Below are 57,671 nucleotides of genomic sequence, written 5' to 3' on the forward strand. Positions count from 1 at the left end.
AATTTTTCCTGGCCAACCGGGCGCAGGAATTGGGCGCAACCCTTGTGCTTGATGCAAATAATTTGACGCCTGAAATACTGAAAAAATCCGTTGAAAAAGTAATAGAGAACCCTAATTATTTAGAAAATATCAAAAAAATAAGCAATTCTTTTATTGAATCCGGCGGATATAAAAGAGCTGTTGAAGAGATTTTCAAACTCAAAAAAAGAAAAGGAATATCCAATTAGGTAGATATTTCAGAAAACTATAAAGGAAGTAAAAACCTTAGAAAATTTAACAATTAAAATTAAAAAACATGTATAACGAACAATTTAGAACAGATAGAATGAACAGAGGTTGTGGCCGCGGAGGTCACAGATTTGGTGGCCGCTTTGGTCATGGCCACGGCCGGCACTTTGAAGGTAAATTTGGCGAGGCGTTTCGTCGCGTACCGGTAAATATTGAAGAGAATGATGAAAATTTCACCATTCATTTATATGCTCCGGCTTTGGTAAAGGAAAATTTAAAGGTGACAACTAAAAATGATGTTTTGACCATTAGCTATAAACCTGCTGAGGAAAGTAATGATTCGCAGAATTTTAGTCGCAGAGAATATGCCAACGGTGCCTTTGAAAGAGGATTTGCCTTAAATGGAAAGGTGTTATCCGAAAATATTTCTGCAGCTTACCTTGATGGCATTTTGAAAGTAACACTACCTAAAAACCCTGAAACCAATACGCCTGCCAAAGATATTTCAGTAGATTAAGGAATATCTAAATCTAAAATCCCGATTATTGCTGGCGATGATCGGGATTTTTTTGTTTTAAAGAAATTACAGAAGTATCATTTACACTAAAAATTACAAAGGAATAATTTACGACTTGCTATTGGCTACAATTTGAGGTACTTTTGTTTAAATAAAAAATTACAACATATTGAATTTTAACGACTTTAATTTTAACCCCGACTTATACGAAGGCTTAATGGCCATGGGGTATAAAAGCGCTACTCCTATACAAGAACAAGCTATTCCTGTCATTTTAGATAACCACGATATTATTGCCTGTGCACAAACGGGAACGGGCAAAACTGCCAGTTATCTTTTGCCGGTAATGGATAAGATCAGTCGTGCGGAAAACAGACACAACAATACCCTAATTTTAGCACCAACACGTGAGCTTGCGCAGCAAATAGATTTACAGGTGGAAGCTTTGGCTTATTTCACCAACATCAGCTCGCTGGCTGTTTATGGTGGCGGCGATGGAATTGCCTACGAACAGCAAAAACGATCAATGCGTGATGGTGTCGACATTATTATTGCTACACCAGGCAGGTTAATGGCCCACTTATCATCAGGTGTTTTAAAACTGGAACACTTGCAGCATTTAATTTTAGATGAAGCAGACAGAATGCTTGACATGGGTTTTTATGATGATATTATCCGCATTATCAGCTATTTGCCAAAGAAAAGGCAAACACTTTTGTTTTCGGCCACAATGGCTCCAAAAATAAGAACAATGGCTGGTAGGATTTTACATGATCCGAAACAAATTACCATATCCATTGCCAAGCCAGCCGAAGGAATCGACCAGCAAGCTTACAACATTCACGATCAGCAAAAACAAGCTTTATTAACCAATATTTTTAAAAGCGATCAGTATAAAAGCAGTATTATTTTTGTTTCTACAAAGGAAAAGGTTAAAGCACTTTACAAAGCCTTTAAAGGTTTAGGCATTAAAGCTGAGGCTTTCCATTCTGATTTGGGACAGAAAGAACGGGAGGATATTTTACTTGCCTTTAAAAACAGGAGATTGCCAATTTTAATTGGCACTGATGTTTTATCGCGTGGGATTGATGTGGAAGGGATTGATCTGGTTGTTAATTACGACGTTCCGGGCGATCCGGCTGATTATGTACACCGCATTGGACGTACAGCAAGGGCTGAAACAAAAGGAACGGCTATAACACTTGTAAACGGACGGGATAAACGCAAGTTTGATAACATTGAAAAATTAATTGAAAAAGAGGTGCCCAGAATGCCTTTGCCAGAAAATGTTGCTGCGATTGAAATTACACATGTTGAAGAAAAACGCCAGCAACACAGCAACAATAGCAAGAAAAAAGTTTGGCATAAAAAGAAAAAGCCAAAACCATCTGCCGGAGTTTAAACTGACTTGTATTTCCTAATTCTTTGCTGATTATTTAACAAAAGGGTGATATAGCAATTCTTTTTTTACAACGATTAAGAGTAAATTGTACTATCAAAATACAAATTAATATGGAAGCAAAAATTGGAATATCAGTTGAAAACAGACAATACGTATCAGAGCAACTGGCTAAATTATTAGCCGATGAATATGTTTTATATACTAAAACCCGTAATGCGCACTGGAATGTTGAGGGTGCAGATTTTTTAGCAAAACATAAGTTTTTTGAAGAGCAGTACAATCAATTAGACGAATTTATTGACAGCGTTGCTGAACGTATACGTAAAATTGGACATTATGCGCCGGCCACTTTGAAAAACTTTTTAGCGCTTACACATCTTACCGAGTATAGCGAAAGAAAAAATGACAGTTTAGGTTTTATTAAAGACTTGTTAGCGGATCACGAAACGGTAATTGAGTTTATTAGAGGTAACATTACCCCCATTGCAGAAGAGTACGGAGATGCAGGCACAAGCGACTTTATTACCGGCTTAATGGAAACTCATGAAGAAATGGCCTGGTTTTTAAGAGCTCACTTAAAATAAACAATAGAAATTGATCCCATGCCAACAGGATTTTTCTTATTGGTATTTTTATAACAAAAAGGGCTGTACGTTAACGTACAGCCCTTTTTGTTGAACTTAATTTTAAACTATAGTCCTAATTTTTTTGAAATTGCAGCTGGAATACCTGCTTTATTTAATAAGATGGCAGTAGATTTATACTTTACAAAGTTTTTAGTTACGTATAAATAACCTTTGTAATCGTTGGTAACTCCCCAAGAGTTTTTAACGATATAATATTCTTTGCCATTCTGATCTTTAGCCAAACCAACAATATGCATACCATGATCATCCGTAGTTTGGTAGTTATCAAATGCCTGCTGACGGTTTTCCTGAGTAATTTCCATTTCTGGTTTAGGTCCGTCAAACATTTCTGTTTTTTGTTTTGCAGTCATTTCCGCAAAAGGGGTTTCAGGAACATAAGCAACACCATTTTTATAACTGAAAGATTTTTCACTCACGTCAGTTGCCCAAGCTACAGTATAACCCGCTTTAAGCGCATTGTCAATAATATCCGTTAATTCGTTAACCTGTACGTTATAAACCTGATCGAAAGACCAGTTATCCGGCACTAACAAAGTAAATTTAGAATAGAAAGGATGATCATTAAATGAAGATAATTCTACATAATTATCTGGGTTAATGCCTACAACCTCATTTGCAAAGGTTTTTGGGGTGTATTTCTTACCTTTAAAAGTAAAGTTTTCTGGAACAGCACCTAAATAAGCATCAATAACACCAGTATAAGCTTTTAACCAGTTTGGTGTTAATTCGCCATTTGAATTTTTAACAACAGCATCTAAAACTCCTTTTTCAAGATCGCCAAGTTCAGCTGTTTTATTAATTTTAGTACCGTAATTTAAGCCAGTATAAGCTTCCTGAGGTACAGCACCATATTTTCTGTACATGTTAATTACATCATGTAAAGCACCACCATCACCCAAAGTTACAGCACCATGCATCCGTACATAATTTTTACCTTTTTCTACGTAAGCGTTACGAGCTGTAAAAAGCTGAGATAAGTTTACAGGTTCTTTCCCTGCTTTAATCATTTCTGATTCTAAAAATGAATTGGTAGAGTAACTCCAGCAAGTACCTGATGATCCCTGGTTTTTTACAGATGTATTGGCAAGGTTAATTACATCTGTAAATTTAAAAGCATCTTTGCTGTTTTCGCTTTGGTTATTTTTTAATGAATTTACAAGGTTGTCTTGTGCATACATCGTCATAGTAGATAACGACAATGCTAAACCAAGTACGGTTAGTTTTGTGTATTTAATCATTTTTATGAATTTATAAAGTCGGGCTAAGTTATAAAATTGTTGATGTTTTGAGTAGATTTCAACCATAATAATTAAGTCAAAACCCTACTTATCACAACAATGTTGCGTTTGCGTTAACATTCGGGTAAACTAATTGGAATATTGGTAGCTAAACCGCCGTCAGAAGTCTCTTTATACTTAGCATTCATGTCCAATGCGGTTTCCCACATGGTATTTACAACCGCATCTAAACTCACCTTTGCCTTATCGGGATTGCTTTGTAAAGCCAGCTGGCTTGCCGTAATGGCTTTAATTGCCCCCATCGTATTTCTTTCAATGCAGGGAATTTGAACCAACCCCCCTATTGGATCGCAAGTTAAACCCAAATGGTGTTCCATGGCAATTTCTGCGGCCATTAAAACCTGTCTTTGCGAACCACCTAAGCATTCGGTTAGGGCTGCCGCTGCCATTGCTGATGACACGCCAATTTCTGCCTGACAACCACCCATAGCTGCAGAAATGGTGGCTCCTTTTTTGAATATACTGCCTACCTCTGATGCACAGGCAATAAACTGAATAATTTTGTCTTCCGAATAGCCATCGCAGAAAGTAATAAAATACTGCAAAACTGCCGGAATTACACCAGCAGCACCGTTAGTTGGTGCCGTTACCACCCTGCCAAACGAAGCATTTTCTTCATTAACGGCTAAAGCAAAGCAACTTACCCAATCTAAAGTATAATTAAATCCATTTCCGCCTTCCCGTATCGCCTTAATCCAGCTATCGTAATCATGGTATTGGCTTTTTCCGGTTAAACGTTTATTTAAAGGAAAAGCTCTTCTGGCCACATTTAAACCCCCAGGTAAAAAACCTGTGGTATGACATCCACGATAAATGCAATCCCGCATTACATAGAAATGCTGCAAAATGCCTTTTTTCGTTTCAGCTTCCTTTCTCCAGGCCAGCTCATTTTCCATGACCACTTCACTTACCTTTAGGCCGGTTGATAAACACCAATGCAGTAAATCCTTCGCCTTTTCTACGGGGAAAGGCAAATCAACCTGTACTTTTTTACTGTTATCTTCGCCTTCTTTTACTACAAAACCGCCACCAATGGAGTAATAGGTTTCTGAGATGGCTTTCCCGTTTTTTAAAAAGGCCTGAAAAGTTACAGCGTTCGGGTGATAAGGTAAACTTTCTGCAAAAAGAAAAAGGAGGTCGTTATGGTAATCAAAATCGATTTCTAAATTTCCGGCAAGCTGGAGTTTTTTTTCTCTTTGAATGCGCTCAAATGTGGGCGTTACCGCATCTACATCGAAGGTAACCGGATCGGCACCTGTTAAACCCAATAAAATCGCCACATCGGTACCATGCCCTTTACCTGTTTTGGCTAATGAGCCGTAAAGTAGGATTTTAATGCCTTCCACATCTGCAAGCTGATTATTTTGAAGGAGCGAAGCTGTAAATTGCTGGGCAGCTCTCCACGGACCTAATGTATGCGAACTGGATGGACCAATACCGATTTTAAAAATATCAAAAACTGAAATCTGTTCCTTAATCATTTAACTAAATTTTTCTGCCGGGATTAGCAAAAATCCTTGCACAAATACAAAGCTACTATAGTTTTTCAGGAAATACAGCTTTATTTCCGCTGATAATTTGCAAAAATGACCGATTTAGATGTTTTAAAAATCAAATTCAACAATATCTCTGTCTTTGAGCATGTCTTCAACAAATTTCTGGTGATTAGCGGGCTTTCCTACGGCGGTCCAGTTTCCGGTAATCATTCCGTTTGCAAGTTCTTGTTTCCCGCGCTGGGCTTTCAATTTATACTGGATAAAAAGTTCTTCGTAGGCATTCACCGTATGCGGTTCGTGTTTTTTCACAATGCGATAATTGCGCTTTGTAAAACGCCTGTCGCCTATTTCTTCAATAAAAGGGAATGTAAATAAAGCCAGCAGAACCACTCCGGTTACTCCAATGGCTTGCTCATAAAAACCTGATCCTACTGCCATTCCAATAGCGGCAACAATCCAGATTACACAGGCTGTTGTTAATCCCTTAACCCTGTTTTCTTCTTTAAAGATAACGCCAGCACCCAAAAAACCTATTCCCGTTACAATATTAGATGCAATACGATCGTGGCTGGTTAAGCCAATTTTTATAGATAATATTGTAAAGAGTGTAGAGCCTAAACCAATCATAATCATGGTTTTCAACCCGGCAGATTTGCTCCTGTATTCTCTTTCGGCACCAATTAAACCACAAAGTAGGGTGGCCAATAAAAATTTATTGACTTCGGTTTGTGTTAAAAAATGACTACTCTCGAAGAAACTTTCCATATTAAACTGTATCTGATTCGAAAATTAACAAAAATCGCGACATGTTCTGCTATTTAGTTGTGATAATTTAAAAAGCAAGCCATAAAACAAAAATTCCCCTAACACCGGTGTGTTAGGGGAATAATTTTATATTAACCGTTAGGGTTGTATGAATTACATCATGCCGCCCATACCGCCGCCGCCCATTGGAGGCATTGATGAAGCACCAGCTTCTTCAGGCTCATCTGCTAAAACAACTTCTGTTGTTAATAACATTGCAGCAATTGAAGCTGCGTTTTCTAATGCTACACGGCTTACTTTGGTTGGATCGATAACACCAGCACCAATTAAGTTTTCGTAAACATCAGTACGTGCATTATAACCGAAATCTGCAGTACCTTCTTTAACTTTTTGAACTACGATAGAACCTTCGATACCTGCGTTTTCGCAAATTTGACGTAATGGCTCTTCAATAGCACGACGAATAATCTGAATACCTGTGTTTTCATCCTCGTTAGCGCCTTTTAAGTTCGCTAAAGCTTCAACTGCACGGATGAAAGCAACACCACCACCAGCAACAATACCTTCTTCTACAGCCGCACGGGTTGCATGTAAAGCATCATCAACACGGTCTTTTTTCTCTTTCATTTCAACCTCACTGGCTGCACCAACGTAAAGAACAGCAACACCGCCAGCTAATTTAGCTAAACGCTCTTGTAATTTTTCTTTATCGTAATCAGATGTGGTCGTTTCGATTTGAGCTTTGATCTGACTAACGCGAGATTTAATATCTTCTGTATTACCAGCACCGTTAATTACAGTGGTATTATCTTTATCAACAACAACCTTCTCCGCAGAACCTAAATAAGTTAAATCAGCATTTTCTAATTTATAACCTCTTTCTTCTGAAACAACAATACCGCCAGTTAAAATTGCGATGTCTTCTAACATTGCTTTTCTTCTGTCGCCAAAACCTGGAGCTTTAACAGCAACAACTTTTAACGAACCACGGATTTTATTAACCACTAAAGTAGCTAAAGCTTCGCCATCTAAATCTTCAGAAATGATAACCAATGGTTTACCTGTTTGAACAGTTTTCTCTAAAACAGGCAACAATTCTTTCATGTTGCTGATTTTTTTGTCGTAGATTAAAATGTAAGGATTTTCTAACTCAGCTTCCATTTTATCTGCATTGGTTACAAAGTATGGAGATAAGTAACCTCTGTCGAATTGCATACCTTCTACTGTTTTAACTTCAGTTTCAGTACCTTTTGCTTCTTCAACAGTAATTACACCATCTTTACCAACTTTACTCATTGCCTCAGCAATTAAAGCACCGATAACCTCGTCGTTATTTGCCGAGATAGAGGCAACTTGCTTAATTTTATTGTTATCCTCGCCAACAGTTTGTGATTGCGCTTTTAAATTCTCTACAACAGCTGCAACCGCTTTATCGATACCACGTTTTAAATCCATTGGATTTGCACCCGCAGCAACGTTTTTAATACCTGTAGTAATAATAGCCTGCGCTAAAACAGTAGCAGTAGTTGTTCCATCACCAGCAATATCAGCTGTTTTTGAAGCTACTTCTTTAACCATCTGGGCACCCATGTTTTCAACCGCATCTTTCAATTCGATTTCTTTAGCTACCGTAACACCATCTTTGGTAATTGCCGGAGATCCGAATTTTTTATCGATGATTACGTTACGTCCTTTAGGGCCTAAAGTTACTTTTACTGCATTTGCAAGAATATCAACACCTCTTTTCAGGGCGTCGCGTGCTTCTACGTTATATTTTACTTGTTTTGACATTTCTTTTTAAAATTTTGATTGTATGGTAGAATGATTGGTTTGAAATTCGATAGATGCTATCATCCAATAAATCACTCCTTATTTTTATTATTTGGATGCTGAACAGTTCAGCTTCCAATCCTTTTAATTACCCAACGATTGCGTAAATATCCGTTTCGCGCATGATTAAGTAATCTTTACCTTCGATAGGAAGTTCAGTACCACCGTATTTACCATATAAAACTACGTCACCAACTTTAACACTTGGTTTTTTTCCTTCAGAATCTTCTTCAGAAACAGAAACTACAGTTCCTTTAGATGGTTTTTCTTTAGCAGTATCAGGGATATACAAACCTGATGCAGTTTTTTCTTCTGCCGCAGCCGGCTCTACTATTACTCTGTTCGAACTGCCAGCAATTGGTTTAAGGTTTAACGCCATAACTTTTATTATTTTTTATTTTGATTTGAGTTTTTTACTAAACATACAATTAACACATTTTATGCCAAGTGTTTTTGAGGGACAAATTTACACCTGTACTGTCAATTTTATAAACGATACAGGAATATAAAGTGCCAGCTTGGCAGGGGCTATAAATAAAATCGGCCTTAAATAAAATTTGAAAAGACACTACTTTAAATCCCTGAACTTGGTTCGTATTAATTATGAACGAAACTGAATTAGGAATTCAACCATTTTTAAATTCAAAATCAAATAAACTGAGGCAACATCGCATTATAAAATAATTATGTTTGTACAGTTGTTTTTTTTAAAATCTCAAAGCATTTGAACTAAAAAATAAACAAATATGGGCTATAATGTTTCATTGGCAATTGGTGTAGCTTTATTAATTGCATCCTTAATTGTATTCAGAAAATCGTTAGTGTTTATCAAAAAAAGCGAAAAAACGATAGCAAAAGTTGTAGAATTAGCGGAGCTTAAAGATAGTGAAGGAACTTTATATGCTCCAGTTTTTTGGTATAAAACAAATACAGGTAAAGAGTTTCGCTATCAAGATAATGCATTAAGCTCGCCATCAAGTTGGTTTATAGGTGAGGAAGTTAAAATAGCCTATATTCCATCAGAACCTACAAAACCCATGATTTTAACTTATTTTAATACATTTGGCTGGGCTATTATATTGCTGGTGTTTGCAATGCCTTGTATTGTTGTAGGTGGAGGCTATTATGTGGCTCAAGTATTTTTGCGCTAAATCTTTCATTACATCCCTTGCTTAAAATCTTCGTGCTTCAATTTCAGGGAAAATAATGAGCAAAATACTGTAACGCAAAAAAGCTTTCCCTTTTGAGGAAAGCTTTTAAATACCGGTTGTGGTAGAATTATTTTTTAGTTGTATCTGCTGTTGCAGGAGCTGGTGCTGCAGGCTTAGTGTTGTTTAAAGAACCGCCACCAATTGGAGAAGGTGTAGGTGTTTTATTTAAACGTTCCTGAATTTCAGTGTTACCCACTGCTGATGAACCACCACTTTTAGCAATTGTAGTAATTGATAAAGTTAAAACAACAATAGCCGCCAACAATACCCACGATCCTTTTTCTAAAACATCGCCTGTACGTTGTACACCAAACATATTGCTGCCGCCACCACCTGTTGCCAAGCCACCACCTTTAGGGTTTTGGATTAAAACAAATAAGCCTAAGGCTACACATACAATAATTAATAAAATGATTAAAAACGTTATCATGGTTAAATATATTTTAAAATTTCTTTTCTATAGATTGGATAAGGTCGGCAAAGTAACGGCTTTTTTCTGGATATTTCAAACTTAATTTTTTATAAGTATCTATGGCTTTGTGATAAAGCATTTGCTCTATATAAATTTTAGCTAATGTTTCCGAAACCAGGTCGTAATGGTCTTCTGCGCTCTTTTTAGCCTTATTTTCATTATCAATTTGCTCAGGCTTTGGCGGTTTAATGGTTGGATCTTCTTTTAAAAACTTATCAATAATTTCCGCACCTTTTGCATCTTTAAGCGCTCCGCCAGGGTATTCGGCTAAATGATCTGCTACTTCAAACGGCGTTTGAATGTGAAAAATATGCTCTACATATTGCTGCTGAAATTCGGCTCTTTCCTGTGGCTTCTGTAAAGGTGGTTGCTGTTTTTCTAAACCGGGCTTAGGTTGTGCATAAGGCTGAAAAATTTGCTCATGTTCTTTCCGGGTTTTAGCCAACCACCATAAAAAAGTATAAGGCAATTCATCATCATCATATTTGGAAACAAAGCTTATTTCCGGATCATCGGGCACAACAGTTTCAATTTCAGGAGCTTCCATAACCACATCTGTGCTTAATTTTTGCTCAAATGCGAAGAAATCCGTAGCCACAACATTTTCTACAAATGCATCTTCCAAAATCGGCGTATCCATTAAATGCCGGTCTGTTCCGGGCAAATTCTTTGGTGTTTCTACATGAATGTTTTCGAGCGGATCAATTTGTGGTTCTGAGGATTCGATAAGCTCCTGATCCACCAGGTTTGTTTCTTCAAAAACCTCTTCACCATTCTTTTCCTCCACTAAAACCGCTTCGCCTGAAGGTTCATCTGCTGCTGGCTTTGCCTGAAGAATGGAGTATAAAACATTTCTATTGTTGTATAATGCAGCCTTTGGCACAAACTGGGCATGGGCTTTAGCCAACAATATATGTATAACCTGCGCATAAGGATATTGCAACAACACTTCCTGTAACATCGGTACATGCTCCGGCCTTACCCTTTCAGGTTTTGCGATTAAATTTGCCAGTAGCTGTTTGTTATCCATTCGTTACGTTTGTTGCTAAGTTAGAAATGTAAGTGGGTTTTTCCAAAAGTTTCTGCAGCATTGATTATGCCTTCCTATGCATCAGGCAATAAGCTTTGTCGAAATTTACAATAAAAACTTAATGCCCGAAAAAATTACAGGGCTACCATTGCGCAAAGGCACGGTTAAACACATCATCTGTTAACTGTTTATTAATGGTTTCTATGGCTGCCGGGAGTAAAGATTGTATTGCTGCTCCATTAAGAAAATCATAATAGCGTGTAAAACTTTCTTCAAAGCTTTCCTTTTCATGACCTTTAATGGTATTGGTATATTTAACAGAAACAGTAATGGTAAGCCTGTTGGCGGCCGCAGTTGGCGTACTGTTTGATTGCAGTGCAACGGGTTTAATATCGTAGCCGGTAATACGGCCTTCAAATATCGCCTGACCTTCTGTTTGTACAATGCTTAAACGCGTTTGATTACGGATTTTTGTTTTTACAGCTTCAGTAAATTGATTGCTTAATCCTGGTATAACTAAAGGCGCATTATTTTCGAAAACCCTAACGTTTACCGTTTTCATCTCTGCCGGAATGGAAGCACCACTAAATTTATAAGAGCAGGAATAACTCAAAAGCACGATTATCAGTAATCCAAATAATTTAATCTTCATGATTATAAAGGAATTTTTCGGTGTTTACGCACCTTATAAATTTAATTCTTTAATTTTTCTGTAAAGTGTACGCTCAGATATGCCTAACTCCTGGGCCGCAAACTTGCGTTTACCTTTATGCTTTTTCAATGCTTTTTTTATCAGATCAGATTCTTTATCAACCAGGGATAAAGATTCTTCTACTTCTTCTGCATCATGGGCATAATTGTAATCCGCGTTATTGTTGTTGTTATTGTTTGATGCCGGCTGCTGAATGGTAAAAGCATGCTCTTGCCCTACAGGCAACTCTACATCGCGGTAAAGTTGATTTATATACTGAGGATTATCGGCTAAAACGGTAGCGGTATTACCGCCATGCTGAATAATTTCGGCAACCAGTTTTTTCAATTCCACCATATCCTTTTTCATATCAAACAAAACTTTGTACAAAATATCTCTTTCTGTAAAATCTTCTTTTGATGATGCATTAATTGCCATTGGAAGGTTACTTCCTGCTTCATTCGGGATATAGTTTAAAATTGCCTGTCCGGTTACGTTTCGATCTTTTTCAAGCACGCAAATTTGCTCGGCAATGTTTTTCAACTGACGAACATTTCCAGGCCAGCTGTAATTGGTTAAAATCTGTATGGCATCAGGCTCCAGGTTTAAACCCGGACTGCGGTATTTATCGCTAAAATCGGCAGAAAATTTCCTGAATAACAAATAAATATCTTCTTTGCGTTCCTGTAAAGCAGGAATCCGTAAGGGAACTGTATTTAACCTGTAATATAAATCTTCGCGGAATTTACCGCTTTTAACACGGTTGTATACATCAACATTTGTTGCTGCAATAATACGAACATCGGTTTTTTGCACTTTAGAAGAACCCACACGCAGGTATTCGCCACTTTCTAAAATCCTTAATAAACGGGCCTGGGTACCAAGAGGAAGTTCGGCAACCTCATCCAAAAATATTGTTCCACCGTTGGCTACTTCAAAATAACCTTTACGGGCTTCGTGCGCACCTGTAAATGAACCTTTCTCGTGCCCAAACAATTCTGAATCTATTGTTCCTTCCGGAATGGCTCCACAATTTACCGCAATAAAAGCACCGTGTTTGCGGGCGCTTAACTGGTGAATAATTTGGGAGAAAACTTCTTTACCGCTACCACTCTCGCCAGTAATTAATACTGACATATCGGTTGGGGCAACCTGACCGGCAATATCTATAGCACGATTAAGCAATGGCGAATTGCCAATAATGCCGAACCGTTGTTTAATCGTTTGTGTATCCATTTATTCTCTCTAAAGTTTCGTCACGCTGAGCTTGTTTCAGGGCCTTATCCATTTAAGATGCTGAAATAAATTCAGCATGACACATTATGATACTATTTTTCCAATTAATGTAGCCGATGTACATTTCTCAATCAGCACGTTAGCATATTGTCCTGGCTTTACACCTTCCGTTACCGGAAAAATCGCCATTGCACCACTATCGCCACGTCCGCAATAATCTTTATCTGATTTTTTTGATGTTCCTTCAATTAATACCCTGATGGTTTTCCCTATCCACTCCTGTAAACGCATTAATGAGTGCGCTTGTTGTTTAGCTAAAATTTCTGCTAAACGGCGTTTTTTAACTTCTTCAGGAATATCATCTTCCAGTTTTCTGGCCGCTAAAGTTCCTGGTCTTTCTGAATACGTGAAATTATAAGCAAAGTCATATTGTACATAATCCATCATGCTTAATGTTTCTTCGTGCTCCTCTTCTGTTTCGGTACAAAAACCCGCAATAATATCAGTAGATATGGCGCAACCAGGAATAATATTACGGATGGCATCAATACGGTTAATGTACCATTCGCGGGTGTAAGTACGGTTCATTAATTCCAGCACACGCGTATTTCCAGATTGAACCGGCAAATGAATGTAATTGCAAATGTTATCGTATTTTGCAATGGTATATAAAACTTCGTCTGTAATATCTTTTGGATGCGAAGTTGAAAAGCGTACACGTAAATCAGGACTAACCAAAGCCGTTTGCGCTAATAAAAGTGCAAAATTTACCGTTTCTGTTCCATCCTCTGATGTCCAGGTATACGAATCTACATTCTGGCCCAAAAGGGTAACTTCTCTGTAACCTGCATCAAATAAACTTTGGGCTTCTGCAATAATTGAATGTGCATCACGGCTACGCTCACGGCCACGGGTAAATGGCACCACACAGAAAGAGCACATATTGTTACAACCACGGGTAATGGAAATAAATGCAGTTATGCCGTTGCTGTTTAAGCGAACAGGGCTAATATCTGCATAGGTTTCCTCGCGCGATAAAAGTACATTTACAGCTTTGTGCCCGGTTTCTACCTGCTCAATTAAGTTTGGTAAATCACGGTAAGCATCCGGTCCAACAACTACATCAACCAAACGTTCTTCTTCTAAAAATTTAGATTTTAAACGTTCTGCCATACAACCTAAAACCCCAACAATTAATTTAGGATTACGACGCTTTTCTACACCAAATTGCGACAGGCGGTTTCTAACCCTGGTTTCCGCATTCTCACGAATGGAACAGGTATTGATAAAAATCACATCTGCCTGATGATAATCATTTGTCGTTTCAAATCCGGTTTCCGACAAAATGGAAGCTACAATTTCACTATCAGCAAAATTCATGGCACAGCCATAACTTTCAATATATAATTTACGCCCATCGGCTTTTTCGGGTGCTTCTAAAATTAAAGCCTCACCCTGGCGTGCCTCATCGTGTGTCTTATCCTGTACTTGTAAATCAATCATTATTTAAAAAGATTTTGGGATTGCAAAAATACATAAATAAAATTAAAAATGACAATTTGACATGTTTGAACATGATGATTACTTAAAACTGACGATTATTAAATCGTTAGCTGGTATAAACCACAACCAAACCTTTTGCGCATCAATCTGTTTTATAGCCATAAACCAATAAACAAATGACCAACAAGAGAAAAAAATTGTGGGTGTGGCTTGCTGGAATATTGGGTGGATTAGTTTTAGTGATCTCTGCCGCAGCCATTATCTTATCTGCTACCTGGAAACCCTTACTTACCAAAAAAATTAAGGCCGGGGTTTATAACGGATCGCATCATCTCTATAAAATAGATTTTAAAACCATTAATCTTAACATAATAACCGGAAGCCTGGCTCTACACGAAGTTACTCTAACACCTGACTCTGCAGTATTTGACAGTTTAAAAGTTAAAGGCTTGGCACCGCCCAACCTTTTTCAGCTCAAGCTTAAAAAGTTACAAATTTCGCGTGTTGGCATTTTAACCGCATATTTTAAAAAACGGGTCGAAGTAAGTTCTATTGTGCTGGAAAAGCCTTCCATTAACATGATTTTTAATAAAGTACCTAAGAAACCAGACACTGTTAAGGCTGAAAAGACACTTTATGATCAAATTTCAAAAACTTTAAAAGCAATACATGTTAAAAGCATTAGGATTGTAGATGCCGATTTTGATTACATCAATAAAAGCACGCCCAAAACAACTGTAAATTCTATTCAACACCTTAACATCAATATAAAAGATTTTTTACTCGATTCTCTTTCTCAAAATGACACCACCAGGTTTTATTATACCAAAGATATTTCTTTTGAGATTGCCGGATATAAATCCTTAACGAAAGATAAAATGTATACCATGAAAGTGGATACCATCAGCGGATCGGCTACTTCGAAAAAGATTATAGTGAAGGGCTTTAAACTAATTCCAATGTACCCCGAATTAGCTTTTGCCCGAAAATATAAAGTACAAAAAGACCGTTACAACCTATCTTTTGATAAAGTTGAGTTTGCGGGCGTGGATTTTGCCGGACTTAGCAGTGATCAAAAAATATATGCCAAATCTTTAAAAATCGGTCCTGCAAAAGTAGAGGTTTTTATGAGCCGGGAATTTCCTCCCCCACATGGCTTGGATAAGGGAAAAAATTTCCCGCATATGGCACTTAAAAGATTAAATATTCAAACTTTAATTGATACGGTTAAAATCAGGAACATCGACCTTAAATACTCGGAATATAATCCGGCGAGTAAAAAAACTGGATCGGTACAATTTAACCGCTTAACTGGAAACATCCTGAATGTAACCAACGACAGTACCCAGTTAACCAAAAACAACCATGCGGTTGCCGATTTAAATTCTCTTTTAATGGGATCGGGAAAGTTAAATGTAAAAATAGACTTTAATTTAACAGCAGAAAATGGTGCTTTTAACTACAGCGGGCGTTTAGGCTCTTTTAATTTTAAACAGTTAAATCCTTTATCGGTAGCATTAGGATTGGTAGAAATAGAAAGCGGACAGGTACAACACATTGATTTTAAAGCCAACGGAAATTTGCGTAGCGCTACTGGCTCAATGAATATGCTTTATACCAATTTAAAGGTTAAGCTTTTATCCGATAATATTGATGGAACAGGCACTAAAGAAAAAGGCTTATTGTCGTTTTTAGCAAATTCTATTTTAGTAAAGGATCAAAACCCGGCTAAAGGTGAGGCGCCAAGAACAGCAACCATGACCAATACCAGAATAAACTCTGCCTCTTTTTTTAATTTAATGTGGAAGACTGTTTTTATGGGCATCAGAGATATTGTTGGCGTTGGCGTTGTTCCGGTAAAAGACCCCGTAAAACAGCAAAAGGTAATTGCAAAAAAAATAAGACAACAAAAAAGGGCCGATAGAAAAGCGGCCAGGCAAGCTAAAAGAGATAAAAATTAGCAACACAGCTTTAACAAATACGTTTATAAATGTATATTGCTAATCAAATGCCATAACTTTTTAAATGCCAGAAAAAAAAAGATACCGATATAGAATAATAAAATGGCTAGCGGGAATATTCCTGTTTCTTTTTATGGTGTTGGCTGGTATAGCATGGTATTTAAATTATAAATGCAAGCCGGCCATTACCGGGCAAATTAAATCGCTGATTTATAAATCTACGGATGGATTGTACACCATTAGCTTTACCAACGTTACTACAAATATTTTAACCGGCCACGCATCTTTAAGAAACGTAAAAATAGTACCGGATACCAACCGGTTTAAAGAATTAATTGCCTTAAAAAGGGCGCCCAACAATTTGTATGAAGTTTCATTAAAAAAGCTGGTTATTAAAAACTTTCATCCTTTTACCATATACCGTGAACGAAAGTTAAAAATTGAAGAAGTTCTTTTTGATAAGCCAGATGTTTTAATGGTAAATAAGCAATTCGATTTTAACGAAAACCGCCCGCCGCGTCCAATAAAATCTCCCTATACTTTTATAAGCAAACTGCTTAAAGAATTTAGCATTCAAACCATATTGTTTAAGGATGCCAGCTTTAAATACGTTAATAAAAATTTACCAAAATCAGAAGTATTTTCTATTGACAATCTTAATATTACCCTAACGGATTTATTACTGGATTCTACCTCTTCTGAGGATCCGAAACGATTGTACCTTTTAAAAGATGTGGTTATTAATTTAAAGGATTATACCTATCCTACTCCCGACAAGATGTACGAAATTAAGTTAAACCAACTTGATTTCAGGGCTTCAACCGGAAAATTAAGAATTAAAAAATTTGCCTTAGTTCCACTTTATGATGAAATGAAATTTGGCGTAGTTGCTGGTTATGCTAAAGATCGCTTCAATATTCAAATGAGTGATATGCTTTTAAATGGGATTGATTTGCCGCTTTATATTAGAAAGCAGGAATTACGCGCTAAAGACATGACTATTGCGAATGGTTCAGTTTCTGTGTTTAACAGCCAGAGTCTTCCAAAACGTGAAAAAGAAAATAGAATAGGACGTTTCCCTCATCAACTGCTTCAAAAATTAGAAGCACCCATTTTAGTAGAAAAGATTTTATTAAAGGATGTAAATATCAATTATTCGGTATTTGACGAAGAGAGCAAGCAAAAAGGTATTATTTCTTTTGATCATACCACTGGCACCATTACCAATGCAACTAATATAGATAAGGTGAAAGCGGTACATCCGGTTATGGAGGCTAAACTAACCACTTATTTAATGCGCCAAGGCAAATTAGATGTCGATTTCAAGTTTGATTTATTAGCAAAAAATGGTGCTTTTTCTTATGGGGGCGTGCTACACAATACCAATGCACGTATACTCAATCAAATTACCAGACCACTTGGATTAGTAAGAATTAACCGTGGCAATGTAGATAAATTTGAATTTAACTTTAATGCAAATGATTCCATAGCAAAGGGAAAAGTAAATTTTTCATACTATGATCTTTCTGTGGCCTTAATGAAAAATGATCCTGAAAAAGGACATTTAGTAAAGCGTGGCTTTCTTTCTTTTTTGGCAAATGCTTTAATTATAAATCCCGAAAATCCCGATAGAAACGGCAAATTTACCTCTGCCGATGTGGTTTATATCCGACCAGCTAATACTTCTTTTTTTAATTTAATTTGGCGAAGTCTTTTTGTGGGCATTAAACACAGCATTGGCTTAACAGAGGAAAAACAGCAAGAGGTTAGGCAACATATTGCTAATTTTAAAGCCATGAGGGCTAATCACGAAAAAAGAAAACAAAAAAGGCTTGAACGGAGAAAACAAAGAGAACAACAGGAAAAAGAAGAAAAGCGTTAAATTAAAACAAATACAATTCTTTTATATATTTACCAAGCATATTAAACTTACATTATGATTATTGCCATTGTTATTATCGGACTTATTTTGCTGTTTGGTATTTTTGCCTACAACTCATTAATCGGAAAGAAAAACCAGGTTACCAATGCTTTTTCGGCTATTGATGTGATGCTTAAAAAACGTTTCGATTTAATTCCTAACCTGGTAGAAGTTGTAAAGCAATATACAACCTACGAACAAGGCACTTTAACCAAAATAGTAGAACTTAGGGCTAAAGCAACCTCTGGCAATATTAGCGATTCAGAGCGCGCTTCAATTGATGCACAACTAAGCAGCAGTGTAAAAGGCTTAATGGTTAATGTAGAAAATTACCCTGATTTAAAGGCAAACCAAAATTTTATTAACCTGCAAAATACCTGGACAGAAAGTGAAGAACAAATTGCTGCTGCCCGTCGCGCATACAATTCTTCTGTTACGGATTACAACAATGCAATTATGATGTTTCCGGGAAGCATATTTGCTGGTATGTTAAATTACCAGCCCATTCCTGTACTTGCCACAGCAGAAGAAGAACGTAAAAACATCAGCGCCAAAGATCTTTTTAACAGTTAATGTATAATGAGGTTGAAAATAACGCAGCCCTTCAAAGTGTACTGGCTACGTTAGAAATTGAGCGCAAAAAAATTGCTTCGACAAAAACTAAAGGCTATGTTTTTATTGGTGGCGGCCTCGTATTTTTTATTATAGGTGCCATACTCGGAATATTAGGTCCTGCATTTGTTATAGCCTTAGCTGCGATAATTTATGGCGGCATTTTACTTTACCGCATAACCGAACAGGCACGAATGTACAGTGGCACTTTCAAACGTGATGTAATCGGTTCGGCATTAAAATCGCTTGATCCAAGCCTCACAATTAAACCTTATGAAGGCATACTGGATCACGAATTTGTTTCTTCCCAGCTTTTTAGCACCAGTCCTGATCGCTACCATACCGAAGACCTTGTTTGCGGAAAGGCCGGAAATACTGGTTTTTACTTTGCAGAAGTACATGCTGAATATAAAACGGAGGAGCAAACTAAAGATGGCCGCAGGGTAAGCTGGAATGATATATTTAAGGGAATTATTTTTGTAGCCGATTTTAATAAAAACTTCAATGGCGTTACTATTGTGCGGCCTAAAGGCATTACCGCAGCTTTTGGCGCCTGGTTTTCTAAAAATGTTTTCTCTTTTGGCGATAAGGATGTAATCCTGCTGGAAAACCCAGAATTTAACAATGCTTTTGTAACCTACGCCAACGACCAGGTAGAAGCCCGCTATATTTTGACGCCAGCCATGATGGAAAGAATATTTTTTTTGAACCGTAAATCAGCGAGTACCATTTCTTTATCCTTCATAAATTCCAGAATGTATATTGCATTTCCTTTGCACAGAAATTATTTTGAAGCCCCCGTTTTTAAAACCTTATTAAATCCGGTCCTTTTAAATGAAGATATTTCTGTAATTAAGTTTATGTATGATATTATTGGCGAACTGGATTTAAATACCAGAATCTGGGGAAAGAACTAATTAAATAACATTAACTCAAATGTTTTTTCACAATTTCTTCCAATGCTGATATGTCAAAAGGTTTAGATAAATAGCTATCTGCCCCAGCTTCATCTGCAAGTGCCGAAATATCGTTATTGGCCGAAAAATAGATAACGGGTATATGTTTTAAATCTGGATGGTTTTTAAGCGCTCTTGTAGCCTGAATGCCGCCCAAATCAGGTAACCAATTGTCCATAAATATAATATCGGGCATGTAATCTGCTACCTGTTGCTCGATGTTATTTGCATTTTCGGATGTTTTAATTTCATAACCCGCATCTTCCAAAATGAAAGTGCATAAGTCTAAAATATCCTTATTATCATCAAAAACAAATATCCTTTTTGTAACCATACTACTTAACTTCTGAAGGTCCAGTTTTATTTAATTTATTTATATAATCTGCCATTTCAGCTGAATCCAAAACAATCCCATTTTTAACGTTAATAACCGCTTGTGCTGGCATAAAAGGCATCATTGCTGTTTCTGGGTTCTGTATAACCACTTTACCCCCCAAATTGTTTACAACTTTTAATCCTTCTACCCCATCAGCATTGGATCCCGACAGCAAAATACAAACTAAATTCTGCTTAAAAACCTCAGCTGCAGACTGAAACGTTACATCGATAGATGGGCGTGAATAATTTATTTTTTCAGAATAATCTAAAGAAAAAGTTTTGTCTTCCTCAATTAGTAAATGATAATCTGCTGGTGCTATATAAACTTTAGCCGGGAGTATCCGTTCTTTTTCTTCTACTTCTGCAACTTTAAGTTTGGTTCTGCTCTGCAGCAAATCACTTAATAAAGATTCGTTCCCCGATTTCCGATGGGTGACTAAAATAATTGGGAAATTAAGTTCAGCATCAAGCATTGGAAAAATTTCCAGTAAAACGTCTAAACTACCGGCAGAACCGCCAATAATCAGCGCATCACATTTGTCTGATGCTATAGTTTCCGCCATATTTTTTCTGTTTTAATTCGCTTATATTCTTTTGCTTTAGACCAAAAATCTAAACTTTCTTTGCTTCCAAGTGCCAGGTATCCCAACTTTTCTATACTACTATCGAACAGGTTAAATACTTTATGCTGCAAATCTTTGTCAAAGTAAATCAGCACATTTCGACATAAAATAAGCTGAAATTCATTAAAGGAATGATCGGAAACCAAATTATGTGTCGAAAAAATCATTTTTCCACTTAACGATTCGTCGAATTTTGCCAAGGAATAATTCGCGGTATAATAAGTAGAAAATTCTCTCAATCCTCCCGATTGTAAATAATTTTCTGAGTATTGCTTTAAATAATTTAAAGGAAACATTCCTTTTTTTGCTTTTTCTAAAACCGATGGATTAATATCAGTTGCATAAATTAAGGATTTGTGCAATAAATTAAGTTCTTTTAAAACAATTGCCAGCGAATAGGCTTCTTCTCCTGTTGAACATCCTGCAACCCAAATCCTGATAAAGGGATAGGTACCCAAAACAGGTAAAACATCATTCCGCAGGGCTCTGTAAAAAGAAGGATCCCGAAACATTTCGGTCACATTAACCGTAATTTCTTCTAAAAAGCGTTTAAAATACTGTTTATCAGACTTTATCGTATACCTAAACTCAGCAAAACTTACAAAATTATCAAGCGCATAAAGCCTTGATATCCTCCGCTTAATGGAAGCGTGCGAATACTCGAGAAAATCATACCCATGGGTTTCTAAAACATCATTAAGCAGTATTTCTACCTGTTCATTATCTATTGCATCGCTAATCACTTCCTATTTCGTAACTTTTTCTATTTGTAACAATAATTCATCCACATTTATGGGCTTCGATACGTATCCGGAAGCTCCAGCACTTAAACATCTTTCTTTATCGCCAACCATAGCCTGGGCAGTAACTGCAAGCACGGGAGTATTTTGCATTTTTTCGGATTTTTTCATGGCCGAAATGGCTTGATAACCATCCATATCGGGCATCATCATATCCATTAAAACAACAGCTACCGCTCCGTTTTCTTCCATTATGGTAAATCCATCCCTTGCACTGGTTGAAGATAAACACTCGAAACCTTTGGCTTTTAGAACAGCTTTAAGCGCAAAAATGTTTCGGTTATCATCATCGATAATGAGTATTACTTTTTTTGACATGTTAATTTAAAGGCATTAAGATTTATGATGATTTTCGTATAACCAAACACGTAAAAGTGAAACCAACTGATCCATATCTACTGGTTTACTAATATAATCTGATGCGCCGGCGGCAATACATTTTTCACGGTCGCCCATCATGGCTTTAGCTGTAACAGCTAAAATTGGCAGGTTACGGTACTTAATATTTTGCCTGATGGCCGTAGTTGTTTCATAACCATCCAATTCAGGCATCATCATATCCATCAGTACTACATCAACCGCTTTATTTTCGTTTAATAGTTTAAGGGCTTCTTTACCATCTGTTGCCGTTAACACCTTCATTTGATGTTGCTCAAGCACCTTGGTTAAAGAAAAAATATTACGCACATCGTCATCAGCAACCAATACGGTTTTATCTTTTAAAACATCCTGCAATTCTGAAAATTTCTTTGGAGCTTTGCCTGCATCCTTATTTTTTTCTTCCACAAGGTGGAGGAATAAACCAGCCTCATCTAAAATTCTTTGGTAAGAATGGGCCGTTTTTACTACAATAGAATCTGCATATTGTTTAATTCTGTTTTCTTCGCCTTTGGAAAGGTTTTTACCTGTAAAAATAATGATCGGCAAATTCTCCAGTCCTGGTGTTTTCTTTACGACTTCCAAAGTTTCATAAGCGTGTTTATCCGGAATACCCATGTCTAATATCACACAGTTAACCTCTGGTTTATGCAAAGCAGAAACACCTTCGTTTACCTGGTTTACAATTTCGGTTTGAATGTTAAAATTGCTTAAAAAGTAACTTAAGGCTTTTGCATGTTGTTCATTTTCTTCAACAATAAGAACTTTTTTAGGGTGGCGGCTTAAAGCGTGCTCCAGCTTAGAGAAAATCTCCTGCATATGCTCAAAAGCAAAAGGCTTGTTTATAAAATCAACAGCTCCTTTTAATAAACTCTCCTTTTTAACCTGAAGAGACGACATGATGTGTACAGGAATAGGCCGTGTTTCCGGATCCGACTTTAATTCTTCCATCACCTGCCATCCATCTTTTATCGGCAGCTGGATATCCAGTAAAATTGCAAGCGGTTTAAATGTTTTAGCCATCTCAATACCCACATCGCCACGTACCGCTACCAATCCTTTATAATTGCGTTTACGCGTAAAATCAAGCAGGGTTTTTGCAAATGGCGTATCATCCTCCACAATTAAAATTACTTTATCATCCGGCTCAATGTTATCGCGGTCATCTTCAATTTCCTGAGGGATATTTGAAACGGTTAAATCTTTAGCCTTTTTAGGCAAAAGCTCTACTGTTTCTACCGGCTTTTCGGGCATAAACTCCTCAAAACCCTTATTTTTATCAATAGGCAAAACCAGGGTAAAAATACTGCCTTTTCCTTCTTCACTTTTCAGATCAATATACCCGCCCAGCAGTTTGGCCAACTCGCGGCTTATTGAAAGGCCAAGACCTGTGCCTCCAAATTTACGTCGGGTAGATCCATCAGCTTGCTGGAATGCCTCAAATACCATCGCTTGTTTTTCCGCAGCAATACCTACCCCCGTATCTGTAACCTTAAAAACAATTGCGTTTAGCTTATCATTTTTGGTGATACTGAGTGTAACAGAACCTTGTGTAGTAAACTTAACGGCATTGGAAAGCAGGTTCTTTAAAATCTGCTCTAAACGCATTTTATCTGTATGGAAATATTCCGGAACATCTGTTGATGTATTGAGAATTAATTCCAGATTTTTATTTTTTGCTACAGGATTAAATAAAGCGCGCATGTTGCTTGTAATCTCTTCTATCTTAATATTAGCCCTGTCTAATTCCATTTTACCGGCTTCAATCTTTGATAGATCGAGAATTTCATCAATTAAACTCAGAAGCCCCTGGCCCGAACTCTGGATTACTTCTGCATATTCCTGATGTTCGCGGTCCATGTCTTCATTTTCCGACATCAACCTGGATAACAGCAAGATAGAATTTAATGGCGTTCGCAATTCGTGCGACATGTTGGCTAAAAATTCGGATTTGTATCTTGTACTTAATTCTAAGGCTTCTGCTTTTTGCTGAATCTCGATATTTCGTTCTTCAATCAGTTCGTTTTTCTCCTCCAGCAAACTGCTTCTTTCCTCCAGCTCCTGGTTACTTTGCAATAACTCTTCCTGCTGCACCCTTAATTCTTCTTCTGATGCCTGTAATTTTTGAGCCTGTGCTTCCAGCTCGGCATTCATCCCTTCCAGCTCGTTGTGCTGCACCTGAAGTTCTTCAGACTGTGCCTGGGTTTCCTCTAACAGTTGTTGCAGTTTTTGCCTGTTTTGAGCGCCCAACAAAGCAGTTCCTACATCAGATAAAACTAAATTAAGGAAATGTAGTTCCAAATCGCTGTAATGGCCTATGGTGCCCAGCTCTAAGCCACCAATCGAAATTCCGTTTCTGATAATGGGTAAAACGATAAGTTGTGCAGGTTTAATTTTCCCGGAAGCAAAACTGATCATCAATTCATTTTGGGGCACTTCATCCAATAATATGTGCTTGCCGGTTTTAACAACCTGACCAATTAAGCCCTGGCCAAGCTCTAAGGTTTCAACCAGATTTTGACCTTGCAGCGCATACTTACCTTTTAAATGCAGATAACCATCATCCTTAAATAAATAAACGGCCCCAATCTGGCTTTTTGTATAGGCGGCTAAAAACTCAATAATGTCATCGGCCAGGTGGAAAATATCCTTCTCGCCTACCATTTTTACGTTTAAATTGGCTACACCGGTTTGGATCCACTCGTTTTCTTCAAGGGTATCAAAAGATTTCTTCAAAGATAACGACATATAATTAAGCGATTCGGATAGCTCACCCAAATCATCCTGGGCATCATTATCGAGCTTAACACCATAATTGCCTTTTGTAATTTGAGCAGCAATTTCTTTAATGGCTATAATCCGTTTCTCCATTTCGCGTTTCTTATCTTCCAGCTCCTGCTGCAGTTTTGTACGCTCATCAAAATCAAGAGAGACTTTTCTATAGAAAAACAGGGTAATTAATATGGCTAAAACTGCCGCCACTACAATTAAAACGGGGGTATAAGCGGTAAGCTTGTTTAATTCTAAAGTTCGTTCTTCCAGCAGTCTTTTTTCTTCTGTAACCATTCGTTTAACCACACTCCTGGCCTGGTCCATATACGTTTTACCCTGAAACAATACCGTTGGATCTACCACACCTCCCAACGATTTAATTTCGATGGTAGATTTTAGAATGTCCATTCTCTGGCCCATTATTTTACGCAACTCGGTAACATTTTTTTGCTGTACGGCATTATCTTTTGTACCGGCTGCTACATGGTTTAAAATAACAGTAGCGGTATCATTGGCGCCTGTATATGGTTCTAAAAAAACCTTATTACCTGTTAAAAGGTATCCTCTTTGCCCGGTTTCTGCATCTTTTAATACTGAAATTATGTTTTCTACATTTAGGATAACTTCATCGCTGTGCTTAACCAATTCAGTACTTTTAATCAGATTTCTGATGCTTACATAAGAGGCCAGTGAACTGATAAAAAGAATAATAAGCGATAAACCAAGGCCTAAACGCAAATTGTTTTTAAGAGTTGTTTTCATTAAAAATTTTATACTATTGAAATGTGATACTTTAAGATAATCTAATTGTGCCTTAGTTTTCCAATGCGGTTTCCTGCTGTGTTTTTAAAATCGATTCTTCTTCAATCGGAATGATAAAATAAAACTCCGAGCCTTCATCAGGCACACTATTTACACCAATTAAACCTCCGTGCCTTTTAATAATTTCCGAACAGATGTACAAACCAATGCCAAGGCCGTTAAAACGGTTGCTATTCTCTTCTACGCGATAAAATTTCTCGAAGATTTTCGGCTGTTGTTCTTTGGAAATTCCGATACCGAAATCTTTTACAGATAAATATAGCTTACCATCTTTAATATTGATGGTTACATTAACCTGGTTTGTTCCGGGCGCATATTTTATGGCATTGGTAATAAAATTGATAACCACCTGCTCCAGGCGCATTTCATCGCCATAAATGGTTTCATGGGTTTTACCGAGTTTGGTAATTTTAAAATCAGGATTGGATTGCTGCAACATTTCAATGGCATTGCTTACCATATTGTCGGCACAAAAATTTTGCATATTAAACTTAAGTTTACCACTCTCTATTTTAGAAATATCCAGTAAATCAACAATAAGTTCATTTAGTTTTTCCAGCTGGATGCTTGCTTTTTCCAAATGCTTTTGGGCAGTTGTTTTATCATCCTTGTTTAAGCTGCGCTGCAGAAGCTGAATATACCCTTTTACACTGGTTAGTGGTGTTTTTAACTCGTGACTGGCAATGCTGATGAATTCGTCTTTTTTATGTTCTGCTTCTTTCCTGAATTCGATTTCTTCCAATAACTTTTCCTGTACTTCGTTAAGCTTACGGCTTTGTTCATAAATGCGGTAAAAAGTTTTTATTTTCAGTAAAAGCACATTAATGTCAACAGGCTTGGTAATGTAATCCAGTCCGCCACTCATGTAGCCTTTTGTAATAAATTTCAATTCTGTATTTACTGCCGACAGGAATATAATTGCGGTGTCTTTTGCCTTGCTGAAACCTGAAATGGCTTCAGCAACTTCAAAGCCATCCATATCGGGCATCTGAACATCAAGAATGATGAGGACGTAATTATTTTTAAGGACTTTTTTCAGCGCCTCCTCACCCGACGAGGCCGTATCGACCTCAAAATTATGGGCCTGGAGTACTTTCTGTAAAGAGATCAGGTTTTCAGGCCTGTCATCAACAATGAGGATCATGTTTATTAAACAAATAAGAAGCTTGGGATGAGATAATTATATATAATTGCGCAAAACAAAAGTCCTCCGCAACTGTAAACAAACAAAGTTGTTTTAAAAATGTTTTACCTTTTTACAAATTATTAGCGTTAAAGGTATCGCCTTGTTTAATGTCGCCGGTTTCAAATCCTTTTTTAAACCAATACATTCTTTGCTGTGAGGTACCGTGTGTAAACGAATCAGGTTTAACTTCTCCGGTTGCCTCTTTCTGCAATTTATCATCACCAATAGCATTGGCAGCAGTTAAAGCTTCTTCTATATCCCCTTCTTCCAGTTTAAAATCTTTTAAGCTCTGAGCATTGTGGGCCCATAAACCCGCAAAGAAATCGGCTTGTAATTCTAATTTTACGGATAAGCGGTTGTATTCTGCCTGGCTAACCTGGCCACGGGCCCGGTCTAACTTTTCGGAAATGCCCAATAAATTCTGAACATGGTGGCCAACCTCGTGTGCAATAACATAGGCTTGTGCAAAATCGCCGGCTGCGCCAAAACGGTTTTTCAATTCGTCGTAAAAGGAAAGATCAATGTATACCTTACGATCGGCCGGGCAGTAAAACGGCCCCACAGCAGCACCTGCTGTACCACAACCTGTTTGAACGGCTTCTTCAAACAATCGCAAGGTTGGTTTTTCATAAACTTTACCAAGCTTCTGAAACTCTGAAACCCAAACCTCATCGGTTGAGTTTAAAATTTTCGACATTTGAATTCCTGCTGAATCAGCTGGGATACCCTTCCTTACTTCAACATTGTCACTAACAGGCATCTGACCAACCAAGCCGGTTAGATCTTTACCAAAAAACAAACCTAAAACAATAACAACTAATCCTAAACCACCACCCAAAATAGCTTTTCCACCACCTTTGCTTCCTCTGCTATCTTCGATATTATCGCTCCCTTTTCCAAAAATCTGCATAACCTACTGTTTAATTTAATAAATAACTCTTATTTAATAGGAATTGTTATACTAAAGTATAAAATATTTTTATCCATAATGTGAATATTATTCTTTTAGGTTGTACCTAAAGAAAAAGCCAGGTTTAATGCCTGGCTTTTCTAAAATATTTAAGTTTAGCTATTGAAAAGCGTTATGGCTTTTTCTATTCTATTTTTAGTCTCTCCGGCACCAAATAATACAGCAATATCAAATACACCAGGCCCAAATTTGCCGCCAACAAGCATAATTCTAAATGGCAGCATTAATTCGCCTGGTTTAAATCCTTTTTCTTCTGCCAGTGTTTTAAAGGCGGCTTCGGCATCTGCTACATTAACTAAGTTCTGACTTAAATTGTCGGCATAAGCCTTAAAAAATCCAGCCTTTTCTTCAGTCCATTTTGGTTTAACCGAAGCAACATCATACACTTCAGGACTTGCAAAGAAATAACCGCTTTGTGCAACAAAATCGGTCAATAAAGTACAGCGATCTTTAATTAAATCAATCACCGTATTTAAAAAGGCATCATCTTTAACTTCAATATTGTTTTCTGCCAATAATTGTTTAACCGTTGATTGCAATTTGTTTGCCGGCGAATTTTTAATCCATTCGTGGTTATACCATTTGGCTTTTTCAAAATCGAATTTAGCTCCTGCTTTACTAATTCTTTCAATAGAAAATTTTTCTTCCAGCGTAGCTAAGCTAAAAATTTCCTGTTCAGTACCATCATTCCAGCCCAACAAAGCAAGCATATTGATAAAGGCTTCAGGCAAAAAGCCCATTTCTTTAAATCCTTTGGTTATATCGCCTGTTTTTGGATCGGCCCAGTTCATTGCGTAAACCGGAAAACCAAGGCGATCTCCATCGCGTTTACTTAGTTTACCATGCCCATCGGGTTTTAAAATTAAAGGAAGATGTGCCCATTGAGGCATTTCGCTCTCCCAGCCTAAATATTTCCAAAGTAAAATATGTATGGGTGCTGATGGCAACCACTCTTCGCCCCTAAATGCGTGTGTAATTTCCATGGCCTTATCATCAACCACAACAGCCAGGTGATAGGTTGGCATTCCATCTGCTTTAAGCAAAACCTTATCATCAACCAATGAAGTTTCAAAACTTACATCACCACGAATAAGGTCGTTAAAATGCACATTTTCATTTTCCGGAACCTTTATCCTGATTACATGCGGTGTTTGAGCTGCCAAAAGTTCTTCAACCTCATTTATGGTTAAAGTTAAAGAATTGCGCATGCCCATTCTGGTTGCCTGCCCGTACTGGAAATTTGGAATTTCTTTGCGTTTGGCGTCCAAATCTTCAGGGGTATCAAAGGCATAATAAGCGTAACCATCATGAATAAGTTGTTCGGCAAATTTTCTATAACCCGGTTTACGTTCGCTCTGGCGGTAAGGGCCATAAATGCCCGGGTTGGCAGGACTTTCGTCTGGCGTTATGCCACACCAGTTTAAGCAATCAACAATGTATTGCTCGGCACCTTCAACAAAACGATTTTGATCCGTATCTTCAACACGTAAAACAAATGTTCCATTGTGTTTCCTGGCAAATAAATAATTAAACAGGGCGGTACGAACACCTCCTAAATGCAAGCCTCCGGTTGGGCTTGGGGCAAATCTTACTCTAACTTTTTTATCCATGGTTGGGTTGTTGAGCAATAAGTGATTGGGCCTGGCGTAAAAAACAGTCCGGCCATCGGCCTATTGCGTAGCGGTACAAAGATATGTTTTTTATGTTTTTTTCGTTTTGTTATTGTATTTTGGCAAACCAAAGCATGAACCCTTACGAAAAAAAACGCCGCTGGAAATTTTTCCTCCTTTTTTTTGCCATACTAATCGGCATAGCCTCAGTATTTTACACCGATTCTTTTGTAAAAAAAATGGAACGCGAGGAAGCCGACCAATTTCACCTTTGGGTTAGAATACAGGAGCGATCGATGTTATTATACGACAATGATGATTTTCGAACCATTGTTGAAACCGTTAGAAAAAACACAAAAACACCTGTAATCATGGTTGATTCGGCTGGAACAATCAGTTCCTTTTTTGGACTGGACAGTACTAAAACCAATTACCCCACGGATCCTAAACTTACCTACGATAGTTTGTATTTTGTGCACCAGCTGGATAAAATGAAAGCGCAGCACAGTCCGGATGAAATGAATATTATAGGCCGAAAGTTTAAAGCTTATTACCGGGATTCTTTTATTTTAACACAGCTCAGGTATTTCCCATACATCCAGATGGGTGTGATTTTTCTCTTTTTATTAACGGCCTATGCAGCATTCAGCTCATCAAGGCGGGCAGAGCAAGACCATGTTTGGGTTGGTTTGGCTAAAGAAACCGCGCATCAGCTGGGCACACCTATTTCTTCTTTAATGGCCTGGACGGAGTTGATGAAATCTAAATTTGATGCTGAAGATGACCCATTGATTGCCGAAATGGAGAATGATATTAAACGACTGGAAATTATTACCGATCGTTTTTCAAAAATTGGTTCCAAGCCTATACTGGAAGATCATACCGTTTATATTGTTATCAGTAATTTTATTAGTTATTTCAAAGTAAGAACATCCGATAAGGTGAAATTTTCCATTACCGGCGATGAGCAGGTTAGGGCCATGCTGAATGTTCCGCTGTTTGATTGGGTAATTGAAAACCTGCTTAAAAATGCTGCCAACGCTATAGAAAATGAGGGTTCTATATCCGTTAATATTATCGAAAACTTAGCTAAAGAGCAGGTTTTTATTGATGTAACCGACACGGGGAAGGGAATTCCGAGATCGAAGTTTGATGCTGTATTTCAACCTGGTTACACCACCCGGAAACGGGGTTGGGGCCTGGGTTTATCATTAACCAAACGTATTGTGGAGAACTACCATAGCGGAGATATCTTTGTTAAAGAATCTGAAATTGGAAAAGGCACAACATTTAGAATTATATTAAAAAGTAGTTTAACCTATGAACCGACCACAGCCTAACGAATACCCTGTTTGGGGCGAAACTTATATCGAAAAAGTTAACGGTGATGTTTTACAGATTTTAGCTGATCAGATTATCACCATCCCAGATTTGTTCAGAAACAATGCTGCTAAAGAAAATTATGCTTATGCAGCTGGTAAATGGACTTTAAAAGAGTTGTTAGGGCATATTATAGATACCGAACGGATTCTGGTGTACCGGATGACTTGTTTTTCGAGAAATGAACAGCAAGCCTTACCTGGCTTTGATGAAAATGATTACGTTACGAATGCCCGCTTCCATGAAAGGGAATTAGAAGATCTTATTGAAGAATTTATTGCTTTGCGCAAAGCGAATTTTCACTTTTTTAAATCGTTGAATGAAAACGAACTGAGCAGAAAAGGCACGGCTTCTAACCGGGAGATTAATGTAAAATCTATATTATTTATTGTTGCAGGGCATGTTATACACCATGTTGGCATATTAAAGGAGCGCTACCATGTGGTTTAAAAAATATACGCCTGAAGAATTAAACAACTGGCCAAAAAATAATATCGGTGGAACGCTTGATATCAGGTATACTGAAATAACCGAGGATTCTATTTCGGGCACTATGCCGGTAGATGAACGCACACACCAACCTTTTGGAATTTTGCATGGCGGCGCTTCGGTTGTGCTTGCCGAAAGCCTGGGCAGTATTGCTTCATTTATGTGCGTTGATCCTGAAAAATACCTTGCCGTTGGCCTCGAAGTTAATGCCAACCACCTTCGCCCGGTTAAAAGCGGATTGGTTACCGGCATTTGTAAACCCTTGCACATTGGTGCTAAAACGCATGTTTGGGAAATTAAAATTTACAACGACCGTGGTAAAATGAGTTGCATTAGCCGCTTAACCGTTGCGGTAATTAACAACGTTCAGAAAGACAAATAATTTACAGATATTTATGTATTAATTAACTAAATATCATTTGATTATGAAAAGCATTTTTTTGCTCTTATCTGTTGCAGTAATATGGAGTTGCAACCCTAAAGCCGAAAATAAAAACACTCCATCAGATAGTACCGGCACCGCCATGAGTAAACCGCCCAAAATTGGCGGAGCAAAAGACGAACATGGCTGTTTAATTGCGGCCGGTTACACCTGGTCTGTGCTTAAAAATGACTGTATCAGAACGTTTGAGCAGAATAAACTTTTACCGGTAGAAAACAAGGAAAGTTATACTTTGGCGGCCTATTTCTTGTTCAACAGCGATCAAACAAAGGCAGAATTATTTCTTCCGAAGGAAAAACAAAGTATTATTTTAGAAAGAACCGGAACGGAAGGGAATTACGTTTGGAAAAAAGACGATTTACAAATCTTTGGATGGAAGGGTTATGCATTAAGTAAAAATGGCAAAGTAATTTACCACGGCGAATAAATAAAAAAGCCTGTTTCCAATCGCTGGAAACAGGCTAACAATTAAACCAATTTATTTTATGGTTGTTTATCAAGCCACCTTTTTTCAAAAACGTAAGATAAAACAAGACCTAAGCCTCCAAATATTCCTATTGAACCGAAATAAACTGCAACTGCTTGTCCTTTTTGGTCATACTCTAATTCAGGGCCAAAAACACTACGAACCGTAAATAGTGCTACAATAAGACCTAAACCGATACCGATTAACAGTAAACCGAACTTTAGACTTAGAAAGGGTTTAGGTGCCGATCTCGACATTCCTGGGTCAATTCCACGCTCTATCATGGCCATTTTTTCTTTGTTTGATAAATAACGAATCCCAAATACCATTGCGAATGCTCCTAAAAACATTGTTATCGCGACTAATTCTCCTGGCATAATTATATTTTTTAAATGTTAATATTCTTTTAATTCTTATGAACCGTGTTCTGTGTATTATGACTACATGATTTTTAATCAGGTTACACCCTAAATAAAAAAAGTTTAATAGCTTTATCAAATTAAAAAAGAAATTGCACAACGAGTTAAAAAATATCCCCCTGTTTTCATCATTAAGCAATTCTTCCTTATTGCTTCTGGCCTCTTGTTTCAAAATAATCAATGCCCATAAGGGCGAGGTATTAATCAGGGCAGAAAAAACAGAACCGTACTTTTACATTATTGATGAAGGAATTGCGCGGGCGTATTCGGATGGAGAAAACCAGCAAATTACATTCTGGTTCGGGCAAAAAGGCGATGCTTTATTTTCGTACAACAGTTATATAAACCATAAGCCCGGATATGAAAATATCGAGCTTTTAGAAAATTGCCGGTTATTTCAAATCAAATCGGATGATTTACTTTCTTTATACACTACACATATAGAAATTGCCAACTGGGGCAGAAAAATTGCTGAACAGGAATTAATTGCAACAGAAAAAAGATTGATAGACCGACTGTTTAAAACCGCAACTGAACGCTATCTGGAGTTTCTGGATCAATCGCCGGCGCTGGCTAAAAGCGTTGCCCTCAAACATATAGCTTCTTACCTGGGCGTTACACAAGTTACTTTAAGCAGAATTCGGGCGGATATAAAATAGATTCATTTTTTAACATTTGTAAAATTTAATGCAGCCGGCCGGGCCTACCTTTGCATCAAATTATAGAAACATGAACTGGATTATATTAATTATCGCAGGCTTATTTGAAGTTGGTTTTACAACTTGTTTAAAGCTATCAAACAATTTTACCAATTTAAAATGGAGCATTGGCTTTTTTATTGCCATTAGTTTAAGCTTTCTTTTACTTAATAAGGCGGCGCAAACTTTGCCAATGGGTACTGCATATGCAGTTTGGACAGGTATTGGGGCCGTTGGAACAGTAATTATTGGCATTGTTTATTTTAATGAACCGGCCACCTTTTGGCGCATATTTTTCATCTGCACACTTATTGCTTCTATAGCTGGTTTAAAGTTTTTTGCCTCTCATTAACATAATGCTGTAACCTGTTTGCCCTTCTTGTTGTCTTATGGTTAAGCATGGTGCAAAAATTTACTGATTTAGAGTTGATACAAAATATATTGAACGGTGATACCGGGCAATATGCTTTGCTGGTAAAACAGCATCAGCGTTTTGTATTTACCCTGGCTTTAAGGTTTGCCAAAAACCGGGAGGATGCCGAAGAAATTGCACAAGATTGTTTCGTTAAAGCTTATAAAGCTTTGGGCACCTTTAAGCAAACTTCAAAATTTAGTACCTGGTTGTACACCATTACGTATACAACTGCTATGACTTTTTTAAGAAAAAAGCGTTTAGATACCACCTCCATAAGTGATGAGGAAACGTTTATACAATTAGAAAACCATAGCTCGGCTTTTAATGCCAATGTTTACGAACAACAAAACAGCCATGCTTTTTTGAATGAAGCAATTAATATGCTTTTGCCAGATGATGTTGTTATTATATCGTTATTTTACAAAGGCGAACAAAGCCTGGAAGAAATAGGCCAGGCATTAAACATGGAACCAAATACCATTAAAGTAAAATTACACAGGGCAAGGCAAAGACTTAAAGAGAAATTGCAATATTTGCTAAAAGATGAAGTAAAGGAGTTACTATGAATATGATAGAACAAGAACTTTGGGATTACATTGACGGAAACCTCAATGAAGACCAGGTGAAAAGCATCCGGAAAAAAATTGAATCAGATCCTTCTGTGCAATTGCTGTATAGTGAATTGGTGAAACTTAACCTCACTTTTTCTGAAATAGAACTGGATGAACCTTCTATGTCATTTACCAGAAATGTGATGGAAGATATAGCCATACTCCCGGCGCCGGTAACTTTAAAAACAAAAGTTGATCAAAGGATTATTTATAGCATTGCCGGCTTTTTTGGTTTAGCCCTTCTTGTTCTGTTTGGCTACATTTTATACAATTCTACCTTTAGTTTTAAGGACCTGGATTTTAACTTTAAAGTTGATTTAAAAATTGATCAGTTCCTGAATTCCACAGCGATTTACATCTTCTTATTTGCTGATTTAATTATTGGTTTAGTTTTTTTAGACTATATGTTGCGAAGAAAATCTGCAGATAAACTGAGTTAAAATATTAAAACTGGTAGCCAGCAAAAACAATTATTGCGAGGGCTATAAAACGGTTGAGGTGATTGAAACCGAGATAAAAAAGGGCTGCTTTCTTGCGAGAGCAGCCCTTTTCTGTAAATATGATAATAAATTAAATTACTTTCACATTAACGGCGTTTAAGCCTTTTTTACCGTTAGCAACTTCGTACTGTACTTTGTCGTTTTCACGGATTTCGTCGATAAGACCTGTTGAATGAACAAAAATTTCGCTATCGCCATTCGCAGGGATAATAAAGCCAAAACCTTTAGTTACATTGAAGAATTTTACTGTGCCTTCTTGCATTGTATTAAATATTAAAAATTAAGTGTGCAAGGTAACTTTTATATTTTAAAATCAAAATATTTTTTAACATTATTTTAACGTTAATACTTTGTAAACAGCGGGTTACTGCTACTTTTTAATCGCTTTACCTACAATATTTAACGTAATTTCGCTATTGTGCGCTATGCCTAATGTGGTTCCGGGAATAACGGTAAAAAGGTTCCTCAGGTAAATATCTGCAACACCCTGGATTACCTTTTTTCTGGGCTCCATATCTTCTGGCAGTACCCCGTAAACGTTCTGTACCCGTATGGTTCCATGAGCATCAACCACAGCCGAACATTGGTAAGCGAAATCTTTATAGGCCCGGTTGATTACAATTTTATATTGTGGGTACATATAATCATAAGCTGCAGTACGTTTTAGCAATTTATCAACCGTACTTAACTTTTCTACCGTAACAATTTTGCTTTTTGGCACAAACTGTACCGGGCTGGTTGCAGCAAAAGCACTATCACTGTTTAAATTGGTTTTTGATGCAAGTTTCCGGATATATACAGTATCTGCTTTAGTCGTTTGCTGTAATTTTTCTGCAGGAATTTTCAATTTATCTTTAATGTATCGCTGTGCATAAAAAGTCATGTTCACATCCGACCTGATGTCGGCAGCAATTACCTTACCATCAACCTGAACCCGTTGAAAAACCAAACTATCTTTACTGATGTGTTTTACCTTAAAAAATTCTTCAGCAAAATTGTACACATTACCATGATCATATTGCAGGTAAAATTTTTGCATAATTTGTTTTTGAGGACTCCAGGCCATCATTGTATCTTCTGCCGCTACTTCAATAATCCAGGATGGCTTTTGCATAAAGCCATCTTTATTAAAAGAAAGACCATCACTAAAACGGCGCTTTACTTCTTCATATCTGATTCCTTTAACGGGGGCAAAAGTAAAGTCTCTTAAAGTAGCATCGGTAGATTTTGTTTTGTTATTGCAGGCCAATACACCAAACAATGCCAAACAAAGACACAAATTTCTTATCATACAGGTATAACGTCGTAAATTAAATTTTCCGCTAAATTAATTATTTCTTCTTAACCAGTATTACGTTCGCCACTTTCCTTTCGCCCTCATGATCCCACTTTTTATTATCTGTAGGATGGTTAATTACTCCCTTGCCATTAATCCATAAAGTTGTAGAGCCTCCCCCATCAAAATTTACAGCGCTTGTACAACCCAGCCATTGCATCAGTTTCCTCAATTCAAACAGGCTCATGCCGGCAGAATTATCGTTACGTCCATCAACAGTTAATAAAATCACCCGCCCATTTGGCTTTAAACCTACGCATGTTCGCGGATGACGTAACCGGTTAAACGCAGCGGTATCTAAATCTTCTTTAATTCCATTAAAAAAGAGCAAAGGGCCATTTAGCAGAACATTTTCTTCCGTTAATCTATTCTCCCAATCTGTTGTTCCATCCCACTTTTTTATTGCCAATTTGCCTTTTTCAATTACCACAGCAGCTTGTTGATGGCGTGCACGGCTTCCATTTTTTTCTAACCGATTTTGATTAATTATTTCCCCTTTTACTTTAACAAAATCAACTGAGCCACCATTTTTCACATCAAAGAAATTACCATTTATGGCTACAATGGCCGTATCCCTTAGTCCAAAATTGCGGGTTGTTACCAATTCCTTTTCTTCGGCACCCAACGCAAAAAGCGCCTTCCTTCCTGTATTTTTTACTTCTACAAAAGAAATGTTTTCATTTGCACCAAATAGGTTTTTATCCTTAAAATGATGACCAAACATTAAAACTTTTTTTGCGATTCTTGTTCTTTGCCATTTGGTTTTTACAATTAATAAAGAATCTGAACTTTGCGCAAAACACATTAAGTTAACCGCAAAAAATAGGGTAAAGAATAAGATTTTTTTAATCATGGCATGTTCTTTAATCTAAAGGTAAAAAAAAACGGAGCAGTCAATTAAGGCTGCTCCGTTTTCTATCTAAAATCACAGGGATTTTACTTTTTAGGATCTAAAATGTTTTTAATCCTAACATTTAAATCATCATAATGTGCTTTACTTACGGCATCGCCAGCAGCCGATCTTGCCTTTGTAGTCGCCAATAAAGTTTTAAGCTCAGCCCTAACCAATGGCCTGATATCTGATAAGCTTACATTAATGGGGGTTAAACCATAATTAGCAGCAGCCTCTACAGGAAAACCCGGAGGAAGATCAGCATCGTTAGTCATTAAATAACCCAAACGGTCTACATAAGCACGTTGCAAATTGCGTTTAAAAGCATCAGCCCTGCCAGCAGCAAAAACCGAAGTATTTAAATCCGTAAATAATTCTGGTAAAGTATATGCTTTAGCGGTTCCATTTTTAGTTTCGTTATCTAATAAACGCGCGATACGTGGTGCGGATAAAATATTAACCAAAGTATTTGCCTGAACCGCTTTAATTCGGTTTAACAAAGTACCATTATCAAATTTGCCCAACTGATCGTTGTTAATTAACCAAAGCGGCGTAGTAAACAATTGCTGACCGAAGAAAGCAACCGCTTCTTTTTGTTTTGCTTTTGGTAAATATGCATAAACGGCGCCTGATTGATCGTAAGTTTTAAAGTTCTCACTCATGCCGCCAACATTGGTTAATACATGTCCCATATAACGATTGTATTGTCCAATAATTTCGGTATAAATTTCTTTTAAATCGCTGTAATCTTTTCCTTTCTGGAAAGTCCATTTCTCCACGTTAGGAAGAATGCGTTTTAAGTTTGCAATACCATAATTACTGGCTTTCATGGCGTTATCGCCCAAATCTTCACTTTGCAGGCGCGGATCTAAAGTAGTACCCTGGCGACCATAAAAATAAAGTGGATTGCCTGCGTTTTTAAGTACCCACTGATTTAAGATTTCTCTTTCCTGTTCGGCCGTGTGGTTACCCGGCAACCAGGAATAACCCCATTTAATAGACCATTTATCGTATTCGCCTATTTGAGGATGCAATTTAGTTACGCCATCGCCTGGTTGTGCAATGTAGTTAAAACGTGCATAATCCATAATGGAAGGGGCGGTACCATGTTTATCGGTAAATGCTTTTGAACGTAAAGAATCAACCGGGTAAGCGTAGCTTGAACCAAAGTTGTGTGGCAAACCCAGCGTGTGCCCTATCTCGTGTGAAGAAACAAAACGAATCAGCTCTCCCATTTGCGCATCGCTAAATTTAGCTTTACGTACCTCAGGATTAACGGCTGCTGTTTGCACAAAATACCAGTTGCGCAATAAATTCATTACGTTATGGTACCAGCCAATATGAGTTTCTAAAATCTGTCCGGTACGTGGATCGCTTACATGAGGACCATAAGCATTTGCAATATCAGAAGCAAAATAACGAACAACAGAATATCTTGAATCTTCTACACTAAATTCAGGATCTTGTTGTAATGTAGGTGCTTCTTTTCCAATAATGGCATTTTTGAATCCGGCAGCTTCAAAAGCTACCTGCCAATCATTAATACCCTGAATTAAATATGGAACCCATTTTTTTGGCGTTGCCGGATCAATATAAATTACAATTGGCTTAACAGGTTCAACCAATTCGCCGCGTTTGTAAGCGTTGGTATCCTTCGGAACTAAATTCCACCTGTGGATGTATGCAGTACGTTCTGCTTTTTGAGCATCGCTTCCATAATCAATTTGTGACTGGCCAAAATAACCTACGCGGTTATCCATAATCCTTGCTTTTACAGGCACTTTTGGCAGCAAAAGCATAGAGGTACTAAACTCAAAAGTTACAGCAGCGTTGCTATTATCTGTTGGAGACTCTGCCGCACGATATGTTTTTGCTGTTTTTACTTCTATGTTAATCGGAAACGTTTTTACTGTATCAATATAAGAACGGGTTGCATCATAAACCGTAATTTTATAGGCTTTACGGATGGCATCAGTTGCACCAATAGCCATAATGTCTCCATTATAAAAATCAGTAACATCAATTACAACACCCGTAGTGTCTTTATTATACGATTTAATTTCAAAGCTTGCCAAAATTTGCGCTAAGTTTGAATTCTGTACCGATTGGTACATATCGCTATTTGCATCCGCTTTTGTAGCGTAACTTGGTACGCGAATATATACTTGTTTACCTCTGCGCTCCCATTTCCAAACTTGCTCGTTTAATTCCTCGCCACCATATTGCTGGTTGCCTACCTTAACACCAACAGGCGATTTTGCCAAACGGGTTACCACAAGCATTTCACGGTTCAACATCGAATCCGGAATTTCAAAATACCATTTATCATCCACCTTATGGGTTTTAAATAAACCATTTGTTGTTCTGGCTTTTGCCGTAATAACTTCAGAATAAGGTTTTATACCTTCTTTTTTTGCTGCCGGAGGAGCTGCGGCCGGAGTTGCAACAGGGGTTTTACCCGATTGGCTTTTTGATTTTTTTTGAGCGTTTGCCGCGTTGGTACCGACCATACCAAAGGCCACAATACCTGCTACTGCAAGTACTTTAAGTTTTTTATTCATATGTGCTTAAAATGGTTTATTTTGCTTGGTAATAAGAGAATAAAGGTAAATGCTTGTTACAGGGATTTGTTTTTTGTAACCAGAAAATTACGCGGCGATTTTTGAGGCCATTCCGAGCCAGGTGCTCAATCACAGAATACCTGTTCTTTTATACAAACTGCTTTTATATTCGTTGCTCCAGCTTAAGTACTTTATAGAAAATCTTACCGTCCCTATAGATTTCCAGAATTAAATTGCGGTCTGTTTTTGATTTAAAAAGTTCCGTTAATTCGTTTAAGCTATATTGATCCATTGGCCTGAAATTTAAGCTTAAAATTTCATCGTCTGGGCATAACCCGGAGCGTTCTGCCGGCGAATTTTCGTCTATATCGCCAATAAGAACTCTTTTATACTCTTTCTGGTCAAGGTAAACCACCATGCCAGCCATATCATGCTCAAAAGGTTGTTTGCTATAGCTATTGGGTTTAATACAGATAAATTTTTCCTGGTAATTAAACTGAATGTCGAATTTACGTAACACATCAGCCCCAAGGTTGCCGTTCCGACTACTTAAATCTATTTTTTGAGAAATGGATTGGAAATCAGGAAAACCGGCAATAACATTCTTAAATTTATAATTTCCGAGGTAAAACTCTTTTATCCGGCCAACGTAACCTTTAATCTGGCCGCTTAAAGTCATTCCTAAATTGGCTTTTATTTTTTTTGCCGGTAAAGGAAATTCTCCGCCATTCAGCATTTCCATTGATAAGGCATGGCTTGCCCCGGTATCCATTAAAAACCTGGCATTCACTTTCCCGGTGGGTAAATCTACAGCGGCCATTACATATGGTTTCTGACTCTCTATTTCTATGGGTATTTTATTGCCGCGATACTTAATTTTCGCATCCGGATCGTAAAAAATAATCCTACTTTCGCTATACCTGATGTCAACTACAAAACTATTAAAAAAGCTAAAACCGATTATCCCGTATACCTTTAACCCTAAATGGCCTGATAAATTAAAAAGATCTTCTTTTAAAATTGCCGTTGGAATCCTGGAAACTGTGGCATTGCCTATTTTAGCGTTGATACTTTGAGAAACATAAGCCTCTACGGTTTCTACCCCCAAACCCGAAACTTTTATTTTGCGCATAGATGCAAAATTTAAAGAATCCAAGATGGTTGGGTCCGTAATAATCATTGGCCCTACACCCGTATCCAGAACAAAGTTATAGGGTCCTTTTCCGTTAATAAAAAGTGGGATTACAATCAGGTTTTTGATGGATTTAAAACTTAATGATTCTCTTGTCCTGTTCTTCGGAAAACTAAAATCCTGGGCTTGTGTATTTGAAAAAAAGAATAAAAATAAGCCGACGCAAAGTATTAATTTACGGGAGGTAAAGAGGGCAATCAGCATATATTTGGTTAACATTAAATTAAATTTAATAATTTAGTTTGTATTATCACCTACATCCACAAAACATGCTTCAAGCCATACGGTCAAGAATTCTATTAAGTGCTTTTTTTATATCCGTTTCCCTACTCTGCAGCTGTTCGGCTGATAAAATGATTTCCAATAAAGTGGCCCGTGAATTTAAAAACTCAAGGGTAATTAAACAATATAATGTTGGTTTTGCCTTATACAACCTGGAGCATAAAAAAATGCTTTTTCAAAAAGATGCTGATCAATACTTCACACCCGCATCCAATGCTAAATTATATACCTTCTATGCCAGTTTAAAAATGATTCCGGATTCCATTCCGGCCTTAAAATACATTGAAAAGGGCGATTCTTTAATTTTCTGGGGAACTGGTGATCCATCTTTTCTTCAAACGGAGTTAAAGGATAAAACCGTTTACAATTTCCTTTCTGCAACCAATAAAAATCTATTTTTTGCCCCCGGGCGATATTCAGGCAACTTTTATGGCAGTGGCTGGTCGTGGGATGATTATAACGATTATTACCAGGCAGAAATTAATGAACTCCCTATTTTAGACAATACCGTTTGGATAAAAGGAATGGCAAATGGAAAATTTTCAGTTTCTCCTAAAAATTTTTGGAGTTGTTTTACTGCAGATAGTACTAAAACGACCGGTGATTTTTTTGTAAAAAGAGATTTTAATGAAAATAAATTTATTTACAGTTTAACCACTCCAAAAGTAAATTATAACCAGCAAATTCCATTTAAATTAAGTACAGGAACCACGCTGGCAATATTGGCCGATACTTTACACAAAACGGTTGCTTTAACGGATATGAAAATCCCGAAACAGGTTAAAACCATTTACAGCGCCAACCGAGACTCGGTATTAAGACATATGCTGCAGCCAAGTGATAATTTTATTGCAGAACAATTGTTATTGGTTTGTTCAGGCCAGATTAGTGATACATTGAGTACGGAAAAAGCGATTGATTATGTGCTTAAAAATTATCTTTCTTCTTTGCCTGATAAACCTCGGTGGGTGGATGGATCTGGTTTATCCCGAATGAATTTATTTACGCCAAGGGATATGGTTAAGGTTTTAGATTTAATTTACAGCGAGGTGAATGACAAGCAAAAGCTATTTTCCATGCTTCCGGCAGGGGGGCAAAGCGGAACACTGAAATATGCCTACCCAAAAACAAACAACCCCTTTGTGTTTGCTAAAACAGGATCATTAACCGGAATCCACAATCAAAGCGGTTACGTGGTTACTAAAAAAGGAAAAACTTATATTTATTCTTTCATGAACAACAATTTCGTGCTGCCAACTGCTGATGTTAAGAAAGAAATGGTGAGAATAATGACTTACATACACGATAACTTTTAACTGATATGAAAGTATTTTTAACTGTACTATCTCTATTTTTTTGCTGCTCAGGCTTTGCACAAAAGCAAATCATATTCGATTCTAAAAATTTGCCCCAGCCAGACACCACCTGGGTTTTTACACCAAAAAAGTGGAATAAAAAAGATAAACTTCCAGCGATAATTTTACTGCATGGCTACGGCGGTAACTATAAACAATGGAATAAAATTATGGACGCTCAAAAATATGCCGATGAATACGGTTACATTTTAATTTGTCCGGATGGCTTATTTAAAAGCTGGTATTTAAACAGTCCTGCAAAAAGCGACTGGCAGTACGAAAGCTTTTTCTTTGATGAGCTTTTACCAAGAACAAAAACAGATTTTGCGGTAGATACCAGCAACTTATTTATTACGGGATTAAGTATGGGCGGGCATGGCGCACTATGGCTTTTTTTAAAACATCCTGAACAATTTAAAAGTGCCGGCAGTACCAGCGGAGGTGTAAATCTTCTGGATGCCATTGGTAAATTCGGTGTTCCTGAACTTTTAGGCAACCCTGAGAAAGACAGCGATAAGTGGTTAAATTATTCTGTAATTAAAAACATTGATAAACTGAGCGGCAGCAAAAAGGAAATCATTTTTGATTGTGGTTCTTCCGATTTCTTCTATCAATCTAATAATGCCCTGAAGCAAAAATGCGACAGCTTAAAAATTAATGCTACTTATATTTCGCAGCCAGGTTCTCACAATTCAGCCTACTGGAAAAAATCCATAAAGCAACAATTCGAATTCTTTAAAACACAAGTTTCATCTATACTTTAAACCTAACCATATGTAATTTGACTTAAATTATTTACCATGAAAAAAATCTACCTTTTATTTAGCGCAGTTACCCTCCTTTTTATTACATCCTGTAAAAAAGATAGTGTTGTAGACACCGCGGTTCCAACCACGCCGTACATTTCTGATAACAGTTTTAAAATTGTATCCTACTTTCCAAGTTACCGCGATCCGGAAGGTGTAAGCATCTCTAAATATAAAATGTTAACACATTTATTTTACGCTTTTCTAAATCCAAATCCAGATGGTTCTTTAGCCACCTTAGAACAACCTGCACGTTTTAACGTGGTGATGCAAAGGGCCAAGGCCAATGGGGTTAAAACGGGTATTTCTGTATCAGGTACTAAAAGTATTTTTGTAACCATGGCCAGTTCTGCAGCAGCAAGAAACCTCTTTGTTAAAAATGTTTTGAACTTTGCTAAAACGAATAATTTAGACGGGGTTGATATGGACTGGGAGTACCCAAGTACAACCGATGGTTCTGCTGACAATTATGTTTTGCTTATGAAGGAATTATCGGATTCATTGCACAAATACCATAAATTTTTAAGCGCGGCCATTACGCCTGGTGTATATGCAGGCGGCATTCGCGATGGCCTGAAAACTGAAGTTTTTCCGCTTGTCGATTTTTTCAATATTATGGTTTATGATGGCCTCGGCTGGGATAAAAACGAACCCTTGCAACATGCATCTTACGATATGGCTACTTTTAGTTTAAATTATTGGCTCAATACCCGCGGCATGCCCAAAGAAAAGGCCGTTTTAGGAATCCCGGCTTATGGCAAAAATGCATCTAATTCTTCAAAGGCTTATCGTGATTTTGTTGCCAATAATGCGAATACCAGTTTAGATTCTGCTTCGATTGCCGGTGTAAAATATTATTTTAACGGCATTACAACAACAAAGAAAAAAGCTAAACTTGCAAAAGATGTAGGCAATGGGGTTATGTTTTGGGAGTTTTATCACGATGACAACGGTGCCAAATCTATTATCAAAGCCGCAAACGACACATTAGGGAGAAGCTATAACTAAATAATGGAATCACAATTTAACGCGATAAACCAACCCTTTTCCAATCAAATTAGTATTGAAGGAAAAATCTATTCATACTTTGGAGGCACCGCATATTTAGGCATTCCGCAAAACGAGGAATTTATTAAATTATACATTGAGGGTATTAAAAAATTTGGCCTCAATAATGGCACCAGTAGAAATAACAACATTCAGCTTGGCATTTATAAAGATGCAGAATATGCCGCAGCCAAACGGTATGGATCGGAAAGTGCACTTATTACTTCAAGCGGTTATCTTGCTGCGCAACTGGTTGTGAAGGAGCTTAGTAAAAAGGGCACGGTAATTTACGCACCCGGTTCACATCCATCACTGTGGTTAGAGAATCAAAATCCCACAGGGAAATTTTTTACTGAATGGGCAAAAGAAACAACGGCGGTAATAAATAATTCAGATCAGCAAAACTGGGTATTGATCAGCAATTCTATGAATAATCTTTTTCCAGAAATTTATGATTTTAATTTTCTGCAAGAGGTTAGTCCGGATAAAGAAATTATGTTAATTGTAGACGATTCGCATGGGATTGGGGTTGTGAACAATGGTTTAAGTGCCTTTTCTAATCTTCCACGAAAAAAAAACATCTGCTGTGTCCTTGTGGCTTCCATGGCTAAAGGGCTGGGCGTAGATGCCGGATTGGTGTTAAGTACAGCAAACATTATTAATCAACTTAAACAAACCCATGAGTTTTCAGGAGCATCTCCAGCCGCAGCGGCCGGGCTTTATGCTTTTATCCATGCGGGCGAAATATACCGCAAGGCCTGGAACAGGCTGCAAAAAAATATAATATTATTTAGTGCTGCATTAAATTTAGCCTGGAAATTTGAGCCGGCTTTTCCAGTTTTCTTTCTAAACGACCCCGACTTAGCCAACAGGTTGATGAAAAACCTGATTTTAATTTCATCTTTTCCCTATCCCGGCATAAACGATGAGCCCATAAACCGCATTGTTTTAAACAGTTGGCATACTGAGCGCGACCTAAACGACCTGATTGCTGCGTTAAATAAAGGTTAACCGCATTTTATTGTATGGGCGCAGCCAATTGATTTTTTAATTCTCCACAATTGATAAAATTAACCCTATATTTATTTTCAGCTAACATTAACCAAATAGTTTTGAGCCAAGTTGTCAAACTATATCCAAAATATAAAAGAAGGAGATCATGTATCTTTTGAAATAGTTTTTAAGCTATGGCATAAGAAGGTTTTTGCCTATTTTTTTAAGAAAACGGCATCAGAAGACCAGGCTCAGGAACTTACACAGCTTGCTTTTATAAAGCTTTGGCGTTTTAAACATACTTTATCAGAAGCGCATGCTTTAGATTTACAGCTATTCAAAATTGCCAAAACCACCTTGCTTGATTATTTTAAAAAATTAGCCAATGATGAACGTAATCTTCAGGTTTACCATCAGGAGGCACAAATAAATGTGCACCAGCAAAATGAAGTTTTTGAATATAAACAGCAATTAGAAGTTGCTTTAAACTGTTTGCCGCCTACCCGCAAAAAAGTTTTTCTTCTTAGCCGGTTACACGGTTATAGCTATAAGGAAATTTCTGAACAACTTTCTATCTCTCCACGTACAGTGGAAAAACACATCTCTTTAGCCATGAAACAACTAAATGGTTACGCTTATTTGCCTGCCATTATTTTTTTGGTGGATTTTCTGAATTAATTTAAAATTTATTTTTTTTCCATTACGGGTTTATGCCCGGTTCAATCGTATTAGTAAGTATGAGTATATCTGATGAATTATTGGATAAGTATTTTAAAGGACAATGCAACCCTGAAGAAAAGCTTCTGGTGGTTAAATATTTAAATGAAGTTGAAGAATTACCGGAGCATTTATTAAGTAAAAAGGAATGGGATAACAGCACCGATGCAATATTAGATGATGCAAAAACAGAGGAAATGTTCAGCGAGGTTAAAAAGCACACCATGCCAAAAGTTGCTAAATTAAGATGGATAAAAATTGTTTCGGCAGCAGCCATTATTTTAACCATGCTTAGCATTGGTTTTTTAAAAATTAAACAAAGTCAAAATAAAGAAGATTTAGTTCAGCATATAGTTTTAAATCAATCTAAAAAAAGCACTGTTAATTGGAAATCGGTTATGAATTATACAGAGCAGACCCAGTTATTAACGTTACCAGATCAATCTACTGTACGGCTATATCCGGGTGGGGAATTAAGATATGCCATGCCCTTTATTAAAAGTAAAAGAGAAATATACTTAAATGGTAAAAGTTTTTTCCAGGTTACAAAAGATAAAAAACATCCTTTTGTAGTTTATGCTAAAGGAATATCTACTACTGCTTTAGGTACCTCTTTTACCATTACTGCATTAGAAAAAAGCAAAGAAATTAAAGTCGAGCTCCATACAGGTAAGGTGTGGGTTAAAAATATCGACTCCTCCCTTCATATATTACCTTTTAGCAAAATTTTAATGCCAGGTAATCAGCTGGTTTATAATCGTGAGCACAATAAGCTAAATGTTATTAATGCCAAATTGTTAACCAAACAGGCGGTTAGTGTTAAGGAGTTAAACTTTAATCAGGAACCATTGGTAGAAGTTTTTGCAAGGCTACAGCTGCATTACAAGGTCAAAATAATGTATAACCCAGCTGATTTACAGGAAATGTCATTCACAGGCAGTTTAAATTTAACGCAATCAATAGACACCATATTAGAAGAAATAGCCGAATTAAATAAACTAAACCAAATCAAAACAACCCAAGGTTACCTGATTAGAAAATAAATCCAACTCCATATTACAATGAATTTAACTCGTCGAAAAAGCGTGAAAGGGAATCTTTTTGCCAAAAAACAACCAAATAAAAAAATATACTATGCTTAGAAAATTTACTACACACCTATTCATTTGCCTGTTTCTGCTATCAGTTGCGGCAAATACCCGGGCACAAACTTCAGAGATTACCGGGATTGTAAAAGATGAAACCGGGCAACCCTTGCTGGGGGCTTCCATTCTTTTACTCAACACCAAAACCAACGAGAAAAAAGGGATTATGGTGAATTCTGAAGGTAAGTTTATTATTAGCGGTCTGTCTGCAAATGTACCTTACAACATCAGCGCATCTTATATTGGTTACACCACTAAAACCATTGATAATTATATACTAAAGCCAGGCGAACAGGCAACCTTGCTTATCCAGTTAAACCCTGCAGCCTCATCCTTAACAGATGTTGTAGTTGTAGGTTATGGCAGCCAGAAAAAGAAAGATGTAACCACTTCTATTGCCAGCATAAAAGCCGCTGATTTAGAAAACCAGCCTATTAATAATGCTGCCGAAGCAATGGTGGGTAAAATGGCTGGTGTTCAGGTTTCTCAAGGCTCGGGTACTCCTGGTGGTGCCTTATCCATCAAAGTACGTGGTGTTGGTACCATTACGGCAGGTTCAAATCCTTTATACGTTATTGATGGCGTACCCATTTCCAACGATAATATTAATACGCTAAACACAAATGATATTGCGTCAATTGAGGTATTAAAAGATGCCTCTTCTGCAGCCATATATGGCTCAAGGGGATCGAATGGTGTGGTGTTAATTACAACTAAACAAGGTAAAAATGGAACAGCTACCATTAACGTTAACAGTTATAAAGGCTGGCAAACAATTGCGCATAAAATAGATATGATGGATGCCTATCAATATGCGCAAATGACTTTAGATTCCAGAAATAACACCTATGCTGATGCTATGGATGCCATTAACCGAAAAAATATTTTTAACGGCTCACCGGTAGTACCCTATAGTTTTAATGATAATAACAGCACCCGTTTATTAAAAGCCGGAGCAGCCAATACCAGTGCCGTAATTCCTTTGGAGATAATGCCGTATCTGCAAGGTCAGCAAGGTTTAACCAATACCGACTGGCAGAATGAAATTTTCAGGACTGCGCCCATTCAAAATCACTCCATTTCAGCATCAGGTGGCGACGAAAACATGAAGTATTATGCATCTATGGAATATTTTGATCAGGATGGTATTATTTTAAACAGTGGTTTTAAGCGTTATAGCGGTAGGTTAAATTTAGAAGGAAATAAAGGCGTATTTAGGTATGGTGTAAATTTATCTCCATCGGTAATTAAAGAAAAAAGGGTAAATGCCAACGGCGCCTATTCTAACGGAGGTATTGTTGCTTCTGCGCTTCACTACTCGCCTATTTTTCCGGTTTACAATAGCGATGGGAGTTACAGTTTTGCGCAAAATTCGTGGAGCCCGGGTACTTTAACTCAGGTGCCGGGACAACCAGCACTAATAGGTGGTAATGGCGAAACTCAAGCCTGGAATCCTGTTGCGCTTGCTATGCTTCAAAAAGATGATGTTGGCTCTAACAGGTTAACTGGAAGTACTTTTCTTGAGGCATCAATCCTTAAAGATTTAAAGTACAAAATCCAATTGGGTATCGATATATTTAACAGTTCTGAAGATATTTTCAGTCCTTCCATTATCCCGAAATCAAACACCGCCACAAACGATCCTTCAGATGCTTATGGTTCATCAAGAACAACAAAAGAAATGAACTGGCTCCTTGAGCAAACGGTAAACTATTCAAAAGTTATTGGTGAGCACAGCATTAACGCCTTAGTTGGCTGGTCTACCCAAAAAGATGATTTGAGCAGTACTTATGCTTATGCCTCAAAAGGCTTTATCAGCGATCAGGTTGGCTATATAAATGCCGGAATTGTTACCAGTGGAACCGGAACCAGACAACAATGGACGCTGGCATCGGGTATTGCAAGGCTACAATACAGCTATAAAGGCAAATATTTATTTACAGGTTCGGTAAGGGCCGATGGCTCTTCCAGATTTGGCAAAAACTCTAAATGGGGTTATTTCCCTTCTGCCTCAGTAGGCTGGAGAGTTTCAGAAGAAGATTTCCTTAAAAGTTCAACCGCTGTTTCTGACTTAAAACTAAGAGCCAGTTATGGTTTAACCGGTAATTTTAACATTCCTAATAATGCTTCCTTAGGCGCAATGACCAATTATGCTTACGTTTTTGGTGGTTCTTCTCCAAGTGTGGTAAACGGAGCAGCCTCTTATGCAAAACCAAATGATGATTTAAGATGGGAGAAAACGGCACAACTAAACCTTGGTTTCGATGCTGCTTTTTTCAAAAACCAGCTTACTTTATCGGTTGATGTGTACAATAGCAATACGAAAGATTTGTTATTGGATGTTCCTGTGCCACTTTCAACAGGCTTTGCCACAGAATTAAAGAATATAGGTAAGGTTAACAATAAAGGTATAGACATTAACCTGGGTACCCAGCAACAGTTTGGTGGTGTAAAGTGGGCCGCCAGTGCAAACTTCTCTAAAAACAAAAATAAAGTAGTAGAATTAGGCCCGGGTAACGCCGATATTATAAAAACCGGATCTGTTGCCAATGCTTATTTCTTAACCCGGGTAGGCGAGCCAATTGGTTCCTATTATTTACCTGTGGTTTTAGGAGTGTTTAAAAACCAGGCAGAGGTTAATGCATATCCTCATTATACCGATACTCAGGGCAATTTTGATTTAAATACGGCAAAACCAGGCGATTTCAAATTTAAAGATGTGGATGGTGATGGCGTAATTGATTTAACAAAAGATCGTGAAATTGTTGGTAATTACCTGCCTAAATTTACCTATGGCTTTGCAACTTCTGCCGAATATAAAGGCGTTGATTTAAATGTTGCCTTACAAGGGGTTTATGGAAACAAAATCCTTAACCTTTCGCGTAGATATTTTGCAAATAAAGAAGGTAATATGAACAATATGGTTAGCTCTTTAGATCGATGGATATCAGAAAGTAATCCCGGAAGCGGTCAAGATGTTAGAGCAAACCGTGTTGCAAAAGGCAGTAACGGAACAACTTCAACCTGGCATATAGAAGATGGCTCTTACCTGCGCATCCGCAATATTGCTTTAGGTTATACCTTCCCTGCTGATTTGGTTAAAAAAATAGCTTTAACTAAGGTCCGAATTTATGTAGCCATGCAAAATCCATTTACGTTTACCAAGTACACGGGTTATAATCCTGAGGTTACCAACAGATCTGCTGCAACCACCAATGGCGAAGATTATGGCGTATACCCAACGGCAAAAACAACATCAATCGGTATTAACATTACTTTATAATTAAGAACAATCAGATGAAAAAATATATAACATCAATCTTAGCGTGTAGCCTGATTATTACGGTTTCTTCGTGCAAAAAGTTTTTAGAATCAAAGCCGCTCGATTCGTACACAGAAAACACTTTCTATGTAGATGAAAAAGGTTTACAAGGTGGTTTGGTAAGTTGCTATGATGCTTTGCAAACGGATAGTTTATACGGCAATAACATGCTTACCTTAGGCGAAATTCGTGGCGATAACGTTACAGATAATGATCCGGGCTCGGGCGCTGGCGTAAGAAATTCAATCGAAGTATTTTCTGAAACGCCTGCAAACAACATCCTGGCAGCCTCCTGGCAAGGGCATTATAAAGCCATATACCGCAGCAATATTATTTTGGATAAAGCACCCGGCATCAGCATGAATGAAACCACCAAAGGTCAGATTATCGGTCAGGCAAAATTCATCAGGGCTTTAAGCTATTTCAATTTAACCCGCTTATGGGGCAGCGTTCCTTTAATAACATCCGTGCAAACAACAGATCAGGCAAGGACCAACAGTCGCGCAGCTTCTGTACAGATTTATCAACAGGTAATTAATGACTTAACCGATGCGATTTCAAAATTACCAACCACCTGGCCAGATGCACAGCATGGAAGAGCAACCAGTTATGCAGCAGCAGCGCTACTGGCAAAAGTATATTTATATCAAAAGAAATACGACCTGGTTGTTTCAACCTTGCAACCCATGGTAGCCGCTATTTATACAGGTACCGTCTTATCAACTGTGCCACAAACCACTACATTTCCAAATGGGTTAAAAACAAGCAAGGATATTATTTTTGCTGTTCAATATTTAGCTGGTGGGGTTAAAGAAGCTGTAAATCAAGATAACCGCTACAGAAATAACAACAACACCAATACCATCAGCATTCCTCAAACCTTATTTGAAAATGCCGATAACAGAAAGGCATTAGTAGCCCCAACAAACATTGGCTCGCGTCCTGGAAAATTTAACAGTCCGGTTTCCAACTCGACAGAAACCAGCGGTGATTTTCCCATTTTACGTTGCGCAGATGTATTACTTATGTATGCTGAAGCCTTAAATGAAGTTGCCTATGGAAATGCAGATGCTTTTACAGCGTTCAATGCTGTACGTACTAATGCAAATGCCACGATTAAAACCGCTGCAACTTTAACTTCGCAGGCCGATTTTAGAACAGCAGTTTATTTAGAGCGTCGTTTGGAATTTGCTTTAGAAGCAGATCGCTGGTTCGATATTGTTAGAACCAACCAAATGGCTCTTGTTTTTCCGGGTATTCCTGCTTTCAGAAGTATATATCCTGTTCCACAAGCAGAAATTGATAACATCACCAATAAAAACGGCTGGCAAAACACCGGTTACTAAGAAACGTTAATAAGTTTAGGCCGTTGCTTCATCGTTGCGGCCTTTTCTTTTAAATACCTTTAAGCGCCTAATTTAACACCATGAAAGTATACTTCTTACTGATTTTTTGCTGGATAATTTCACTGACCACATCAGCACAAAACAAAGCACAAAAAGGCTATCGGCTACAAAACACCTCTAATGCTGTTCAATACAAAAATTATTACCTGCTTACCCTGTTTCAAAAAGATATTGCCGTAAAAAAACTTCTTGAAAGTGACGCTGAATTAAAAGCCTTCTTTAAAACCAAAAGGGATAAGATTTCTGCTTCCACTAAAAACTGCTCCAATGAGGTTAAATGTTTAACTACTGCAATTAAATTTAGTGATGATGAAATTAACCTGGTTGGCAAACGATTGGCAGAATTGTTAAAACCACAAAATGAGCTGGGATTGCTGTTTAAAAATCAGCTTCTCCCATCAGGTTGCTATGCTTTATATGAAAATTTAGAGCCAAAAGAAATGATTCAAAAAGCCTGGGAGCAGGATGCCAAAGCGCTTAATTATACAATAGATGTTTATGTAGACGGACAAAAACCAAACTATCCAAGAATAGACTCTATTGGTTTTAATGTAAAAGACAAAAGCTACCCCGAACTGGTAAACACCAATGCAATACTAAGCCTGAGTACTAAAAATACTTTATTTTTTGAACCTACTTTGCAATTTGCATTAGTTGCCTTGGAAATTAATGAACGAAACGATGCTGCAGACTTTGAGCCTATGGTAAGTACAGTAAATAAAGCGGCTGTTGCTGCCATTGCCAAAACAAATTTTTCGGCTTATAAATACAGTTTAATATTGGTGCCCGGCGAAGGGCCTGAAGAGCAAGCTACAGCATTAAGTGCCGGTGGAATGCTGCGGTGCAGGTTAGCCGCTGAACAATTTAGTAAAGGCGTTGCACCTTTTATTATGGTATCGGGGGGCAGGGTACATCCTTATAAAACCAAATATAGCGAAGCCTTCGAAATGAAAAAGTTTCTGATGCAAAACCTGCAAATCCCTGAAAGTGCGATTATTATGGAGCCGCATGCAAGGCATACCTCAACCAACTTAAGAAATGCAGCAAGGCTTATTTTCAGATACAATATCCCAATGGAAAAACCCGGCCTGGTGGTAACCGTTAAATCGCAAAGTTTTTATATTAGCGAGCTGATGATGCCACGCTGCATTAAAGAACTCGGCTACGAACCCTATAAAAATGGTAAGCGATTATCAGACACCGCTCTTGAGTTTTACCCCAACTCAATGTCATTGCAAATTGATTTTGATGAACCTCTTGACCCTTAACTGAGGATAAATTAAATTTTACGGATATATTTTTCAATATTTATACCATGCAATAAGTATATTCAAAATACCAGCCAATATGCTTGTGATTGTTTAATTACTGAAAATCAAAATATCCCATGAAAAAGCTTTTGCTCCTCCTCTCTTTAACGCTTATATTTTCTTCGTTTGTTTTTGCGCAAACAACCGAAGTCTGGATTGTAAGACATGCGGAAAAAGATAAGGCAAATCCTGCAGATAAGAATCCAAACCTATCTGACGAAGGAAAAATAAGGGCAGGCGACTTAAATAGGTTTTTGAAAAAGGAAAAATTTGACGCTGCATTTAGTACCCCTTACAATAGAACACGCCAAACTTTAGACTCGCTAATCGCGAAAAATAAAATTACCATTACAGATTATAATGTAACCGAACCTAAAGAACTGGTAGAGAATATTAAAAAGAATTTTGCTGGAAAAACAGTTATTATCACTGGTCATTCCAATACCGTTTTAGAATTGATTGATGCTTTTGGCGGAAAGAGACCAAAAGAAGAATTAACCGACGATGATTACGATTATATTTTTCATTTAACTTTAAAAGGAAATAACACAAAGGTTAAAATGGACCAGTACGGCAGACCGCATCATTTATAATTTTTCGAATGGAATATCCATAAGATCATAGTTTTGCCAACCGTTAAAATCAAAATGCCACCACTCATTTGACAGGACCTTAAATCCATGTTTCTGCATTGCAGCGATTAAAAAATCACGGTTCTTTTTTAGTTCAGGGCTAACGTTTTCATAATTGGCAGCTGCGGCAGCTGCAAAACTATCATAAGGCGCTGGCATGGCAATTTCCTTACCTGTTTTTAAATTAATTAAGGTTAAATCTACCGCACACCCTCTGTTATGCTTTGAGCCTTTATTTGGGTTTGCCACAAAGTTTTTATCACTTGCTTTTTTATAAAAGGCTACTGTAATGGCATATGGCCGGTAACCATCAAAAATTTTTAAGCCATATCCTTTTTTATTCAAATCTGCCTGAATCTTTTTTAAAGATTCTACAACTGGTTTTCGGGCAAAAGCCCTGGCTTGCTTATACATAATCTGCTTCATAAAGTTATTCGTTGTTGCATAACGAATATCAAGCTTAATGTTTGGGATCGCTTTCTTAATTTCCACCAGTTCATTATTCGGATTTGTTTTTACAGAAGCCAAATATTGATTGTAAGAATTTACAACCACCAGTTTTTGTTTTGCTACAGGTTTATTCTGTGCACCAACGCAAAGCGAGAAAAATACAAATAAGGTTAAAAAGCCAAGTTTCATATTTGTTATTGATTAGAAACCACCAACAGCTCCAAATCTTTAAATGGTAAATTAAACATATCGGCCAAATCTTTACTTGTTACGTTACCCTGATAAATATATAAAGCTTCGCGAATGCCCGGATTATTCCAAACCATATTCATTAAGCCTCCGGAATCGCCTATTTCAAGCAAAATAGGGGCAAAAATATTGGTTAGCGCATAAGAAGCCGTTCTCGGAACCCTCGAAGCAATATTGGGCACACAATAATGGATTACGTCGTATTTTCTAAAAACAGGATTGGTATGATTGGTTACCTCCGACGTTTCAAAACACCCTCCCTGATCTATGCTTACATCTATTACAACAGAATGTGGTTTCATTCTGGCAACGGTTTCTTCCATAACAATACAGGGGCTTCTTCCATGAGTTGCACGGATGGCTCCAATAACAACATCGCAGGTAACAATAGCTTTATTTAAAACAATTGGCTGCATCACCGAAGTAAATACCCTGCTATTGCCTAAATTATTTTGTAATCTGCGTAACCGATAAATTGAGCTGTCAAAAACTTTAACCTCTGCACCCAAAGCCAAAGCCGTTCTCGCAGCATACTCACCCACTGTGCCAGCACCCAAAATTACAATCTCAGTTGGCGGTACACCGGTAAAGCCCCCCAACATTAAACCTTTCCCTCCGGTTACATTACTCAGGTACTCTGCCGCAATTAATATAGAAGTTGAGCCTACAATTTCACTCATGGCCCTAACTACACTCAATACATTCCCTTCATCACGCAGGTGCTCAAAACACAAAGCATTAATTTTTTTATGCATTAATGCTTTCAGATAATCCTGCTTTAAAGTTCCGGTTTGCAAAGAAGAGATTAAAGTTTGCCCTTTATGCATCATGGCGATTTCCTCGAGCATGGGTGGCGCAATTTTAACCAGAATGTCTGAATCAAAAACTTCTTTTTTATCGTAAGCTATTTTCGCCCCCTGCTCTGCATATTCGCTATCCGTAAAATTAGCTGCTATACCGGCTCCGCTTTCCAATATTACTCGGTGTCCGTTATTAACCAGTAAAGCAACAGATAAAGGGGTTAAAGCAATTCGGTTCTCCTGAAAAGAAATTTCTTTAGGAATACCTATATTAAGATGGTTCTTTTTATTCCTGGTTTCCAGCGTTGCTTCCTGAGTTTGAAGTAAACCCTGACGGGCTATATCGGCCATTCCTTCTCTTAATCCTGTAGCCATGATTGTTAAATGTTTTATTTATTTTAGGTTGATGAAGATACGGAAAATCTCCTAAAACTTAGGTAACTAAATAGCAATCAACCTAATATTAGAGATTATATTGAAGAAAACGTTATCGTTCTTTGACTTTCATCAATAATTGCAATTTCTATTTTTATAAAATGATCAGGTAACAACTCCTCTACCCTTTCCGGCCATTCAATTAAACACGTTCCGTTGCCATAAAAATATTCTTCGTAACCTAAATCGTAGGCTTCTCGAATATCCTTTATTCTATAAAAATCAAAATGATAAACCGGCCCGTTTACCCCCTCGTATTCGTTTACAATGGAGTAAGTAGGGCTACTTACCACATCTTTAATGCCTAATGCCTCGCAAAAAACTTTTATAAAAGTGGTTTTTCCGGCACCCATATCACCTTCAAAGATGAAAATCTTTTGATTGCCTGCAAAATCCAAAAGTTGATGGGCAACCCCTGGCAAATCGGCTAAACTTCTAACTTCTAATTTCATTTTAAAAGAATAAAAGGCAAAAGTAATACAATAATTGCATTGCTTTTGCCTTATCTCTACAATTCGAATTAAACAGATTCAGAATTGAATTTGGGTTGACGATTATCTATCTTGGCGAGTAAGTTACAACCGGGATAATCATTTCCTCAAGTGAAATTCCGCCATGCTGGAAAGTTTCATTGTAATAATTAACAAACTGGTTGTAATTATTCGGGTAAACAAAGTAACTATCTTCCCTGGCAAAAATATAGCTGCTGCTGATGTTTATTTTTGGCAATAAGGCATCGTGAGGATTCTTAATCAAGAAAACTTCTTTAGCGTTGAAATTTAAATTCCTACCTTGTTTGTACCTTAAATTGGTATTCGTGCTTCTATCGCCAATTACTTTAACTGGTTTTTTAACGCGAATGGTTCCGTGATCGGTAGTGATAATTACCTTAACTTTTTTCTGTGAAATTTTCTTCAATAAATCAAATAAAGGAGAATGTTCAAACCACGATAAAGTTAATGAACGGTAAGCCGCATCATCATTTGCCAGTTCACGAATCATTTGCATATCGGTACGGGCATGGCTTAACATATCAACAAAGTTGAAAACAATTGCATTAAAATCATTTTTCAGCAAGTTATTGGTTTGATCAACCAAATCTTTTCCCTGTTCAAAAGTTAAAATTTTATTGTAGCTGAATTTGCAGTCCTTCCTTAAATTGCGTTTAATGTTATCGGCTAAAAAAGCCTCCTCATGCATGTTTTTACCACCTTCATCATCATCATTTTGCCATAAGCTCGGAAAACGTTTTTCCATTTCCAAAGGCATTAAACCAGAAAAAATTGCATTACGCGCATACTGCGTGGCCGTAGGCAAAATACTGGTATACATATCTTCCTCATCAATCCTGAAATATTCGGAAATTAAGGGGTTTATAATTTTCCACTGATCGTAACGAAGGTTATCAATCAAAATAAAAAATACCGGAGTGGTATCATTAATGTGTTGAAAAGCTTTTTTCTTTAATAACTCATTAGAAAGCAATGGCGCTTTATCCTTTTCTTTAATCCAGTTTAAATAATGCTCTTCTATAAATTTAGAAAACTGTGTATTGGCCTCTTGCTTTTGCATGGTTAAAATTTCATGCATCTGCGGATCGTCCAGCTTTTCCAGCTCCAGTTCCCAGAAAACGATCTTTTTATAAACGTCAACCCATTCTTCGTAGCTTAATTTATCACCCAGGGTCATACCCAAACGTCTAAAATCCTGCTGGTAAGCCATGGAAGTTTTTTCACTTACTAAACGTTTGTTATCAATAAGTTTTTTTATGGTTAGTAAAACCTGTTTAGGGTTTACCGGTTTAATCAAATAATCATCAATTTTACTGCCGATGGCATCTTCCATCAGGTTTTCTTCTTCACTTTTAGTAATTAAAACAACAGGTACATCGGGATTTAAATTTTTAATCGCAGAAAGCGTTTCAATACCACTCATTCCAGGCATATTTTCATCTAAAAAAACAAGATCAAAATGTGCCTTGCCAAAAGCTTCAAGGGCATCGTTAC

The 57,671-nt window shown here is 37.3% G+C and carries 55 protein-coding genes (2 of these 55 only partly in view); 27 read left to right on the forward strand and 28 right to left on the reverse strand.

The window, feature by feature from the left end; genetic code table 11:
* From R2Q77_RS03410 to R2Q77_RS03425, 4 genes are all read left to right on the forward strand, one after another.
* Window positions 1-227: the end of a macrolide family glycosyltransferase gene (locus R2Q77_RS03410; RefSeq protein ID WP_316802299.1), read on the forward strand. It extends 994 nt beyond the left edge of the window; only the last 227 of its 1,221 coding nucleotides appear in the window; its start codon lies beyond the left edge, outside the window; it ends in the stop codon at window positions 225-227.
* A gap of 68 nt (window positions 228-295) precedes the next feature.
* Complete coding sequence (locus R2Q77_RS03415) at window positions 296-745, forward strand: Hsp20/alpha crystallin family protein (RefSeq protein WP_316802300.1); 450 nt, start codon at window positions 296-298, stop codon at window positions 743-745.
* 169 nt (window positions 746-914) lie between these two features.
* Window positions 915-2,147: a DEAD/DEAH box helicase gene (locus R2Q77_RS03420; RefSeq protein ID WP_316802301.1), complete on the forward strand. Its 1,233-nt coding sequence runs from the start codon at window positions 915-917 to the stop codon at window positions 2,145-2,147.
* A gap of 110 nt (window positions 2,148-2,257) precedes the next feature.
* Complete coding sequence (locus R2Q77_RS03425; RefSeq protein ID WP_316802302.1) at window positions 2,258-2,731, forward strand: DNA starvation/stationary phase protection protein; 474 nt, start codon at window positions 2,258-2,260, stop codon at window positions 2,729-2,731.
* Between the two features lie 107 nt (window positions 2,732-2,838).
* Here R2Q77_RS03425 and R2Q77_RS03430 read toward each other — a convergent pair whose 3' ends face one another.
* From R2Q77_RS03430 to groES, 5 genes are all read right to left on the reverse strand, one after another.
* On the reverse strand, window positions 2,839-4,032 hold the full coding sequence (locus R2Q77_RS03430) for an aminopeptidase C (RefSeq protein ID WP_316802303.1): 1,194 nt from the start codon (window positions 4,030-4,032) through the stop codon (window positions 2,839-2,841).
* A 113-nt stretch (window positions 4,033-4,145) separates the two neighbouring features.
* Window positions 4,146-5,573: an L-serine ammonia-lyase gene (locus tag R2Q77_RS03435; RefSeq protein WP_316802304.1), complete on the reverse strand. Its 1,428-nt coding sequence runs from the start codon at window positions 5,571-5,573 to the stop codon at window positions 4,146-4,148.
* Between the two features lie 123 nt (window positions 5,574-5,696).
* Window positions 5,697-6,353, reverse strand: coding sequence for an MgtC/SapB family protein (locus R2Q77_RS03440; protein ID WP_316802305.1), 657 nt, complete (start codon window positions 6,351-6,353; stop codon window positions 5,697-5,699).
* A gap of 153 nt (window positions 6,354-6,506) precedes the next feature.
* Window positions 6,507-8,144 carry a chaperonin GroEL gene (gene groL, locus R2Q77_RS03445; protein WP_316802306.1) on the reverse strand — a complete coding sequence of 546 codons (1,638 nt, stop codon included), beginning with the start codon at window positions 8,142-8,144 and terminating at the stop codon, window positions 6,507-6,509.
* Between the two features lie 127 nt (window positions 8,145-8,271).
* Window positions 8,272-8,562, reverse strand: coding sequence for a co-chaperone GroES (gene groES / locus R2Q77_RS03450; RefSeq protein ID WP_131539428.1), 291 nt, complete (start codon window positions 8,560-8,562; stop codon window positions 8,272-8,274).
* A gap of 367 nt (window positions 8,563-8,929) precedes the next feature.
* On the opposite strand from groES, the gene R2Q77_RS03455 reads away from it, so the two are divergent.
* Complete coding sequence (locus R2Q77_RS03455) at window positions 8,930-9,334, forward strand: DUF3592 domain-containing protein (protein WP_316802307.1); 405 nt, start codon at window positions 8,930-8,932, stop codon at window positions 9,332-9,334.
* A 127-nt stretch (window positions 9,335-9,461) separates the two neighbouring features.
* Here R2Q77_RS03455 and secG read toward each other — a convergent pair whose 3' ends face one another.
* From secG to miaB, 5 genes are all read right to left on the reverse strand, one after another.
* Complete coding sequence (secG, locus tag R2Q77_RS03460) at window positions 9,462-9,824, reverse strand: preprotein translocase subunit SecG (protein WP_316802308.1); 363 nt, start codon at window positions 9,822-9,824, stop codon at window positions 9,462-9,464.
* Between the two features lie 13 nt (window positions 9,825-9,837).
* Complete coding sequence (locus R2Q77_RS03465) at window positions 9,838-10,896, reverse strand: hypothetical protein (protein WP_316802309.1); 1,059 nt, start codon at window positions 10,894-10,896, stop codon at window positions 9,838-9,840.
* A gap of 142 nt (window positions 10,897-11,038) precedes the next feature.
* On the reverse strand, window positions 11,039-11,548 hold the full coding sequence (locus R2Q77_RS03470; RefSeq protein WP_316802310.1) for an LptE family protein: 510 nt from the start codon (window positions 11,546-11,548) through the stop codon (window positions 11,039-11,041).
* A 33-nt stretch (window positions 11,549-11,581) separates the two neighbouring features.
* Window positions 11,582-12,823: a sigma-54 interaction domain-containing protein gene (locus R2Q77_RS03475; RefSeq protein WP_316802311.1), complete on the reverse strand. Its 1,242-nt coding sequence runs from the start codon at window positions 12,821-12,823 to the stop codon at window positions 11,582-11,584.
* A gap of 84 nt (window positions 12,824-12,907) precedes the next feature.
* Complete coding sequence (miaB, locus tag R2Q77_RS03480) at window positions 12,908-14,326, reverse strand: tRNA (N6-isopentenyl adenosine(37)-C2)-methylthiotransferase MiaB (protein ID WP_316802312.1); 1,419 nt, start codon at window positions 14,324-14,326, stop codon at window positions 12,908-12,910.
* 176 nt (window positions 14,327-14,502) lie between these two features.
* On the opposite strand from miaB, the gene R2Q77_RS03485 reads away from it, so the two are divergent.
* From R2Q77_RS03485 to R2Q77_RS03500, 4 genes are all read left to right on the forward strand, one after another.
* Window positions 14,503-16,287 (forward strand): hypothetical protein, encoded by a 1,785-nt coding sequence (locus tag R2Q77_RS03485; RefSeq protein ID WP_316802313.1) that lies wholly within the window; start codon window positions 14,503-14,505, stop codon window positions 16,285-16,287.
* A 64-nt stretch (window positions 16,288-16,351) separates the two neighbouring features.
* Window positions 16,352-18,169, forward strand: coding sequence for a hypothetical protein (locus R2Q77_RS03490; RefSeq protein WP_316802314.1), 1,818 nt, complete (start codon window positions 16,352-16,354; stop codon window positions 18,167-18,169).
* A gap of 54 nt (window positions 18,170-18,223) precedes the next feature.
* On the forward strand, window positions 18,224-18,781 hold the full coding sequence (locus tag R2Q77_RS03495; protein ID WP_316802315.1) for a LemA family protein: 558 nt from the start codon (window positions 18,224-18,226) through the stop codon (window positions 18,779-18,781).
* Window positions 18,781-19,737: a DUF3137 domain-containing protein gene (locus R2Q77_RS03500; protein WP_316802316.1), complete on the forward strand. Its 957-nt coding sequence runs from the start codon at window positions 18,781-18,783 to the stop codon at window positions 19,735-19,737. Before R2Q77_RS03495 ends, R2Q77_RS03500 begins: the two co-directional genes overlap by 1 nt.
* A 10-nt stretch (window positions 19,738-19,747) precedes the next feature.
* Here R2Q77_RS03500 and R2Q77_RS03505 read toward each other — a convergent pair whose 3' ends face one another.
* The 8 genes from R2Q77_RS03505 to gltX all read right to left on the reverse strand — a co-directional run bounded on the left by R2Q77_RS03505 (window position 19,748) and on the right by gltX (window position 29,315).
* A complete protein-coding gene (locus R2Q77_RS03505; protein WP_316802317.1) occupies window positions 19,748-20,110 on the reverse strand; it encodes a response regulator in 363 nt (120 codons plus the stop codon).
* A gap of 1 nt (window position 20,111) precedes the next feature.
* Window positions 20,112-20,717, reverse strand: coding sequence for a chemotaxis protein CheB (locus R2Q77_RS03510; protein ID WP_316802318.1), 606 nt, complete (start codon window positions 20,715-20,717; stop codon window positions 20,112-20,114).
* Complete coding sequence (locus R2Q77_RS03515; RefSeq protein WP_316802319.1) at window positions 20,702-21,520, reverse strand: protein-glutamate O-methyltransferase CheR; 819 nt, start codon at window positions 21,518-21,520, stop codon at window positions 20,702-20,704. Before R2Q77_RS03515 ends, R2Q77_RS03510 begins: the two co-directional genes overlap by 16 nt.
* Before the next feature lie 3 nt (window positions 21,521-21,523).
* On the reverse strand, window positions 21,524-21,895 hold the full coding sequence (locus R2Q77_RS03520) for a two-component system response regulator (RefSeq protein WP_316802320.1): 372 nt from the start codon (window positions 21,893-21,895) through the stop codon (window positions 21,524-21,526).
* 15 nt (window positions 21,896-21,910) lie between these two features.
* Window positions 21,911-25,489, reverse strand: a complete 3,579-nt coding sequence (locus tag R2Q77_RS03525; RefSeq protein WP_316802321.1) for a response regulator — start codon at window positions 25,487-25,489, stop codon at window positions 21,911-21,913.
* A 52-nt stretch (window positions 25,490-25,541) separates the two neighbouring features.
* Complete coding sequence (locus R2Q77_RS03530; RefSeq protein ID WP_316802322.1) at window positions 25,542-26,693, reverse strand: hybrid sensor histidine kinase/response regulator; 1,152 nt, start codon at window positions 26,691-26,693, stop codon at window positions 25,542-25,544.
* Window positions 26,694-26,805: 112 nt separating this feature from the next.
* Window positions 26,806-27,645 carry a neutral zinc metallopeptidase gene (locus R2Q77_RS03535; RefSeq protein WP_316802323.1) on the reverse strand — a complete coding sequence of 280 codons (840 nt, stop codon included), beginning with the start codon at window positions 27,643-27,645 and terminating at the stop codon, window positions 26,806-26,808.
* A 155-nt stretch (window positions 27,646-27,800) separates the two neighbouring features.
* Entirely contained in the window at window positions 27,801-29,315 is a 1,515-nt protein-coding gene (gene gltX, locus R2Q77_RS03540) for a glutamate--tRNA ligase (protein WP_316802324.1), read from the reverse strand.
* A gap of 134 nt (window positions 29,316-29,449) precedes the next feature.
* Between gltX and R2Q77_RS03545 the strand changes: the two genes are divergently transcribed.
* The 4 genes from R2Q77_RS03545 to R2Q77_RS03560 are packed head-to-tail and all read left to right on the forward strand — an operon-like array spanning window position 29,450 to window position 32,053.
* Complete coding sequence (locus tag R2Q77_RS03545) at window positions 29,450-30,655, forward strand: HAMP domain-containing sensor histidine kinase (protein ID WP_316802325.1); 1,206 nt, start codon at window positions 29,450-29,452, stop codon at window positions 30,653-30,655.
* Complete coding sequence (locus R2Q77_RS03550) at window positions 30,636-31,145, forward strand: DinB family protein (protein ID WP_316802326.1); 510 nt, start codon at window positions 30,636-30,638, stop codon at window positions 31,143-31,145. Before R2Q77_RS03545 ends, R2Q77_RS03550 begins: the two co-directional genes overlap by 20 nt.
* A complete protein-coding gene (locus R2Q77_RS03555; RefSeq protein WP_316802327.1) occupies window positions 31,135-31,566 on the forward strand; it encodes a hotdog fold thioesterase in 432 nt (143 codons plus the stop codon). The genes R2Q77_RS03550 and R2Q77_RS03555 overlap by 11 nt, the downstream gene beginning before the upstream one ends.
* A 43-nt stretch (window positions 31,567-31,609) precedes the next feature.
* Complete coding sequence (locus R2Q77_RS03560) at window positions 31,610-32,053, forward strand: hypothetical protein (RefSeq protein ID WP_316802328.1); 444 nt, start codon at window positions 31,610-31,612, stop codon at window positions 32,051-32,053.
* A gap of 56 nt (window positions 32,054-32,109) precedes the next feature.
* On the opposite strand, the gene R2Q77_RS03565 is transcribed toward R2Q77_RS03560, so the two are convergent.
* The gene (locus R2Q77_RS03565) at window positions 32,110-32,469 is read right to left on the reverse strand and encodes a DUF6249 domain-containing protein (protein WP_316802329.1); all 360 of its coding nucleotides are present in this window, start codon (window positions 32,467-32,469) and stop codon (window positions 32,110-32,112) included.
* Between the two features lie 134 nt (window positions 32,470-32,603).
* On the opposite strand from R2Q77_RS03565, the gene R2Q77_RS03570 reads away from it, so the two are divergent.
* The 4 genes from R2Q77_RS03570 to R2Q77_RS03585 all read left to right on the forward strand — a co-directional run bounded on the left by R2Q77_RS03570 (window position 32,604) and on the right by R2Q77_RS03585 (window position 34,675).
* Window positions 32,604-33,170, forward strand: coding sequence for a Crp/Fnr family transcriptional regulator (locus tag R2Q77_RS03570; RefSeq protein WP_316802330.1), 567 nt, complete (start codon window positions 32,604-32,606; stop codon window positions 33,168-33,170).
* A 70-nt stretch (window positions 33,171-33,240) separates the two neighbouring features.
* Window positions 33,241-33,561: a multidrug efflux SMR transporter gene (locus tag R2Q77_RS03575; RefSeq protein WP_316802331.1), complete on the forward strand. Its 321-nt coding sequence runs from the start codon at window positions 33,241-33,243 to the stop codon at window positions 33,559-33,561.
* A gap of 47 nt (window positions 33,562-33,608) precedes the next feature.
* Window positions 33,609-34,190 (forward strand): RNA polymerase sigma factor, encoded by a 582-nt coding sequence (locus tag R2Q77_RS03580; RefSeq protein ID WP_316802332.1) that lies wholly within the window; start codon window positions 33,609-33,611, stop codon window positions 34,188-34,190.
* A complete protein-coding gene (locus R2Q77_RS03585) occupies window positions 34,187-34,675 on the forward strand; it encodes a hypothetical protein (protein WP_316802333.1) in 489 nt (162 codons plus the stop codon). The genes R2Q77_RS03580 and R2Q77_RS03585 overlap by 4 nt, the downstream gene beginning before the upstream one ends.
* A 130-nt stretch (window positions 34,676-34,805) precedes the next feature.
* Here R2Q77_RS03585 and R2Q77_RS03590 read toward each other — a convergent pair whose 3' ends face one another.
* The 5 genes from R2Q77_RS03590 to R2Q77_RS03610 all read right to left on the reverse strand — a co-directional run bounded on the left by R2Q77_RS03590 (window position 34,806) and on the right by R2Q77_RS03610 (window position 40,935).
* On the reverse strand, window positions 34,806-34,997 hold the full coding sequence (locus R2Q77_RS03590; RefSeq protein WP_010599196.1) for a cold-shock protein: 192 nt from the start codon (window positions 34,995-34,997) through the stop codon (window positions 34,806-34,808).
* A gap of 108 nt (window positions 34,998-35,105) precedes the next feature.
* On the reverse strand, window positions 35,106-36,026 hold the full coding sequence (locus R2Q77_RS03595; protein WP_316802334.1) for a hypothetical protein: 921 nt from the start codon (window positions 36,024-36,026) through the stop codon (window positions 35,106-35,108).
* Between the two features lie 40 nt (window positions 36,027-36,066).
* The gene (locus R2Q77_RS03600) at window positions 36,067-36,924 is read right to left on the reverse strand and encodes a phosphodiester glycosidase family protein (RefSeq protein WP_316802335.1); all 858 of its coding nucleotides are present in this window, start codon (window positions 36,922-36,924) and stop codon (window positions 36,067-36,069) included.
* 83 nt (window positions 36,925-37,007) lie between these two features.
* A complete protein-coding gene (locus tag R2Q77_RS03605; RefSeq protein WP_316802336.1) occupies window positions 37,008-39,524 on the reverse strand; it encodes a zinc-dependent metalloprotease in 2,517 nt (838 codons plus the stop codon).
* Window positions 39,525-39,687: 163 nt separating this feature from the next.
* The gene (locus R2Q77_RS03610; protein WP_316802337.1) at window positions 39,688-40,935 is read right to left on the reverse strand and encodes an aspartyl protease family protein; all 1,248 of its coding nucleotides are present in this window, start codon (window positions 40,933-40,935) and stop codon (window positions 39,688-39,690) included.
* A 50-nt stretch (window positions 40,936-40,985) separates the two neighbouring features.
* Here R2Q77_RS03610 and R2Q77_RS03615 point away from each other — a divergent pair, with 50 nt between their 5' ends.
* From R2Q77_RS03615 to R2Q77_RS03660, 10 genes are all read left to right on the forward strand, one after another.
* Window positions 40,986-42,314 (forward strand): D-alanyl-D-alanine carboxypeptidase/D-alanyl-D-alanine-endopeptidase, encoded by a 1,329-nt coding sequence (locus tag R2Q77_RS03615; protein ID WP_316802338.1) that lies wholly within the window; start codon window positions 40,986-40,988, stop codon window positions 42,312-42,314.
* 5 nt (window positions 42,315-42,319) lie between these two features.
* Window positions 42,320-43,117 (forward strand): alpha/beta hydrolase family protein, encoded by a 798-nt coding sequence (locus R2Q77_RS03620; protein ID WP_316802339.1) that lies wholly within the window; start codon window positions 42,320-42,322, stop codon window positions 43,115-43,117.
* A 36-nt stretch (window positions 43,118-43,153) separates the two neighbouring features.
* Window positions 43,154-44,167: a glycosyl hydrolase family 18 protein gene (locus R2Q77_RS03625; RefSeq protein WP_316802340.1), complete on the forward strand. Its 1,014-nt coding sequence runs from the start codon at window positions 43,154-43,156 to the stop codon at window positions 44,165-44,167.
* 3 nt (window positions 44,168-44,170) lie between these two features.
* Window positions 44,171-45,217 (forward strand): aminotransferase class I/II-fold pyridoxal phosphate-dependent enzyme, encoded by a 1,047-nt coding sequence (locus tag R2Q77_RS03630; RefSeq protein WP_316802341.1) that lies wholly within the window; start codon window positions 44,171-44,173, stop codon window positions 45,215-45,217.
* Window positions 45,218-45,328: 111 nt separating this feature from the next.
* Complete coding sequence (locus R2Q77_RS03635) at window positions 45,329-45,877, forward strand: RNA polymerase sigma factor (RefSeq protein ID WP_316802342.1); 549 nt, start codon at window positions 45,329-45,331, stop codon at window positions 45,875-45,877.
* Between the two features lie 59 nt (window positions 45,878-45,936).
* The gene (locus tag R2Q77_RS03640; RefSeq protein ID WP_316802343.1) at window positions 45,937-46,959 is read left to right on the forward strand and encodes a FecR family protein; all 1,023 of its coding nucleotides are present in this window, start codon (window positions 45,937-45,939) and stop codon (window positions 46,957-46,959) included.
* Window positions 46,960-47,050: 91 nt separating this feature from the next.
* Complete coding sequence (locus R2Q77_RS03645; protein ID WP_316802344.1) at window positions 47,051-50,344, forward strand: TonB-dependent receptor; 3,294 nt, start codon at window positions 47,051-47,053, stop codon at window positions 50,342-50,344.
* A gap of 14 nt (window positions 50,345-50,358) precedes the next feature.
* Window positions 50,359-51,729, forward strand: coding sequence for a RagB/SusD family nutrient uptake outer membrane protein (locus tag R2Q77_RS03650; RefSeq protein WP_316802345.1), 1,371 nt, complete (start codon window positions 50,359-50,361; stop codon window positions 51,727-51,729).
* An 80-nt stretch (window positions 51,730-51,809) separates the two neighbouring features.
* Window positions 51,810-53,057: a YdcF family protein gene (locus R2Q77_RS03655; RefSeq protein ID WP_316802346.1), complete on the forward strand. Its 1,248-nt coding sequence runs from the start codon at window positions 51,810-51,812 to the stop codon at window positions 53,055-53,057.
* A gap of 119 nt (window positions 53,058-53,176) precedes the next feature.
* A complete protein-coding gene (locus R2Q77_RS03660) occupies window positions 53,177-53,692 on the forward strand; it encodes a phosphoglycerate mutase family protein (RefSeq protein ID WP_316802347.1) in 516 nt (171 codons plus the stop codon).
* Here R2Q77_RS03660 and R2Q77_RS03665 read toward each other — a convergent pair.
* The 4 genes from R2Q77_RS03665 to R2Q77_RS03680 form a co-directional block, all read right to left on the reverse strand.
* Window positions 53,687-54,370 (reverse strand): M15 family metallopeptidase, encoded by a 684-nt coding sequence (locus R2Q77_RS03665; protein ID WP_316802348.1) that lies wholly within the window; start codon window positions 54,368-54,370, stop codon window positions 53,687-53,689. The genes R2Q77_RS03660 and R2Q77_RS03665 overlap by 6 nt on opposite strands.
* Before the next feature lie 5 nt (window positions 54,371-54,375).
* A complete protein-coding gene (locus R2Q77_RS03670; protein ID WP_316802349.1) occupies window positions 54,376-55,605 on the reverse strand; it encodes an alanine dehydrogenase in 1,230 nt (409 codons plus the stop codon).
* A 95-nt stretch (window positions 55,606-55,700) separates the two neighbouring features.
* Entirely contained in the window at window positions 55,701-56,117 is a 417-nt protein-coding gene (gene tsaE, locus R2Q77_RS03675) for a tRNA (adenosine(37)-N6)-threonylcarbamoyltransferase complex ATPase subunit type 1 TsaE (RefSeq protein WP_316802350.1), read from the reverse strand.
* A 106-nt stretch (window positions 56,118-56,223) separates the two neighbouring features.
* Window positions 56,224-57,671, reverse strand: partial view of a PglZ domain-containing protein gene (locus tag R2Q77_RS03680; protein WP_316802351.1) — the 3' portion only. 106 nt of this gene lie beyond the right edge of the window; only the last 1,448 of its 1,554 coding nucleotides appear in the window; its start codon lies beyond the right edge, outside the window; it ends in the stop codon at window positions 56,224-56,226.

It is taken from the genome of Pedobacter nototheniae (genome assembly GCF_032678625.1).
Classification (GTDB): Bacteria; Bacteroidota; Bacteroidia; order Sphingobacteriales; family Sphingobacteriaceae; genus Pedobacter; species Pedobacter nototheniae_A.

What these genes read in the sequence shown, in the direction of transcription:
- R2Q77_RS03660 (WP_316802347.1), top strand. Translation starts at nt 53,177, where the DNA reads ATGAAAAAGCTTTTGCTCCTCCTCTCTTTAACGCTTATATTTTCTTCG.
- gltX (WP_316802324.1), bottom strand. Translation starts at nt 29,315, where the DNA reads ATGGATAAAAAAGTTAGAGTAAGATTTGCCCCAAGCCCAACCGGAGGC.
- R2Q77_RS03525 (WP_316802321.1), bottom strand. Translation starts at nt 25,489, where the DNA reads ATGAAAACAACTCTTAAAAACAATTTGCGTTTAGGCCTTGGTTTATCG.
- miaB (WP_316802312.1), bottom strand. Translation starts at nt 14,326, where the DNA reads ATGATTGATTTACAAGTACAGGATAAGACACACGATGAGGCACGCCAG.
- R2Q77_RS03490 (WP_316802314.1), top strand. Translation starts at nt 16,352, where the DNA reads ATGCCAGAAAAAAAAAGATACCGATATAGAATAATAAAATGGCTAGCG.
- R2Q77_RS03495 (WP_316802315.1), top strand. Translation starts at nt 18,224, where the DNA reads ATGATTATTGCCATTGTTATTATCGGACTTATTTTGCTGTTTGGTATT.
- R2Q77_RS03510 (WP_316802318.1), bottom strand. Translation starts at nt 20,717, where the DNA reads ATGGCGGAAACTATAGCATCAGACAAATGTGATGCGCTGATTATTGGC.
- R2Q77_RS03500 (WP_316802316.1), top strand. Translation starts at nt 18,781, where the DNA reads ATGTATAATGAGGTTGAAAATAACGCAGCCCTTCAAAGTGTACTGGCT.
- R2Q77_RS03665 (WP_316802348.1), bottom strand. Translation starts at nt 54,370, where the DNA reads ATGAAACTTGGCTTTTTAACCTTATTTGTATTTTTCTCGCTTTGCGTT.
- R2Q77_RS03435 (WP_316802304.1), bottom strand. Translation starts at nt 5,573, where the DNA reads ATGATTAAGGAACAGATTTCAGTTTTTGATATTTTTAAAATCGGTATT.
- R2Q77_RS03565 (WP_316802329.1), bottom strand. Translation starts at nt 32,469, where the DNA reads ATGCCAGGAGAATTAGTCGCGATAACAATGTTTTTAGGAGCATTCGCA.
- R2Q77_RS03505 (WP_316802317.1), bottom strand. Translation starts at nt 20,110, where the DNA reads ATGGTTACAAAAAGGATATTTGTTTTTGATGATAATAAGGATATTTTA.
- R2Q77_RS03615 (WP_316802338.1), top strand. Translation starts at nt 40,986, where the DNA reads ATGCTTCAAGCCATACGGTCAAGAATTCTATTAAGTGCTTTTTTTATA.
- R2Q77_RS03440 (WP_316802305.1), bottom strand. Translation starts at nt 6,353, where the DNA reads ATGGAAAGTTTCTTCGAGAGTAGTCATTTTTTAACACAAACCGAAGTC.
- R2Q77_RS03630 (WP_316802341.1), top strand. Translation starts at nt 44,171, where the DNA reads ATGGAATCACAATTTAACGCGATAAACCAACCCTTTTCCAATCAAATT.
- R2Q77_RS03485 (WP_316802313.1), top strand. Translation starts at nt 14,503, where the DNA reads ATGACCAACAAGAGAAAAAAATTGTGGGTGTGGCTTGCTGGAATATTG.
- R2Q77_RS03465 (WP_316802309.1), bottom strand. Translation starts at nt 10,896, where the DNA reads ATGGATAACAAACAGCTACTGGCAAATTTAATCGCAAAACCTGAAAGG.
- R2Q77_RS03415 (WP_316802300.1), top strand. Translation starts at nt 296, where the DNA reads ATGTATAACGAACAATTTAGAACAGATAGAATGAACAGAGGTTGTGGC.
- R2Q77_RS03655 (WP_316802346.1), top strand. Translation starts at nt 51,810, where the DNA reads ATGAAAGTATACTTCTTACTGATTTTTTGCTGGATAATTTCACTGACC.
- groL (WP_316802306.1), bottom strand. Translation starts at nt 8,144, where the DNA reads ATGTCAAAACAAGTAAAATATAACGTAGAAGCACGCGACGCCCTGAAA.
- R2Q77_RS03520 (WP_316802320.1), bottom strand. Translation starts at nt 21,895, where the DNA reads ATGTCAAAAAAAGTAATACTCATTATCGATGATGATAACCGAAACATT.
- R2Q77_RS03430 (WP_316802303.1), bottom strand. Translation starts at nt 4,032, where the DNA reads ATGATTAAATACACAAAACTAACCGTACTTGGTTTAGCATTGTCGTTA.
- R2Q77_RS03455 (WP_316802307.1), top strand. Translation starts at nt 8,930, where the DNA reads ATGGGCTATAATGTTTCATTGGCAATTGGTGTAGCTTTATTAATTGCA.
- R2Q77_RS03585 (WP_316802333.1), top strand. Translation starts at nt 34,187, where the DNA reads ATGAATATGATAGAACAAGAACTTTGGGATTACATTGACGGAAACCTC.
- secG (WP_316802308.1), bottom strand. Translation starts at nt 9,824, where the DNA reads ATGATAACGTTTTTAATCATTTTATTAATTATTGTATGTGTAGCCTTA.
- R2Q77_RS03530 (WP_316802322.1), bottom strand. Translation starts at nt 26,693, where the DNA reads ATGATCCTCATTGTTGATGACAGGCCTGAAAACCTGATCTCTTTACAG.
- R2Q77_RS03610 (WP_316802337.1), bottom strand. Translation starts at nt 40,935, where the DNA reads ATGTTAACCAAATATATGCTGATTGCCCTCTTTACCTCCCGTAAATTA.
- R2Q77_RS03550 (WP_316802326.1), top strand. Translation starts at nt 30,636, where the DNA reads ATGAACCGACCACAGCCTAACGAATACCCTGTTTGGGGCGAAACTTAT.
- groES (WP_131539428.1), bottom strand. Translation starts at nt 8,562, where the DNA reads ATGGCGTTAAACCTTAAACCAATTGCTGGCAGTTCGAACAGAGTAATA.
- R2Q77_RS03575 (WP_316802331.1), top strand. Translation starts at nt 33,241, where the DNA reads ATGAACTGGATTATATTAATTATCGCAGGCTTATTTGAAGTTGGTTTT.
- R2Q77_RS03640 (WP_316802343.1), top strand. Translation starts at nt 45,937, where the DNA reads ATGAGTATATCTGATGAATTATTGGATAAGTATTTTAAAGGACAATGC.
- R2Q77_RS03470 (WP_316802310.1), bottom strand. Translation starts at nt 11,548, where the DNA reads ATGAAGATTAAATTATTTGGATTACTGATAATCGTGCTTTTGAGTTAT.
- R2Q77_RS03650 (WP_316802345.1), top strand. Translation starts at nt 50,359, where the DNA reads ATGAAAAAATATATAACATCAATCTTAGCGTGTAGCCTGATTATTACG.
- R2Q77_RS03580 (WP_316802332.1), top strand. Translation starts at nt 33,609, where the DNA reads ATGGTGCAAAAATTTACTGATTTAGAGTTGATACAAAATATATTGAAC.
- R2Q77_RS03545 (WP_316802325.1), top strand. Translation starts at nt 29,450, where the DNA reads ATGAACCCTTACGAAAAAAAACGCCGCTGGAAATTTTTCCTCCTTTTT.
- R2Q77_RS03620 (WP_316802339.1), top strand. Translation starts at nt 42,320, where the DNA reads ATGAAAGTATTTTTAACTGTACTATCTCTATTTTTTTGCTGCTCAGGC.
- R2Q77_RS03595 (WP_316802334.1), bottom strand. Translation starts at nt 36,026, where the DNA reads ATGATAAGAAATTTGTGTCTTTGTTTGGCATTGTTTGGTGTATTGGCC.
- R2Q77_RS03535 (WP_316802323.1), bottom strand. Translation starts at nt 27,645, where the DNA reads ATGCAGATTTTTGGAAAAGGGAGCGATAATATCGAAGATAGCAGAGGA.
- R2Q77_RS03475 (WP_316802311.1), bottom strand. Translation starts at nt 12,823, where the DNA reads ATGGATACACAAACGATTAAACAACGGTTCGGCATTATTGGCAATTCG.
- R2Q77_RS03625 (WP_316802340.1), top strand. Translation starts at nt 43,154, where the DNA reads ATGAAAAAAATCTACCTTTTATTTAGCGCAGTTACCCTCCTTTTTATT.
- R2Q77_RS03605 (WP_316802336.1), bottom strand. Translation starts at nt 39,524, where the DNA reads ATGAATAAAAAACTTAAAGTACTTGCAGTAGCAGGTATTGTGGCCTTT.
- R2Q77_RS03555 (WP_316802327.1), top strand. Translation starts at nt 31,135, where the DNA reads ATGTGGTTTAAAAAATATACGCCTGAAGAATTAAACAACTGGCCAAAA.
- R2Q77_RS03425 (WP_316802302.1), top strand. Translation starts at nt 2,258, where the DNA reads ATGGAAGCAAAAATTGGAATATCAGTTGAAAACAGACAATACGTATCA.
- R2Q77_RS03670 (WP_316802349.1), bottom strand. Translation starts at nt 55,605, where the DNA reads ATGGCTACAGGATTAAGAGAAGGAATGGCCGATATAGCCCGTCAGGGT.
- R2Q77_RS03645 (WP_316802344.1), top strand. Translation starts at nt 47,051, where the DNA reads ATGCTTAGAAAATTTACTACACACCTATTCATTTGCCTGTTTCTGCTA.
- R2Q77_RS03590 (WP_010599196.1), bottom strand. Translation starts at nt 34,997, where the DNA reads ATGCAAGAAGGCACAGTAAAATTCTTCAATGTAACTAAAGGTTTTGGC.
- tsaE (WP_316802350.1), bottom strand. Translation starts at nt 56,117, where the DNA reads ATGAAATTAGAAGTTAGAAGTTTAGCCGATTTGCCAGGGGTTGCCCAT.
- R2Q77_RS03560 (WP_316802328.1), top strand. Translation starts at nt 31,610, where the DNA reads ATGAAAAGCATTTTTTTGCTCTTATCTGTTGCAGTAATATGGAGTTGC.
- R2Q77_RS03600 (WP_316802335.1), bottom strand. Translation starts at nt 36,924, where the DNA reads ATGATTAAAAAAATCTTATTCTTTACCCTATTTTTTGCGGTTAACTTA.